Here is a 57,671-nt window from a genome sequence, read left to right on the forward strand (position 1 = left end):
TGGACTGACCGGCACAGATGGTGGCCGAAGTCAGCGTGACCACTGGCAGGGGGTTCACCGTCACGGTGGCCGTCGCGCTGGCCGAACAGCCTGCACTGCTGATAGCCGTCACTGAATAAGTGCCCGCCGTGGTGGCCGTGGCTACGTTGGTGCTACCTACCTGAGTGAGTCCTGAGGAGAAGACGTAACTGGCAGAACCCGCCGTGGCCGTCAGACTCGCCGTCTGACCCGCGCAGATAGTGGCAGATGATAAAGCAACGGTGGGTAAGGGGTTCACCGTGATACTGCCCGTCGCGGTAGCTGAACAACCGGCGGATGTAGTGGCGGTTACGGAATACGTACCAGCGTTCGTACCGGTGGCTACACTTAACGAAGGAGATTGCGTTAGTCCAGCCGAAAAGGTATATGTAGCAAAACCAGTCCCCACCGCCGACAGGCTTGCGGTCTGTCCCGCACAAATGGTGGCCGAGGTCAGCGACAGTGCTGGTACAGGATTGACGGTAAGGCTACCTGTTGCACTGGCCGAACAACCCGCCGTGTTTGTAGCGGTTACGCTATAGGTACCCGCCGTTGTGCCCGTCGCTACGTTGGATGTCCCTGTTTGGGTTAACCCAGCCGAGAACCGGTAAGATGCCAGTCCGGCGGTAGCGGTTAAGGTAGCCGTTTGCCCGGCGCAAATGGTGGCAGAAGTCAAACTTACGGATGGCAGCGTGTTAACCGTAATGGTGCCTGCGCCCGAAGAAACCCCAATACATCCGGCGGCACTTATGGCCGTTACCGAGTATGTACCTGCCGTGGTAGCGGTGGCTACGTTTGGTGTACTGGTCTGGGTTAATCCCGCTGAAAAAATATAGGTCGCATACCCCGCCGTAGCCGTTAAACTGGCCGTTTGACCCGTACAAATAGTGGCTGACGACAAGGTGACGACGGGTAGCGGGTTCACCGTAATCGTACCAGTAGCCGAGCTTGAACAACCGGACGAATTGGTTGCCGTTACGGAGTACGTACCGGCACTGACTCCAGTGGCTATGTTGACCGGGCTTGACTGGGTGAGTCCAGACGAGAAAGTGTAGCTGCTAAAACCTGATGTAGCGGTCAGGCTCGCCGTCTGACCCGCGCAAATAGTGGCCGACGTTAACGATAACGCCAGTGGTGTACAGGCATAACCAACGTCAAATGTAAAGGCATTCTCTCCGGCATTGCCAAGAGTCAGGGCAATGATCCCCGTTGCCGACGCATCGGAGTCGATAGCGTCGCCGTTGGTTCCGGTAGCCGAATTGGGAAATGCACTAATAGTAAACGCACTTACACTGGTTGGGAAACTAACGGTATAACTGCTCCCGGAAGTGAGGGTCAGGTTTGCAATTGAACTGGCGGTGCTGGCAGCGACTCGGTTGGAGAAGTAATATTCTCCATTGGCATCGGTGGTAGCGGTGGCTACGGTGGTGGAGCCAGGTCCTCGTAACACAACCTGCACCCCGGCCAAACCCGGTTCGCCGGGGTCCTGTGTACCGTTGTTATTCACATCCCGCCAAACCCGGTTACCAATCTGAACCGGCGGCAGATCGCAATCCAACTCCAGATCACCCAAGCCGTTTGCTTTCCCGTACGAGGCCACATCAGTACTCCGATAAATCTGCACGCTGGTCGACGGGCTACCCGAACCATCGGAGTTCTTGAAACGTCGAATACCACCCGCGTCAATATTGGCGGTCGGGTCAAGAACGATGGACGCCACTTCATCCCGACCGGGCAGTAAGGCCAGTCCCCCTTCGCTCATTTCGAGGTGATATGGTCTGAACGCACCGCCTGTTCCACCGTTATCGCCCACCGGAACGGCATCACTGTAATAATACTCGCCCCCACCGGGGCCCTGGCTTGTGTTGGCACCGGCCGTAGCAACGCCACTACAAACGCTCGCGTTACTCTCGATCGTCCATAGATCGACGCCGGGGGTACACCTGCCCGCCCGCAGAATATCGCCCGGAGCAATCGCTCTGTAGAGCAGATCGGTGGAGCCACCCATTCCATAGTTATTATTTCCGTACTGATCCCCAAACCGGTCCCGGATGCTAAGGATCATCGAGCCATCGACATCGAATTCAATCCCTGTGAGCATGGGTTGCGGATAGCTGAAGTTACCGACGGTGGAACTGGCGTCATTTCGAGGGTACCGATTGGGAATCAAACCGGTGGCGGCCTGAACCTCCGTCCACGGATACCAGCGGTCAGCACGGCTTACGCCCGTCTGATCGTTGTCGGTAGCGCCTTTGGTGTAGGTGAGTGGAAACGTTAGTACCTCCGTAAAACCCGATGTGGGATTAGCCGGGTCGAACTGAAAGACGACCGCCTTCATACCGGTTCTGTCACGCGTAATCAACGACGTAGTGCCTCCCGTCGACCCGGTACCCGAGTTAACGGTTGTTGAAACGGCTTCGTTGGTGGTGACTCCACCCACATACACCAAACCCCGGTAATATTTTAAGGCAAATGGCCGAAAAACACTTCCGGTTGCCTGCGTAACGGTAGGCAGCGAATAACCAGTGGGTGTTCCGGCTGATGGAGTAGCGCTGGTTGGGTTGACAATTGGAATCTGATACAATTTCCGATCGCCCAGGTTAACAACGAAGAGTTGCGTACCATCTTCTGAAATTTCCAGATCGCCCAGCCCGGCTTTACCAACCTGGTCGAATACGGAGGCATCTGTATTTAGAACTGTCAGCGAAGTGGGCAATCCACGAGTGCTATTTGATCCTACAACGGAGGTGCCCGATAACGTTACAGCCGTAGCGGCCGTAGGCAGTGATACAAACAAGCCATGGGTGTAGGTAGTGCCGGATGGCTTGCTAATGTAAATAGCGCCCGCCCCATTGGGGCCAAGTCCGGAGTGCCGTTTCACAAAAGCAGCGGTAAACACATAGTTGGTTGCCCGCTGGTAGGCAACGCCGAATACGGTACCTATCTGACTATTTATGCCTATAGCGGTCTCATTGGGCGCATTACCGCCTGTACTGGAGCCTACCAGTGAACTCGTAGCACTGTACGGCAACGTAACCAGTACTCCCTGCGTACCGGATGTCCCCCCGCCGGTTGGGTTACCATTTACATAGCAGGGCACAATAAAATTAGGGTCGGCCTGGCAGTAATCCGAAGGGTAATTGATGCCTAAATTAATGTTAGATGCTGGCGAACTGGCTACAAACTGAACAGACGTGCCGCTGGCAGAACCCCGTATACCATTGTAATAGCCTGATGGCAAATTAACAAACTCGACACGAAAGGGTCCGGAGCCGGATACCGAAACGGTGTATGAACCAACATTGGCCGTCGCCGAGCTGGTCGTGGTTGTTCCGGCCAGGCCAGCACTGTTATACACGTTGACAGTAACGCCCCCAACCCCAATCTCACCCAGGGCAGTAGCTGTGTAGCTTCGAACACCATCTTCATTAAAATCACGGTATACAGCACCGGAGATTTGGGCCATCGACGTATTCGCCAACGTAACGAAGAAGATCAGGGGAATGACCATTGGCGCAAGCCAGTCTTTCATTGCCCTGATAAAATAGCTAATTAGTTTACAATTTATTCCGTAAACGTCTTTCTCCATATGAGTACGTATTGAGCGAGTGTCAATAGTTTTACTGACCAATAATTATCTCTGCTAATGTCGAAAGTCGAATTTTTCTTATCAGAGATAATATGCTATTGATGCTGTCAAATGGAGTGCCATTCTTCTAAATGATCAATAAAATCAAAACTAACTTTTCGCGTAAATAAGCATTCGTTGTATTAAGTATTTTCATCAAAATAAGTAATCACTATGATCATTATTAATTATTAATTTCAACTCGAATTTACTTAAAAATAAATCAAGTAATTGATTATCAAAGAATTGACATATTATCTTTATAACTAGATAAAATAGACTGAAAATGCCACCTTTTATAATTATTTCTTTTTTTAATAAAACTATTTCAATACAACAATACGCATATATTTAAACTAATGCTGATATATTTTTATTATCATCCAGACATTAACTATACATTTAATACAGATTAATGTAGTTAAATTCACGTTATACTTTTACCTACCAATTGTGTGCCAAAGACGTTTCTGCAAAGAATCTCATTTCTTAATTTTAAAGAGGTAAATTTTAAATACTTATTAATACCAATTTTGTATATTTTTTTATACCCAATAAATACTTTTCACCTACAAATTACAGAAAAAATAATATACACTGAAAGATACTTTTTTGACTACTTAAGATGAACCTCAATAAAATTTCCCTTCAATATGACGAAGTCTGAAACTCAGGCAGAACGTATTAGATAAGTGGCCAAAAAGAAGACAATTCAGTCAAATTAATTTAGTCAAATCAGCCAGGTGTGCTATCTGGCTCTTTCCTTTTCGTACGTAATCCGGGAATATAGAAAGATGATTGTTACGGTTTGTAGGGTTAAAACGATGACTCATCGGCCACTAATCGCGCTTCACAGGACTGGCCCTACCGCACAAAAAATGCACCCACTACTTTAGCATACTTACTTGTGTATCTTCTTTCTCCTGTTATCCGGAACCAATACCTCATGACACCGAAACGTATCCTCTTCGCCACCATGCCCATGCATGGGCACGTCAATCCGCTAACGAGTCTGGCGGTTTACCTGCAAAACCTCGGGCATGATGTACGCTGGTACACAGGACCCAGCTACGCCGATAAAATCCGTTCGCTCGGTATTCCCTATTATCCGTACCAGCAGGCACAGGAGATCAACCAGTTTAACCTCGACACAAAGCTTCCGGAACGTCAGCAGATCAAAGGCAAAATAGCTCATCTTCGGTTCGACCTAAACAATATGTATTTGCTCAGGGCTCCCGAGTTTGTGGCCGATTTGACCTCGATCCATCAGGAATTTCCATTCGACTTACTGGTTTGTGATCTGCTGTTTACGGGTGCTCCACTCATCAAACAATTGCTGAATGTGCCCGTAGCCGCCGTAGGGGTTGTGCCCCTGGCCGAAACATCGCTGGCCTTGCCGCCGGGAGGCCTGGGTATGGAGCCGTCAAAGAGCTTTTTCGGACGTATAAAACAGCGGATCATGCGGTATATCACCATCAATTATCAGCTCAAGCCCAGTACCGATCTGTTCAATCGCCTGCTGGTTGAACATGGTTTACAACCTAGTCCCGATTTCCTGTTCGACACCTTTATTCGCCAGCCCGACCTGCTGTTGCAAAGTGGTACACCCAGCTTTGAGTACCACCGACCGGACATGAGTCCCAACGTTCGGTTTGTGGGCCCCATGCTGCCCTACAGACGGTATATAGAGTATCGGTTTCAGCAGGTTGAATTGGCAAAGCAATACAAGCGGGTTGTGCTGGTAACCCAGGGCACACTGGAACGCGACCCCGCCAAGATTATCATACCCACGCTGGAAGCGTTTAAAGATGACCCTCAAACGCTGGTGATTGCCACAACAGGCGGTTCAAAAACCGAAGAATTGCGAGCCAGCTACCCACAGACAAATTTTATTATCGAAGACTTTATCGACTTCAATACCGTCATGCCGTATGCCCATGTTTACGTCACGAACGCGGGTTATGGGGGCGTCACCATGGCCATTCAGCACGGCTTACCCATGGTGGCTGCGGGCGTATATGAGGGCAAAAGTGATATTGCTGCCCGCATCGGCTACTTTAAGGTGGGTATCAACCTGAAAACCGAAACGCCTTCAGCTACCCAGATCAGGAAAAGTGTGGAGCAGATCCTGACCGATCGCATCTACAAGCGAAATGTGCAGCGGCTGGGTACTGAATTTAACCAATATGACTCAGATGCCATTTGTGAGAAGCACATTCGGGAGTTGCTGGAAAAGCGGCCTAAAAACCGCCCTACCCCCCGCGTTGCCACACGCCCGGAGGCTTTGGAAATGGCCTATTGAGGGTAACTAACCGTTTCTTTTTCAGAACTATTCGCTGAACAACGCTTGCGGATCACTTAGGTTCTTCGCAATTTGACTGCATCCACCCGACGTTGTATCGACGACAAGACTGCTACACAGAGGAGATCCATCACATCGATATACGGTAACAAACGGCCCCGCGAAACAACGGCCGCATGTATAAACGGCATAAACGGTTTGGTTCTGGTAGGTGCCTTGCTTAATACTTACACCAAGATTTTTGTCGCGGTTACTAACCAGTTTTTGTAGCCAGGGAAGGTCAGTGAGTGGGTTATTCACCCCACAACGGTTGGGTATCGTCTGCTCCTGATGACAGGAGCCAAGCAGCAGCAGGAAGACAAGCCATTTCATATCCGTAAACTTTACCACACCAGACCCGAAATACCGGAAAGGCGTTGTAAGGGGGCGTCAATAAGTAGCGCGCCCGCCCGACAAATCAAAAATAAAGCCCGTATTGAAACTCGCTTCTTCCGACAGAATCCAGGCCGCCAGCGAGGCCACTTCCTCCACAGTGCCCAGCCGCTTCATCGGTATTTTGGCCAGCATGTAGGCCAGTTGGTCGGGAGCGGTATCTTCGTTCAGGGCCGTTTTAATAACTGCCGGAGCTATTCCATTGATGGTGATGCCCGTTTCGGCATACTCTTTCCCGGCTCCTTTGACCAGGCCAATAACGCCCGCTTTCATGGACGAATACCCGGCCATGAACGGGTTGCCTTCTTTCCCGGCAATGGACGCCATGTGCAGAATGCGGCCGTAATTACGCGGCTCCATGGCTTTCACGGCATGCTTCGTCATCAGGAACGCCCCGCGCAGATTGATGCGGTAAATCCGGTCGTAGTCCTCTGTTGAATAGTCCGTAATTTTAGTACTGGTCAGTCCAACGATCCCCGCCGAATTGACCATGATATCCAGCCGGCCATAGGTTTGAACGACCTGATCAATGGCCGCGATCACCGACGCTTCATCTGAAATATCGACGGTCTGCCCACTTGCCCCCAGCCCCGATTCCGTAAATTCTGCTACGGTGCGCTCAAGTGATGCGGTATTGATGTCGAACAGGATAACCGTTGCTCCTTCCGACGCAATTCGTCTGGCAATTCCTTTTCCAATGCCATCGGCACCTCCTGTAATAATAGCGACCCGTTGCGTAAATCGATTCGACATGCGTTGACTATATTCTTTGCGTGAAACCATGTCTTTTTAAACCAAAAAATAACCGGTATATACTGTTTTACCGGTAGTACCGACTGTTCCCGTCAACTGAATAGATCAACTGGCGATTCAGCCGACCGGGACGGTGGGTATCACAGGCCATACAACTCAAATTGTAAAATTTACAGAACGAGTTGTAGTATTTACGCTACCAAAAAAGCTTTTGTCAAAAGTGATTGATCAGACAATCCTGGGTTAGTCTGGAAGCAACAAATCTGTATCTCGTTCATGGTTAAGCCCGTTCATTTCCTATACGTGTTGGGTGCCAGTCTCCTGGGGCTATTGAGCTTTAAAGGGAAAATTGGCAGTTTGCTCGACGAAGGTCCCTCCCCCGCCCATACCCCCCATGAAGAACTGGCCACGTTTCAGCTTGAGCCGGGCCTGAAAATCCAGCTCGTAGCGGCCGAACCGATGGTGCAGGACCCCGTCGTGATTACCTTCGATGAAGACGGTCGCCTGTGGGTCGTGGAGATGCGCGGGTTCATGCCCAACATCAACGGCGAAGGCGAAGACAAACCGGTTGGCCGTATATCCGTGCTGGAAGATACCAATGGCGACGGCCAGATGGACGCTAGCCACGTTTACCTCGATAGCCTGGTCATGCCCAGAGCGCTGGCATTAGTCAAAGGCGGGGCACTCGTGGCCGAAAATGGGGCATTGTGGCTCACCAAAGACACCAACGGCGACCTCAAAGCCGATACTAAAACCCTGATCGACAAAGATTATGCGGGCAGCGGCCTCCCCGAACATTCGGGCAATGGACTCTGGCGCAGCATGGACAACTGGATCTACAATGCCAAATCGCGCTTCCGCTACCACGAAGTCGATGGGAAGTGGCTGCGCGACAGTACCGAAGCCCGGGGGCAGTGGGGAATCAGTCACGACGATCGCGGTCGCCTGCATTACAACTATAACTGGTCGCAGCTCCACGCCGACCTGGTACCACCCAATTACCTCTCCCGTAACAAGCATCATACACCTACCACCGGCATCGACTACGGCCTGACCATCGACCGGCGGGTGTACCCCATCCGGCCCAATCCGGCGGTTAACCGGGGATATATACCGGGCACCCTGGATAAAGACGGCCGTCTGCTGGAGTTTACGGCAGCCTGTTCGCCTTTGGTTTATCGGGGGCAAACGCTGCCTGCACCTTTTTATAATAACGTGTTCGTTTGTGAACCGGCAGGCAACCTCATAAAACGCAATGTCTCGGAGAATAAAGACCTGCTGATTGCTGCCCGCGACCCGCACCCCGGCAAAGAGTTCCTGGCCTCGACCGACGAGCGGTTCAGGCCGGTTCATACGGCAACGGGCCCCGATGGCGGGCTGTACGTAGCCGATATGTACAGGGGTCTTATTCAGCACAGTGCTTACGTAACGCCCTATCTGAAAGACAAAACAATTGAGCGCGACCTGGTGCTGCCCGTTCATCGGGGCCGCATCTGGCGCATTGTGCCGGAGAACTGGCAACCGGCAAAGGGCAAGAAACTATCAGCCGCATCATCGACCGAACTCGTGGCGGAACTGGCCAACCCCGACGGCTGGCACCGCGACATGGCCCAGCGGCTGCTCATCGAGCGCAACGATCAAGAGGTCATTCCTGCCCTGACGGACTTAGCCCGAAAGGGAACAACGAACCTGGGACGTTTCCACTCGTTATGGACACTGGAGGGGCTGCATGCGAGCCGTCCGGAGCTGCTTTTTGACAAGCTGACCGATGCCGACCCGCTGGTCAGTTCTACGGCTCTGCGTTTGCTGGAACCAATGGCAAAAACCGATAAAGCCGTTCGGACAAAGCTGGGGGCGCAGCTCCTGAATCAGTGGGCGAAAGCCCCCATTGAGCAGATTCTCCAGATGACGCTCACCGCAGGCGTGCTGGACCCATCGGCTGCTCACCCACTACTGGCAGGTATCGTCAACAAATACGGCGAATCGGCATTGATCCGGGATGCGGCCCTTAGCAGCCTGTACAACCAGGAGTTCGCCTTTTTGCAAACCCTGCTGACCGCTCCTCAATGGCAAACACAGGAACCGGCGAAAGAGATTTTCCTGGAAATGCTCACCACAGCGGTCATCCGCAAACGAAACCCGACGGAACTGGCCGCCCTGCTGAACCGGCTGAACGTGAACAAAACAGCGATGAACTGGCAGGAAAAAGCCATTCTTACCAGTCTATCGATTCAGGGTACCTCCAGCAAGCTGAAACCCGTCAAGCTGGCGTCGGCCCCGAAAATTCTGACCCAGCCAACGGATAAAATCTCACCCGATCGATTGGCGACTCTAAGTGCCATGTTCGAGTGGCCGGGGCACGTTGCCAGCCGAACGGTTTTACCCAAAAAGAGTCTGCTGAACGACGACGAGCAAAAGCTGTTTGCGTCGGGGCGGCAGATCTATCTCAGCACCTGCTCGGGCTGTCATGGAACCGACGGTGCCGGACTCAAGCGATTCGGTCCCCCGCTCATCGGCTCTGACTGGGTTCTGGGCGACGAAAAGCGGCTGTCGCTCATTGTTCTGCACGGCATGGAAGGGCCGGTAGAAGTAGCGAAGCGCGTGTATGATGTGCCCGATATTCTACCCGTTATGCCCTCACACTCCACGATGGACGACGGCTCGATCACGGCCATTCTGATGTATATCCGCAACGAATGGGGCAACAATGCCGGGCCTATCGGCAAACGAACCGTGAGCATGACGCGCGTCACCTCGCAGGGGCGTGTAGTCCCCTGGACAGCCAAAGAACTGAATAACTACATCTCCGAAGGTAAGGCCACCAGCGGCAAATAATCCAGTTACCTGAACTCCTAACCTTCCTTATCATAATGGAAAGACGAAATTTCATACAGACCGCTTCACTCGGTGCGATGGCGCTGTCATTACCGAAGCTGCCGACTTTTCTGAAAGAACGGCCAATGGGTATTGTGGTGCATTCGTACTGGAGCCGCTGGAATTCGAAAGTCGACAGCAAGAAGTACCCGGCCTTTACCAACGCCATTCAGTTGCTCGACCATTGCCACCAGCTGGGTGCCGGTGGGGTGCAGGTGATCGTCAACGGTTGGTCGACGGATTTCGCCAAAAAAGTGCGCGACGAGCGCGAGAAATACGGTTTGTATCTGGAAGGCTCCATTGGCTTACCCAAAAAAGCGGAGGATGTCCCCAAATTTGAACAGGACGTTGTCAATGCCCGCGAAGCCGGTGCCCAGGTGTTGCGCACGGTCTGCTCGACGGGTCGGCGCTACGAAACCTACCACTCGCCCGCAGCTTTTGAAGAGTTAAAGAAAACCGCCCTGGCATCGCTGCAACTGGCCGAACCCGTGCTGCGCAAGTACAAAGTGAAACTGGGTGTCGAAAACCACAAAGACTGGCGCGCTCCGGACCTGGTCAATCTGCTCAAACAGGTCAACAGCGAATGGATTGGCGTTACGCTCGACTTTGGCAACAGCATGGCCCTGCTCGAAGACCCTATGGAAGTCGTACAAACGCTGGCCCCGTATACCTTCAGCACACACGTGAAGGACATGGCGGTGGAGGAATATGCCGACGGTTTTCTACTGTCGGAGGTGCCGATGGGCAAAGGCATTCTCGATCTACCAAAAATGGTCGAGCTGTGCAAAAAGCATAATCCATCGGGCACCTTCAGCCTGGAAATGATCACCCGCGACCCACTGGAAATTCCCTGCCTGACGAATGCCTACTGGGAGACGATGGGCAGCGTTCCCGGCTCCGATCTGGCAAGAATGCTGCGAACGGTCAAGCAGCATAAATACCCCGGTGGCCTGCCGCGGGTGACGCCGTTGAGCGCCGACGAGAAACTGGCCCTCGAAGAACAGAATATTATTGCCTGCATCAACTACAGCAAAGCGAAGCTGGGGCTGGTGTAAGCCCGTCAAACCAATAAGGTTTTAGAAACCGCATTGGTTAATGATCAAAAAGCAATACAACCATAAACTATAAATAATGAGTAAAGAACTCCTTCCGGGCATCCGTCAATTTGACCTTACCGGAAAATCGGCCATCATTACGGGTGGCTCCAAAGGATTGGGTTTAGCGATGGCGGCCGGATTAGCCTCTGCCGGAGCCAATGTCATGCTGGTGAACCGCAACGCCGATGAAGGTACCGCAGCTGCGCAGGAACTGGCGGCTGATTATGGGGTAAAAGCCCTGTCCTTTGCAGCCGATGTGTCGAATGCCGAACAGGCCGAAGCAATGGCAAAAGCCGCTTTCGAAGCCTTTGGTCAGATCGATATTTTGATCAACAGTGCCGGTATCAATATCCGGGGTGCCATTGATGAACTGACACCCGCCGACTTCAACAAGGTGATGGAAGTCAATGTAACGGGTACCTGGCTGTGCTGCCGGGCCGTAACGCCCTACATGAAAACCGCCGGTCGGGGCCGAATCATCAATCTGGCAAGTACGCTGGGGCTGGTGGGTTTGTCGAACCGAACGCCATATACATCCAGCAAAGGAGCTGTTGTGCAAATGACGCGTGCCCTGGCACTGGAGCTGGCCCCTTTCAATATTAACGTCAACGCCATTTGCCCCGGCCCTTTCCTGACCGAAATGAACCTGCCCATCGCCGACACCGAAGAAGGGCTCAAGTTTGTGGTGGGAGCCACGGCGCTGGGCCGCTGGGGTCAACTACAGGAAATTCAGGGAGCGGCTATTTTCCTGGCCAGCGATGCCGGTTCCTACCTTGTCGGCTCCATGCTTACGGTCGATGGTGGCTGGACGGCCCGGTAGACAAAGGCTCAAACAGGTTCCGGCTGTTTGTCAGGTTATATGGTAAAATCAAACAGCCGGAACCTGTTTGAGCCTAAACCCTACCCAATGGAACAAGTAATTGGCAAAGACAAAAAGACACGGGTGCGCTACAGCATGCTGGCGCTGGTCTTCATCAACGTGGTAATCAACTACCTCGACCGAAGCAATATTTCGGTGGCGGGGGCTGCGTTAAGTAAAGACATGGACCTATCGTCAGAACAGTTGGGGTTCATTTTCTCGGCTTTTGGGTGGACCTATGCCCTGCTGCAAATTCCGGGCGGTCTTATCGCCGACCGGTTTGGCCCCCGCATTCTGTATGCTTTCTGCCTCATTACCTGGTCACTGGCTACGCTTTGTCAGGGATTTGTGCGCGGGTTTGCCAGTTTGTTTGCGCTTCGGCTGGCTACTGGCGCGTTTGAAGCTCCGTCTTACCCAATCAACAACCGCATTGTAACAAGCTGGTTTCCTGAACATGAACGGGCTTCGTCCATTGCTCTCTACGTATCGGGGCAGTTTATTGGTCTGGCGTTTTTGACACCAGTTCTGGTTACGGTTCAGTATTATGCCGGGTGGCAGGGTTTATTCATCGGTACAGGAATTGTCGGTTTGATCTGGGGTGTTATCTGGTACCTGTTTTACCGCGACCCGCTCGACCACCCGACCGTCAACAAAGCCGAGCTAGATTATATTGAAGAAGGGGGTGGGCTGTTCAGAGGTCGACAGGCAGGAACGAGTAAAGCGTCTGTCTGGAGTTGGGTGAACGTCAAACAAGTGTTCTCTACCCGAACGTTATGGGGCGTTTATATCGGGCAGTTTGCCGTTAACTCCATGCTCTGGTTCTTCCTGACCTGGTTCCCGACTTATTTGGTCAAATACCGGGGGCTGGATTTTATTAAATCAGGCTATCTGGCTTCGGTCCCCTTTTTAGCGGCCTGTGCGGGTCTACTTCTCTCCGGCTTCGTCTCCGATAGACTGGTAAAGCAGGGAAAATCGGTGACGATGGCGCGGAAAGCGCCTATTATTATCGGTCTGCTGCTGTCGATCAGCATTATTGGTGCTAACTACACAGATGATACGGCACTCATCATCGCCTTTATGGCGCTGGCCTTTTTTGGGTCGGGTATGGCGCTGATCTCCTGGGTCTTCGTGTCTATTTTATCGCCCAAGCACTTGATTGGTCTGACGGGGGGTGTTTTCAACTTTATGGGCAATCTGGCGTCTATCGTAGTACCCATCGCTATCGGCTATCTGGCCAAGGACGGCGATTTTAAGCCTGCCCTCATCTTCGTTGGCGCCCTGGGCCTGATTGGTGCCTGCTCCTACATTTTTCTGGTGGGGAAGATAGAACGGGTTGTCATAAAAGACGCTCAGGCAGGGGTCTTTGCCGGAGAATAAACGGATCAATTTACAGGGGCTAAGTCACCAGGGCCAGCTTGCTTTCGAGCAGGCTGGCCCTGGTGGTTTGTAGGAGCCAACTCGTCAACTTCACGATTGATTGATAATTATAAGGTTGGGAACATTTGTTTACTATGACGGTGTCCAGAATTTAAATTAAGCATTTATCGGTACTATTTATTAATAAAGTATACATATACGAAACTTAAAAACGAATTATAGCCTTATAATCAGACAATTATATACTTATGAAGAAAATTGCATAATTCTAATAAACTTTACTAAAGAATAAATTATTTATCAAAATATTATTGCGACTATTTGCTATTAAGTTAAACTTTATTCTATCTTTAATCATCGAAATCAAAAAATAACAAATAATACCGTTTACTAAACTAGTAAATTCATAGTTGTTATAGATAGTATTATTCATATATGTCCGCTTAGTTATTAAAGATAATACAAAGGTATTTTACGTATTTAAAGAAGGGAGCCTCTACTGAAGTTCCCTTTCTTTTTTTACCCATCCTCAGTCATACGTACTGCTTCCTATATCTGCTTTCACTTCGCAGAACGCGCTACTCTTTCTGGTAGAAAATAGCCAGCCAGATCGTTTCTTCGTCTTCTTTTGTCCATTCAACCCGGTGTTTAAGGTGGGCAGGGAAATTCATGTACATACCTGGTAAAAGCTCCACCAATTCATCGACCCCATCGAGCCGAAGCCGGGCCGCGCCTTTCACCAACAGAACCCACTCGTGCTGGTCCTGATCATACCAGAACCCGTCGGGAGAAGCATGCCCTTTCGAGACGATGCGCTCTACGGAAAACCGGCTGCCCGTTAATAGTGTATCGACTATTTCTTCAGGCAGAGAAGCCGGAATAGTTGAAAATAGATTACCAGTCGTCATGTCTAAAGCCCGTTAACAATTGTCTATTTATTCAGATCAATTATAGCGGATTATTGCGCCCGATAAGCAAAACGAATCAACAAACGAACATCTTCTCGGCCAAGCTGCGTATATCTGCGGTTAACTGTGCTTTATAAGGTAATGGAAAAGACATTAGCCCCGTCCCGGTGGTATCGACTGATACCCATAGCCTTTATCACCTATAGCCTTGCCTACCTGGACAGGGCCAATTTCGGGTTTGGTGCCGCCAGCGGCATGGCCGCCGATCTGCACATCACGCCTTCCATGTCTTCCCTGCTGGGGTCATTATTTTTTCTGGGTTACTTCTTTTTCCAGGTCCCCGGCGCTATTTATGCCGAAAACAGAAGTGCAAAAAAACTCATCTTCTGGTCGTTGATCCTGTGGGGCGGTCTCGCCATGGCCACCGGCATCATCAGCAACGTTAACCTGTTGATTGTTATCCGCTTCATGCTTGGCGTTGTCGAGAGCGCCGTCATGCCGTCCATGCTGCTCTTCCTGAGCCGATGGTTCACAAAAGCGGAACGGTCAAGGGCCAATACCTTTTTGATTCTCGGCAATCCGGCCACCATTCTCTGGATGTCAGTGCTTTCCGGTTACCTGATTAAATCCGTCGGCTGGCGATGGATGTTCATTATTGAAGGCCTGCCAGCCATTATCTGGGCGTTTTTCTGGTGGCGGCTGGTAGCCGACAAGCCTAAGGATGCCACCTGGCTGACAGCGTCGGAACAACAGGATGTCGAAGATGAGCTGCAAAAAGAGCAGCAGGGCATTAAGCCCGTCAAGAATTACGCAGAAGCGTTTAAATCCAGAGTTGTGATTCTGCTGAGCCTGCAATATGCTCTCTGGAGCATTGGCGTGTATGGATTTGTCATGTGGCTTCCGTCCATTATCAACGCAGCCCCGAACATGAACATCGTCAAAACGGGGTGGTTGTCTTCCGTTCCTTATGTACTGGCTATTATCGGCATGTTAAGTGCCTCCTACTTTTCGGATAAATCGCAGAACAGAAAACTCTTTGTCTGGCCATTTTTATTATTGGGGGCCATTGCGTTTTATGCCTCTTATCTGGTTGGCACCAGCAATTTCTGGCTGTCCTTCGGCCTTTTGATTTTAGCAGGCGGGGCTATGTATGCCCCTTATGGGCCATTTTTTGCCATCATCCCCGAGATCTTGCCCAAGAACGTGGCGGGTGGTGCGATGGCACTTATCAATAGTCTGGGTGCGTTGGGTTCCTTTGCCGGTTCGTACGTAGTTGGCTATTTGAATGGATCGACGGGTGGGTTCGGAGCCTCTTACATTTTCATGGCCGGCTCCCTCCTTCTATCCGCGCTTATTACGCTGATCGCCGTAAAGACCCCCAATAAGCGACCAGTCCCCGAAACGTTGGTTGTGCAGTAACGATGCCGATCGCTCTCCGGGCAAACTCACTGTATCGTTTTCAAATTCATCAATTCCTCAGGCCCCCTTATCTTTAAGTTGTTGCTGATTGATCATGGCACCGGGACTAATGCCGTATCGTTGCTGGTATAGTCGGGAAAAGTAGGACACCTTCTGAAAGCCAACGTTAAAGGCAACCTCTTTAATAGTTTTGTAGCGGTTTGACTCCAGCAACTCGCGAGCGGTCTGGAGTCGTACATCCTGCACAAATTGGATGGGCGAAAGTCCCGTCAGCGTTTTAATACGCCGGTAAAATTGCCGCTGACTCATATTGGCCGCTTCGGCTAAATCATTGACCTGAAATCGGCTGTCGGTTAGCTGAACGACAATCTGCTGCTGAATTCCCTGTAGCCAATGTTCCGTTGTGGAGACTGAGCCCTCCGGAGCGGATTCTTCGTCAGGGTTTTCATCAGCATCCTGCGTTAGCCAGAAATTCCGTTCGACGGCACGGTCGAGCAGGTTGTGCACACGCGCCAGTAGCTCATCTTCGTCAAAGGGCTTGGTCAGATAGTCCGCCACACCCAGTTGCAAAGCCTGCAACTGTACCTCCCGGCTAACACGCGCCGTAAGCATAATGACCGGAATACGGCGCAGGTTGGTTTGCTTGCGCAGACTTGCCAGCAGGGCCATACCGTCCATCTCGGGCATCATCATGTCTGTCAGAATAAGTTGCGGCAATGCATCGACAGCTTGCCGGTCAAGCCATTCATACGCTTCCCGGCCATTACGGCACCAACGCAGCGCATAGTGAGGTTCCAGCAGTGTCTGGATGTAAATAGCCATATCCGGATTATCTTCGACAACCAGCACCAGTTCCCGATCTGAATTGGTTTCAGCAGTTGGCATACTCTCTTTCAGCGCGGCTACCTCCGCCGGTAGGGGCGGCAAACGCGTTGCCGGTAGTGGAGACACGACTTTGGGATAGGTGAAGGTGAACGTACTTCCCTGCCCCACAATGCTTTTGGCCGTAATCTCTCCCTGCCATAACCGGCAATACTCCCGGCAAAGCGCCAGGCCGATGCCAGTCCCACCCCGCAAGGGTGCGTCCGGTTGGCGCGACTGGTAATATCGATCAAAGATGTAGGGCAGATCGTCGGGATGAATACCACTACCGGTATCCTCGACGGATACCCGTATAGTTTCCGGCTCCTCAACCACACGAACAGTAACACTGCCTCCGCTGGCGGTAAAGTGGAGGGCATTTGCGATAAGGTTACGGAGCACTGTTTCCAGTTTCGCTACATCAAAAAGCATTCCCAGCGGTCGCTCAAGGCCAATTGAAATTAATGTCAGACCGGCAAAACCCGCCTGAGTCGAGAACGCAGCCACTGTTCGGGCCACCACCGATCGCAGATCAGCCGGTTGAGCATCGAGCAGGAGCTGACCCGCTTCCAGTTTTCCCAAACCCAGCAGATCATTGACCAATTCCTGAAGCTGCCGGGCATTACGCTCCATCGTAACCAACAAACGGCCTGTCGCTGTATCGGTATTTCGTTTGGCCAAATACATGATAGGGCCAATGAGCAACGTTAGGGGTGTGCGAAACTCATGCGTGACGTTCGCAAAAAAGCGGGATTTGAGCGTGTCATTTTCCCGTAATTCTGCTGCCTGCTGTTCAATAATGGCTTTATCCGCTTCTATCTGTGCCGTACGATGGGCAACCTCTACTTCAAGCCGGGCCGTTTCCTGCCTTAATCGTTGGTTACGCCACCGGAAAAGAGCGATCACAGCGCCGGTAATGGCTAGTAATGCCAATGTCAGAAACCAGATACGCTGGTAGATTGGCGGTTGCACAACTACCGGCATCGTAACGATATTGGATACCCATTGCCCGTTGCTATTCTGCATCCGTACGTCCAGCTGATATGCTCCGGGAGGCAACCCGTTGATACGCAGATCGGATTGAAGCTGAGAGGTCCAGGCATCCTGCCAGCCCCGTATACGATACCATAGCCGGGTTTGCCCCAGGAATCGATAATCCAGCAGGGCAAACGATATCAGAAAGGCCCGGCTGGACGAGGCCACCTGAATGGGCTGACCGGGCTGATAGTTGGTAATAGTTCCCACCATACTGCCGGTTTGCCCATCCACTTGCTGCAACTGAGTGACAACCAATGGCCCATTGGTGGGGCCACTGGGCTGAATCTGGTTTGGCTGAAAGGCGGTTACTCCGTTTAATCCACCCAGAAAGAGCCGTCCATCGGGTGCCTGAAAATGCGACAGCAGGTTAAACTCTTCGTGTGTTGTGCCATCCTTAGGCAAATAGGTTTGAAACTGTTTCGTTCGTTTATCGAAACTTACCAGGCCGTAATCCGTTGTAAACCAGAGCCTGTTTTTATCCCGGCGTTTTGCCGGGTCAGGATGATCCGTATACAGACAATAGAGTGTCGGATTCAACAACCCATTGGCTTGACCAAACTGACGGTACCGACCGGTAGCGCGCTCCCAGCGGATAAGACCGCCCCCCCGCGTAGCCAGCCAGTAGATGCCGGGGGTATCGGGATCAACGTGAACGAATGTGATATGGTTAAACGGCAGATGCCGTGGCGAAGGTTGCTCCGTACTGTAGCGTTCAACAATACCTTTCAGGGTATCCAGTAAATAAAGCCCCGACGACGCAGCTACCCATAACCCGCCAGCCTGCCGGTCAGGGAAGAAGCCATTGACCCGATTTTCGGCCAGTTCAGGAAAATTGTTGTAACGGGTAAAGAGTTGGTTACGCTTTTGCGCCACGTTAAAGTAGCTGATACCCTGATTATAACCCAGCCAGAGATTATGCCGCCCGTCGGGCCAGATAGACAGGCATATATTATTACCCCCCCGCAGCGGATACTGGGTAATCGTCTGGGCAGCAGGCTTCACCAGGGCCAGCTTCACGCGGGCTGTCCAAAGGCCGCCATCTGACGCGGGTACTACAGACTCCTGCTCAAGAAAATCGGTTTGCTGAATCTTTTGAAAAGGCAGGGGCACTTGTCGGCTCCCCGTCTTCAAATCGACCAGCCAGCTCTCTTTGGCGTTTACCCACAGGGAGTTATCAAAAAGCATTAGTCCGCGCGTAGCATCACCAAAACCGGTATTGGTATAAAGAGGATGGTACAGGTAACGAAGGAAACGGTTGGGTGTTAACGTCAGCAGGAGGAAGCCATCATTTAACGCCACCCAAACTCCTCCCGACCGGTCGACCATCAGACTACCTAAAATCGGACTTTTCGATAAGGGAAAATTAGAGGTGGCCAGATCAAAAACGACCCCTTTTGCGGGATGCCAGGCGAAGAGCGTTTCTTTACCCAGAAACCAGAACAAATCATGATTCGGGTCATAGATAATCTGATCGTTCATCAGCGCCAGATTCGTTCTGCTGCGGCTGGCGGGAAAGGGGCTTCTGTCAAACTGAATAGGCACATTTATTAACTGGCCATCCGGCTCAAGCCTGTAAAGAAATTTGTCGAGCTGGTGCGCTGCCAGGAGGGGCAGTAAATCCTGTCTTAACTGATGATCGATTCGTTGAGCCAGGTATATACGCCCCTGGGCATCAGTACAAACAGGCCGTAAGAGTTTAGGCAGGGACAGACGACGCTGCAGACGACCTGATGCGCTAAGCTCAACCAGTTGATATTGTGATTCGGTTGTATCGCTGACGACCAATAATAGCGAGCCAGCCGTAGTGGTCGTCACTGTGTTTAAGTGAACGGGCGTTGGAGAGGTATAGATAGGAGCCAGTTTTTTTTTGCCGACATATCGATACACATGGCCGTCTTCCTGAAAGAGCACCAATGGGATAGCGGGCAATGTTCTGACACCCTGCTTTCCAATAACCTGACCTATTGAAAATTGAGCAGGCCCAGCCCCCGAAGCCAGCTTAACGGTGTATGGAATCGTTTTCTGCTGACTCGGCACCCAGCGTTCAACCCACTGCTCCAGGGCTGATCGAGCCTTCAAAAACCAGAGCGTACCCGTGTGGTCAGTACGAATATTCGATATATAAACGGGCAACTGACTACGGGAAGGTCGCGGATGATTCGGGAGCGGTAGAAAGCGGCTCCCGTCAAAACGGTAGGCATTATTGAGCGTTCCAACCCAGATGAAACCCTGGGCATCCTGAGCGATCTCCGTTACTGATCGATTGGGTAACCCCTGCTCAATAGAGAAATGTCGTAGCTGTACGATGTATGGTGGCGTGGCGGGCGGAATCGACGCCCCATACACAGGCCCCTCAGCCCTACTGATGGTCAGATGGCCTACCATTAAGCCTATCAGCAGGCAGATACGAACATGTAGATGTCGACAGATCAACTCAATGCTACTTTTCACAAGTGAAAGTAGCTAAAAAGCGTGAAAAACAGATATTTTGTCCAATTCGGGGACAACTTTGGCCAATCTGGGGAGCTCAAATGTACCGTTCTTTGTCAGTAATAAATTGCACGAATCTAAGGAATCTGACCTGGTTAAGCCCGATACGTGAACCGCCATTTTCATCTTTGCTTTAACCAGTTATATACCGATAAAAGCTGGACTCTTCATTGAGTCAATTTATAGTTCATTACCACCGACTTGTCCTTAATTAATTCCATGAAATCAATTCATCTCTTCCTGTGCAGACACCCGGTCTGCCGCTTCCTATTTATATCCTGATTTAACGACAGGCTTTTCTATCAATACGACTACCTGTTTTACACGGAAATCAGCTTGACGTGCTTACTCCGATCAAGTAAATCGATACTGAAGTTACAGGCAGACATCTCTTACTACCATTCCGATCCGTAACAAGTCAGGGTGATGCAATCGACTCTATTTTTTAACCAACAACGTCTTATTCCTACCTCTCCGATTACCAATGATTCACATGTCCGATCAGGAGCTGGTTACATTGTATCTTAACACAGGCAATAACCAGCATTTTGCCCAACTTTATAATCGGCACCGCCACCGGGTTTATCAGAAATGCTTCTCTTACACAGGCAATAGCGATGACTCTGAAGACTTCGTTCAGGAAATTTTTGTTCGGTTGACTCAGAAACTTACCAGCTACAAAGGAGATGCAAAATTCACGACATGGCTGCATGTCGTTACGGTTAACTACTGCCTCGACCAGATGCGCAAGAAGCAGCAACAGCAGTCTATGTGGTGTAAGTACCTGTTCGAGGCAACACCTACCTATGAGTGGTCGACATGCACCTCCGACGAACCCTACATTGAGGCTTCCGAAAAGGTATTGAAACAGCTTACACCCACCCAACGCAATCTGCTTGTGACAAAGTATGGCGATAGTATGTCGATCAAAGACATTGCCCTAAGCCAGCGAATCACATCGAGTGCGGTAAAGATGCGCATTAAACGAGCGCGTGATTATGCCCGTACGCTCTATGACAAAGCACTGGCCGAACAGGATTATTTAGGATAAACCGTTAAATACCCCAGGGGTTTACCCAGCCAACACCTGCTATAAAGCCCCAAAAACTGACCTGCCCATTTGATAAATCATCAAATGGGCAGGTCAGTTTTTGGGGCTCCGGTTTACTGGTTGAATCGGATGCTGTTCAGCTGAATAATATCGGTATTGGGTTTTGTCCATTTTACCGCAATGACATATACATCGTGCCGACCGGTAAAAGGCTTGTCGAAGGTACCCGTTACCTGATTCGTTTTCTTCCAGTCGCCGGTAGCGGTATAAGCGGCCCGGCTCACAACAGGGCCCGCATAGGAATCGAGCCGAACCTCGATCTCGCCATCTTTATTGAGCGACGAATAATCATACGTCAGCGATTTGATAGTTGTCATATCTACATCTTTCAGCAACACATACGCCTTGTTACTTCCTGGCGACAGGCGGCTGCCAAAGCGGGGGAATCCGACATATGCATCGGCGTTCAGTGTTTTGACCGTAGCGTTACGCAAAGTGATCACCTCAGAACTGGTTAGTGGCCCCACGCTTTTCGTACCCATATCCGTATACGTCGCCAGCAGCGTATACTGCCCACGCGCGTCTTCGGGTTTGTGTTCGTTCAGGGCAAGTGTCCCCTGGAGCGGCACAGCCTTTTGTTTACGGGCGTCAGTCAGCGAGAAGATGTATTTAACCATCTCCTGAGCATCCTGAGCTGGAATTTGCGGGTGGGCGCTCATCAGGTGGTCTTTACTCCAGTTGCCGCCCCCACCTTCAATAATTTTCCGGGCGAGCCGTTCCACGCTGCCCGCCTGCCCTTTGTATCGATCAGCCACGGCCAGAAACGTTGGTCCTACCGACGGTTTATCGATGGTATGACAAGCCTTGCAGTCACTGCCGGCAACGAGCGTTTTTCCCAGTGAACTATTACTTGCCAGTGCTACCTCCTGATGCCCCTGCTGAGGTGCTGCCAGCGGTGCGCCACCCGGTTGGGCACTGTATTCATAAATCACTTTGATACGCTTCGGGTCTATTTTCTTATCTTCTTTATCGGTCACTTTCACCGCATAGGTAAACGGCTTATTCTCCCAGAAGAATGATTTGTTATCCGGAGTCACAATGGCCAGATCGGGTTTGGCGTTGCCCACTTTCACCGAGATGGTATCCATACCCACCTGCCCCATTTTGTCGGTCACTTTCAGAATGGCATTATAGACACCAGGCTGCGTGTAGGTGTAGGCGGCCATGGGTTTCGTTGATCCTACTGTTTTTCCATCGAACAGCCACTGGTACGTTACCTCGTCATCGTCGTCCAGATCGGTACCGCGCCCGGTGAACTTCACGCGCAGGGGAGCCAGTCCAACCGCTTCGCGGAGAATAGGCGCATTGCGGGCGTCGGAGGTCAGGTACGAGCGGGCATTGCGTTGGGCAGCAGCTACCGAATCGACCACGCTGGCGCGGGCAATGGGAGCCCGGTTGCCGGTATTGTACTCAATTTTCACCAGACGGGCATCGTCGTTGTCGGCTCCATACACGGAGCCGTATTCCAGCATATACATGACTCCGTCTTTACTGAATGCCAGGTCAATGGGACGTCGAAAATCGCCCTGGGCCGCCATGAACGGCTCGGTACGGATGTAGTTGTCGTTTTTGTCGACCCGAACGGCCATCACCCAGTTGCGCATCCAGTCGAAGATGAACAGGGCACCGTCGTAGTATTCCGGAAATTTATTTTTCGAGGGCGAACTCCGGTCATAGGTGTAAAATTCACCGGCCATGGCACTGCGTCCACCCAGCCCTAATTCCGGAAACTCTTTCGAAGCTGCGTATGGATACCAGATCATGGCCGGATTGGCTGGCGGCAGGTTCTTCAGGCCATTGTTCTTGGGCGAGTTATTGACCGGCGCTTTTGGGTCGAAACGGGGACCAACGGCGTTTGTCGCAAAGTCCAGATCGCCATATGGCTGGCTATTGCCAATGAACAGCGGCCAGCCGAAGTTTCCCGCCTTTTTGGCCTGGTTAAACTCGTCGTAGCCACGTGGCCCCAACGTACTGCTGTCTTTCCCGGCATCGGGGCCAATTTCTCCCCAGTATAAGACCGATGATTTAGGGTTCAGGGCAATGCGGTAGGGATTTCGCAAGCCCATAGTATAAATCTCGGGGCGCGTCTGGGCCAACCCCTTGGAAAACAGATTGCCCTCCGGAATGGTGTACGTACCATCGGCCTGGGGGCGTATCCGTAAAATTTTACCCCGCAAATCGTTGGTGTTAGCCGCCGTTCCCCGCGCGTCGGCCGCCAGATGATCGGGGCGGGCGTCGATAGGCGCGTAGCCGTTAGAGGGGAATGGATTGGTGTGGTCGCCGGTCGACAGATAAAGATTGCCTTCTTTGTCGAACGCCAGCGAACCGCCGTGGTGCGAACCCGGCTGGTCGATGCTGGGCACGGTCAGCAGAATTTTTTCGGAAGCCAGATCGAGGGTGTTATCCTCCTTCACGACAAAGCGCGACAGGTTGTAGAACGGGTCCTGCGTAAACTGAGGGGAATAATAAACGTACAGAAAATGGTTGCTCGCGAAGTTCGGGTCCAGCGTTATGCCCTGCACGCCATGCCCCGCTTTGGTGGGCACATCGAAGCGATGCACCAACTGACTTTTGTTGGTCTGGCTGTTAAAGACCGACAGATTACCGCTTCGTTCGGTGAAGAACACTCGTCCATCCGGCGCCACGGCCAGTTCCATCGGCTCGTTCAGGTCGTTGACGAGTACGGTCTTCACAAACCGATTCTCTTCCGGCGTTACCGCGGCATAGGCTTTGCTGTAGTCGAGCGGTTTGCCGCTGCCCATCACCCAGTTCAATGCCCCCAGCAGGTGCTGCACAAAAAGGGGTTCGCTGAAGCTTGAATCTTCATGGCCGCCACCGGTATAATACGCCCGGCCGCCATCGAACTCATGGTACCAGGCAATGGGGTGGTTGCTGCCGTTGATACCGCCTTCGTACGTACTTTCGTCCAGATTGGCCACCACCGTCAGGTCGGAATAGAGCGATCGGTAGTTGTACCATTCATCGGTGCGCTCCCAATGGTCGGGCAGATGGGCCGTAGAAGGGTGATTTTTGTCGGTAACGTCAACGGTTGCCTTGCGCACATTGGAATTGTTGGGGTGACTGGCAAAATAACCACCGGCCAGTTTGTTGTACCAGGGCCAGTCATATTCGGTATCGGCTGCGGCATGAATACCCATATACCCGCCCCCGGCCTGAATGTAGCGCTCAAAAGCAGCCTGTTGTTTCTGATTCAGCACATTACCGGTTGTACTCAGGAAAACAACGGCGGTATAGTGTTTTAGACTGTCATCGGTAAAATAATCAGCGTTTTTGGTGGTATCGACCCGAAACGACTGTTCACGCCCCAGTTTCTGAAGGGCCGCAATCCCGAACGGAATCGAAGTGTGTTTCCAGCCTTTTGTCTTCGAAAAAACCAGCACTCGTTTTGGCCCGGCCTGAACAGCCACGGACTGATTAACAGGAGTAGCCGACGCTGTGGCCGCAGGAGCCGCTGCCACGGGCGATGTGGTAGATTGGGTGGTTGTTTTCTGGTTACTTAAGCAGGCATATAGCCCAACACTCGCTCCAAGTACGCCCAGAAAACGGAGTGAATAAGTAAGGTGTGTAGAGGACCAAATCATAAGAAATTAAATTTGAGCGGTCGGTTAAGTGGAAAAGGATTGCTTGAAGTAAGGACGTGTTGAGCCGGTTAACTGGCGTTGGCTAATAAGAGATAAAACGGTATAAACTACCCGGTTATAGATGGTGATTTACTCATTCATCATTCGATTGAATACCGCCATACGGAGAACACAGCGATTTTGCTGTTTCTTTGTATCTGCGGATCGCCGGTCCGATATGTTTAATAGCCTTACTTCATGAAGCGTCGTCAGTTTATCCAGCAATCAGCCGTGGCCAGCGCCGGGCTATTGGCTGGCCAATCCGGTTGGGCCACCCCCGCCCCCTCCTTTCCCATTGTAAGAACCGCAGCCGGTAAGCGTAATTTCACCAGCGCAGCCGTTGAGCAGACCATCGAACGAATGCACAAAACCATTCGCGACCCGGAGCTGGCCTGGCTCTTTGAAAACTGTTTTCCGAATACCCTCGATACCACCGTTCAGTTACTCGACACGAGTGGTAAACCCGATACGTTTGTCATTACCGGCGATATCGACGCGATGTGGCTGCGCGACAGTACAGCGCAGGTGTGGCCCTATCTGCCCCTCATCAAGCAGGACAAGCCCCTACAACAACTGATTGCGGGTGTTATCCGGCGCCAAACGATCTGCATTCGGCGCGACCCTTACGCCAACGCCTTTTATGCGGATGCCAGCAAAGAAGGCGAGTGGAAGAAAGACGTGACGGCCATGAAACCCGGCCTCCACGAACGCAAATGGGAACTCGATTCGCTTTGCTACGCCATTCGCCTGGCGTATACCTACTGGAAAACATCCGGCGACACAAGCCCCTTCGACGCCGACTGGCTTCAGGCTATGCAACTGGTTCTGCAAACCTGCCGGGAGCAGCAACGTAAGTCCAGCCGGGGGCAATCCAGCCCGGGGCAATCCAGCCGGGGGCCCTATAAATTCAGCCGCGAAACGGCCTGGTCGACGGATACCGTACCGGGTGATGGCTACGGCAACCCAACGCGACCCATTGGCCTGATCAACAGCATTTTCCGACCATCGGACGACGCTACCGTTTTCCCTTTCTACGTACCCTCCAACTGGTTTGCGGTGGTATCGCTTCGGCAACTGGCTACGATGGTCGAACAGATCAAGCCAACGGCCGACCGGGCAACATTCTCAACTGATTGCCGCGCCCTGGCCGACGAAGTGGAACGGGCGTTGAAACAGTATGCGGTGTATACGCATCCCAAATACGGGAAAATGTACGCGATGGAAGTAGATGGCTACGGCAACCACCTGTTGCAGGACGATGCCAACGTGCCGAACCTGCTGGCGTTACCGTATCTGGGTGCCATGCCGGCCAGCGACCCCATCTACAAAAACACCCGGCGGTTTGTCCTCAGTCCCGACAACCCTTATTTCTTCAAGGGGAAAGCGGCCGAAGGCGTCGGTAGTCCGCATACGCTGGTCAACAACATCTGGACGATGAGCCTGACTATGCGCGCACTGACCTCTACCGACGATCAGGAAATTCTGGCACAGCTTCGTTTGCTCAAGACAACCCATGCCGGCACGGGCTTCATGCACGAGTCGTTCAATCAGGACGACCCCACGAAGTTCACCCGCAAGTGGTTTGCCTGGGCCAATACGCTGTTTGGTGAGCTGGTGCTGAAAGTGGCCAATGAGCGCCCTCATTTGTTAAGTAAACAGATATAAATAGTTCTGCTAAATGGGTTAGGTTATTTTCAGTCTATTTAACCCCCTCAATGGCTGTCTTGGCATTCAGGGGTAAGTTTTACCTTCTAATCCCGAAGGGATGGCAGGATTATAGCAAAACGTATATTCAAATTTGTTTGGAACCCTGAAGGGGTGACATAATGTCACCCCTTCAGGGTTCTAAGCGGATCATTTTGCCATTCTTTATAATCCTGCCATCCCTTCGGGATTCAAACGTAATAGCCCTTCCCTGAAGCTAGGACCGCCGTTGCGGAATTTAGAGGTTACCAGATTTAGCCTAAAGTGATTTTACTTCAGTACTTAGGGCTATCAGTCTTTCGTAATATCCGCAATACGGTTGTCATCATGTCACAGATATTATGAAAGACATACTGTTTCAACCAATGTAGATAACTAGTATTTTTGGTTTTTAAACCTGCCGAATTTACTATGAAACGACTTGCCCTGCTCCTGTCATTCCTGACCGTTCTTTATCTCCCGCTTTTTGGCCAGCAGGCCTATGACATAGAACCCGGTCACCCGGCGCAGATGAACGGCATTGACTATGGTTTCGAAGTCAGAAATGAACGCCGGATCGATATAAGTGGAGAACCGTTTATGCGCTATGAAGTGTCGGTTTATGTCACCAATAAGAGCAACTGCGCAAAGATCATGTTTCCTAAACAGGCCCTGCTTGATCAGAATGATCAGAACGAACTGGCCTCTTTCGATTGCCTGAACGCTACCGGAAAACGTCTGACCTCTAAAGGTGGTAAAGTGCTGGCGCGGCCATTCATGGTCCCTTATCGGCAGCGCATGAAGAACGCCGAAGGCAAAGAAATCGTGACGACAACCAATATTCAGGCCGGACATATATTACGCAACGGCGAAACCGTCAGCAACTCGTTTATCGTCATCGTCCCCGACGGCGAGCGGCCCGCCATGAAAGTTAGAATTCTCGAACTCCCTGATTTGTAGCTTGGTGGAGTGAAGTGAGTGGAGTCGTATAATGAGGCTACTTACTCACTTCACCTACTTCACTACTCACTGACTTCACCAATCACCGAACCGCCTGCCAAATTCCTGACGACTGCCCACCGTCCGATTTCCAGGTTCCTTTCAAGGCCGGTTTCGTATATTTTCCGGTAAAACTGACCTCGCCACCATCCCCGTCGGTATAGCTTGCGTTTAACTGTCCATTTTGCCAGACGACTGTTTTCAAATCAATTGGATAGCGGTTTCCATCATCGGCCAGCATAATAACCTGCCCCGTCAATTTGCGGTTACTGTCCTGATTAATCACCAGTTCGAACTTGCCGGACGATGCGCCGTCGAAAGTGCCTGACCATTTACCAACCAGCGTCGTCAGAGAATCGCTGGATGCATTTGTGCTTTGTGCATGGGCTCCCTGAAACAAGAGCGTAACGAGTGCCATGGCTGCGAGTATTGCTTTGATAGTCATAAAGAGTAAGGAAATAAAGGGTTAAGTATGTACTGAAATGCTCACCGAACTGACGATAGAGACACCTTGACGGCTACAGGCAGGGACTTTCGCCTTGTGTTCTCGCCAGGCAAACGTAAACTAAATCGACGTCAGGATTCGTCATACCGAATGGCCAGTGCACTGATCCGGCTGCTCAGTTGATCCTTTCCACGCACACTGACACCCACACGGGGCGCCCGATCCCAGCGGGGCAGAAATGAGCCATCCAGGGGTGTGTTCGTCATTGGGTGATACTTGCCATCTGTCGTATACCAGCCGAATTCATAAAACTGGCCCCGTTTGCTCCGTAGCTGTAACGTAGCCAGCGAGCTATTTGCCGGCATGGGCTGCGTCTTCAAAATTGTACGCGTTCCAGCCTTTATCTGCCAGAGTTCGAGCGTCCCCTGCCGGATACCAATACCCAACTGGTTCTGGGCATCGCCGTACAGACACAGACTCTGGAGCAGATCGGTCTGGGGAACAAGATCGGCCACCAGGGTGTAGGTGCCGTTTTTGACTACCAAACCCTGAAAAGTACCCGCCGGGTTTGCGCCATTATTGACCAGCCGCCACTGTCCCTGTCTGATACTGGACTCGGGTTTGGGAAAACTCACATCCCAAACCCAGGGAACGTCGTTCCTGGCCTGGCTAAACCTAACCATCAGGTCTGACAGCTTTTTCTGCACAACCCCAGGCGGTGCCTCCGCCTGCCTGGGTGTTGACCGACCATATCGAAAAGCAGGCCATAGATTTTTGTCATTCCACACTAACTCACTCAACACGCCCTGACGGCCGGTGAAGGTAAAATCGACGCCATTATAGGCATGGTGCAGATAAAAATAGCGCTGGTCGGGTGTTTCGACAACCGTTCCGTGCCCCGGGCATTTCCAGGTCTCATCACTGACCATTAAAGGATTGCCGGCATATTTCTCCCAGGGGCCCTGTAGTTTTTCGGCCCGGGCCAACCCCACCTGGTAGTTGCATTGCGGTCCGCAGCAGGCGTTGCCCGAATAGAGCATGTAATAATAGCGGCCCCGTTTGAAAATCGCCTGCCCTTCGGCTCCCCCCTGCTCCCAGTTGGCAGCCTCCGCCTTGATGAGCGAAAACGCCTGCCCCGTAACCTTGAGCCCGTCCGCCGACAGTTCGGCCCCCAGGATTTCGATGGGCCTGCCTTTATCCAGCCCGTAGGCTTTCCAGGTAATAAAGAGTTTACCGGCATCATCAACAATAAAGGGGTCAATGGCTTCGCTTGTCCATTCCAGCAATAAACCATGATCGGTGAATCCCTTCGTCAGGTCGCGCGTGGTAGCCACACCAATAAACGAACGCTGGTCGGTTTTCCGCCGGGCGGTATAATACACGTAATACGTACCATCCCGGTAAAAAAGCTCCGGAGCCCAGAAGCTCCCCATCGTCCACGCAGGCAATTCGTTGAACACGGGGCCAACATAGGCCCAGTTCACCAGATCTTTTGACGTATAAATAGGGTAAGCCGGTCCCCACTCCGACGACGTACCCACGGCCACATAGGTATTGCCAATCCGAATGACCGAAGGGTCGGCAAAATCGCCCGCAATGACCGGGTTTGTGTAGGTACTCCCAGGGCCAGACGTATGAGCCGATTGCGCGAATACTGGCAGGGCCATAGCCAGCGAAAAAATAAGCGTAAGAAAGGTGTGTCTCATTCCGTAGTTGACTGATGGCTGTAGTGTGGCGAATGGTTTACTAACCAAGGGTAGTATGTGATGAGCCGAAGATAAGTAGCCGACTGTACCGTTCCGCACAATTGAAGCAATTATTATCGTAGTATAAAAAGCAATCGGCAACCATTGTCCAATACCGGTCTTCGCAGGCAGGAATGGAAGGGTTATACCGGGGTATGACCGCGAATTATGTCGACCGGAAAGGCAGCACAATAGCAAAGCTCTGGTTGGTTTATGGCCTGCCGTGTTTCCTTTTTTAGTACACCTTTCGACTAAGGCCTACACACTAAAAGAAAAGCCATGAAAATTTCACACCAACGTCGGCTGAGCCTGACCGCTCTCTTATTCTTATCCATTTTATTCACTACACAGGCCCAAAAGAGAAACGACATCGACATTCCCCGCGATGGCTTCTGGGTGGTTGAAACAACGCCAAAAAGCCGACAGTGTACTGTTCGCTTTTATACGAACGATCAACGACTTATTTATCAGGAAACGGTAAATCAGCCTATTAACATCAACCGTCAGCAAACCAAACGCCAATTGAATTCAGCCCTGGAACAAGCCATGTTTGTCTGGAACGCCACCCATCAGCTACCCGCCGACCGGCAATGGGTATCGGTCCAGTTCGACAAAAAGTAACGCCAACGTTCTTCTACATCCTGCCCTATTTCATCCTTCCAGGCCTGTGTTTTTTACGCAGGCCTTTTTCATGTCGACAAGAGAGCTGAAAGAAAAATACCCATTTATGAGCTGTGCTGCTTTCGGTAAATTGAGCGGTAAAAAAGCTTTGTTCACCAAACATGTATTTCCTATGCAATCCAACAGACGAACCTTTATAAAGAGCTTGTCAGCCGCGTCGGCACTCGTTGCCACGGAGGGTATCGCCAGGCCTTTGGGTGCCCCGGCCTATATACCGAACCTGATGAAAATCAGTCCGAATGACAAGATTCGCTTCGCAACCATTGGCATGGGTATTCAGGGGAACTTCGACACACAGGCGGCCCTTCGTAATCCGGATGTTGAACTGGTTGGCGTTGCCGATTTATATGACGGACGGCTCCAGCACGCGAAAACGGCTTATGGTAAAGACCTGTTTGCCACCCGCGATTACCGGGAGATACTGGCTCGCCCCGATGTCGATGCGGTTCTGGTGGTGACCCCCGACCACTGGCACGACCACATTACCATTGCCGCCCTGAAAGCCGGAAAGCACGTTTACTGCGAGAAGCCGATGGTGCAGCACCTAAACGAAGGAAAAGCGGTTATTGACGCCTGGAAAAAATCGGGCAAAACCATGCAGGTAGGTAGCCAGCGCATCAGCAGCGCGGCTTTCATAGAAGCCCGACGACTGGTCGACGCGGGTGAAATTGGCCAGATCAACTACATCGAATCCAACAACGACCGGTTCAACGCCATTGGTGCCTGGCAGTATTCCATTCCACCCGATGCCTCCCCGCAAACGCTGGACTGGGACCGTTTTCTGGGCGATGCGCCCAGGCGGCCCTTCGACGAAAAGCGGTTTTTCCGCTGGAGAAACTACAAAGATTACGGCACGGGCGTGGCGGACGATCTGTTCATTCACCTGATCACGGGCGTCCATTTCGTCACCAACACCATGGGGCCAACGCGCATCTATTCATCCGGTAACCTGGCCTACTGGAAAGATGGTCGCGATGTTCCCGACATTATGGCGTGCATCATGGACTACCCCAAAACCGACCGGCACGAAGCATTCCAGATGGTACTGCGGGTCAACTTTGCCAATGCCGGTAAAATCAACGACGTGACGCGCATCATTGGCAACGAAGGGCAGATCGAGTTTTCGGAAAACAACCTGATCATGACGAAGAAGAAACTGCCAACGGCTCCCGGATACGGTGGGTACGACAGTTTCTTCACCTTCACCGAGCCCGTTCAGCAGGAGTTTGTTAAGCGTTACGATGCGACCTATCCGCCCGAAACCCGCAAGTCGGAGCCGGTGAAAGAAGTGAAATTTGAGGCCCCTAAAAACGATGATGCCCACATGAAGCACTTCGCTGACTTTTTCGACAATGTGCGGAAAGGCAGCCAGGGCACGGTGGAGGACCCCGTCTTTGGTTTCCGGGCCGCTGCGCCGGTACTGGCCTGCAACGAGAGCTTCTTCGAGCAAAAAGTCGTGCATTGGGACCCCGTTACCATGACCCAGCAAAACCCATTAGCCAAACCAGTGCCAGCCGGTTCGAAGAAAAAAGCACTGACGACAGCCAGGAAATCGTAAATCTTTCCGATTGACCAATGTTGTCAAAAGCCCCATTGGCATAGCCTTTTTTAGGCAGGTTGTTCCGATGGGGCTAATGGTTATTTTTTTGTTTATAATGCTCCCCGGCGGCACGAAGACCACCTTAACCAAACCCTTTCCGATCATGAATCTCAAAAGATTGATTCGCTTAAAAGCCGTTTTACTTATGGGAGCGGCCCTTGCTGGTTGTAACGCCCTACCTGAACCACAAGTACGGGAGGCAGCCACTACCCCATCGGCCCGCGTTGGCGCAGCAGTGGCGTCTATTGGTGTTTGTGATGCGCAGCTAAACGAAGCAGCGCTGGCCGCAGCAGGCTGGACCAAGACCTTCGAAGATAACTTTGACGGCGACCTGAGCAAATGGAACATCTGGAACGGAGGAGCTTACAATAACGAATTACAGCTTTATCAGGCGGCAAATCTGGCCGTTGGCAGCAGTACCCTGTCCATTGCCGCCAAACGCGAAACTGTTACGGGACCTACCCTACCGGCCAGTTCAACTCCAAAGACCTTTTCGTTCACGTCCGGCCGAATCGAGTGCAAAACCAACGTTTCTGCCAGTACTAAAACGCCTAAAGTTCGGATGATTGCCCGCATCAAGCTACCGGCTGGCTATGGCATGTGGCCCGCGTTCTGGTCGTATGGCGACAGCTGGCCTACCAACGGAGAGATTGATTTTCTGGAAGCCCGCGGCAACGAACCTTTTGTTTACTCAACGAACTACTTCTATGGCCGAAGGGCCGGACAGCCGTTGGCGGGTAACTTCGTGAGTCAGATCACCTCGTCGGTCAGCCTGACCGATTGCTGGCACGTTTATGAAGCTATCTGGGAAAAGAACGCCCTGACGTTCCTGCTGGATGGACAGGTGGTCGATACGAAGACGGGAGGTTATGTGTCGAATCTGTTTGGCAAAACGGAACGCATCACGCTGAATCTGGCGGTAGGTGGCGACTTTTTTGGCAATCCCCCCGCCAGCAGCATCGTTACAGGCACCATGCTGGTGGATTACGTGAAAGTGTTTGTATCCAAATAGCCGCTCTATTGTCCGGTACAGGCTTGTCAGGCTATGCGTTTGCAGCCTGGCAAGCCTATATTTTCACCTGCGACCGCATGAGCTGCATGGCCAGCCGCAATTGCTGACGTGCCGATTCGACAGGCAGGCCGACGGAGGCCGCGGCTTCTTCGGGGGTGCAGTTTTTGTATAGAACGGAATCCAGCAGTTCTTTCAATCGGGAGTCGGTCGAATGAGCGGGAACGGCTGTCGTATTGACAGGCAGTGAGACAACCGTTCCCATGGTTGTCATTGTCAATGTTCGCAAGGGCACCTGCTTCCGCTCCTTGAGTGCCTCCAGCGCTTTACATCGGGCAATGGAGAGCAGCCAGGTAAAAAGAGGCTGCTTGCCAGCCTGAAAATGAGGCATATCAGAATGGACCTTTGTAAAGGTCTGCTCCAGAAGACGGACGGCCTCTTCCTGATCCGCAACAATCTTCATGATAACGCCTAATAAGGTAGGCGCATACCGGTCGTACAGGGACAACAGATCAAGCTTACTTTGTGAAGTACGTTCGGCAGAGACATTAGTACCCTGTCGATTAGGTTGTTGATAACTCATAAATTAACCTAAGTATAACTACGGTTCACCGTGCAGTGGCTGATCAGGTACGTCGAAGACTACCAGTACGTTCGGTCTATACCTTAGCATTCATTAGCACTACATGTACCTACACGCTAACCGGGTGTATCGGCATTAAGTTTATTAAATCTTTTATGCGGTAGGTTTGTCTTCATTATAATACCGGCACTAAAACAACCTGGGGTGCCGGGGTTCTTGTTACCTTTGGGTATTGTATTGATTTAGCTAACCATATGAAATACCAAAAGCACGTTTTTATTTGTAACAACCAGAAAGCCGCCCCCAAGAAATCCTGTGGCGAAGCTCATGGTAATGAACTGGTCGATGCGTTTAAAGCAGCCCTTGCCGAGCGCGGTCTCCTAAAAGAAATGCGGGCCCAAAAAACCGGCTGTCTCGATGCCTGTGCCTTTGGACCAACGCTGGTCGTGTATCCGGAAGGCACCTACTATGGTAACGTCCAGCTTTCTGATGTCAATGAAATTGTCGACAGCCATCTGGTGAATAACCAGCCCGTTGAGCGGCTCAAACTGGATTTTTAACGGGCGTTGATCGCGCCCGGTCTGTCGGGCGTTCCTTTTTTCCCCATGTACAAACACCTTTTTTTTGACCTCGATCATACCCTCTGGGACTTTGACCGCAACTCGGCCGAATGCATTGCCGAGTTGTTCGACACGTTCCGGCTGGCCGACCTGGGTATTGCTTCATCGGAAGAGTTCAGTCGTCACTTCATTGCCATAAACAAGCAGTTATGGGCCGATTATGACAAGAATCTGATTGAGCACACCTACATCCGCAAGCATCGGTTTCCCATGGTGTTCCGGGCATTGGGTGTCGATGAATCGGCGGTCCACGCCGACCTCAATGCCGAATACCTGCGCATGCTGCCTAAAAAGCCTCATCTGCTGGAATCGGCGAAAGAGCTGCTGGATCACCTGTATGGCCGATATACCATGCACATCATTACCAACGGATTCGCGGAGATCCAGGCCGTAAAGATGAACACCTCCGAAATCGCTCATTATTTCACGCATGTCATCACCAGCGAGAATGCGAACGCCAAGAAGCCCGACCCGCTGGTTTTTCAGTATGCGATGGAAATAAGCGGCACCACGGCTGTCGAAAGCCTGATGATCGGTGATAATTATGAAGCGGACATACTAGGGGCAAAAGGTGTTGGTTTAGACACCGTATTTTATAACCAGCAGGGGCAGGTAGTAAGCGACCCGCCTACCTACGACATTCGCCACTGGCGGGAACTGATGGCTATTTTGTAAGTAAGCAATAAATGTAAAGGCGTGCCACGGTATAACATTCGTAGCACGCTTTTTTGATCAGAAACCTATGCAACTAACCAACGCAACTGCCCTTGTTACCGGAGGAGCTTCGGGACTGGGCGAAGCAACCACCCGGACGCTCGCAGCTAATGGTGCCAATGTGGTTATTCTGGATCTTAACGACGCCCGCGGCCAGGCACTGGCGGAAGAGTTAGGCCCCTCCGTCCGATTTCAGAAAACCAACGTCACCGATGAAACAGACGTTCAGATGGCCATAAACCTGGCCATTAACACCTTCGGCGGCTTACACATCAACGTCAACTGTGCGGGCGTGGCCGAAGCCCGAAAAACACTCGGCAAGGTCGATGGTGTGTATGGCGCCCACGCGCTGTCCGCTTTCCAGAAAGTCATTTCCATTAACCTCATCGGCACCTTCAACGTCATTCGCCTGGCGGCTTTGGCGATGGAACAAAATACGCCCAATGAAGAGGGGGAGCGGGGCGTTATCATCAACACGGCATCCGTAGCGGCCTATGATGGCCAGATGGGACAGGCCGCCTATTCGGCATCCAAAGGAGGTATTGTTGGTATGACATTACCCATTGCCCGGGATCTGGCCCGCTCCGGCATCCGCGTCATGACCATAGCCCCCGGTCTGTTCGAAACCCCGTTACTGGCAAGCTTGCCCGAAGAGGCCCGCCTGTCACTGGGCCAGCAGGTACCCTTCCCGTCGCGCCTGGGCCGACCGTCCGAATATGGGCTGCTGGTAAAAAGTATCGTCGAAAACCCGATGCTGAACGGCGAAGTCATACGACTGGATGGAGCCATTCGAATGGGACCGAAATAAATAGTCCGTTAGTCAGTAAAGAGTCCGCTGGAAATGCACCCAGCGGACTCTTTCTTTTGTGGTGGTGCATCAACGTTTTGCAAAGACTATCTATCAGGCTCTACGTATATAGGTTCTATTGACTACAGCACAACCTCAGCCTATTGTGCATTTTATATGGTATAAAAAATATTATATGTAATAAAACTACTAGTGTAAAACTATATCCTGAATTATACCCGATAACTAAAATAAAATAAATTATAATTGACTTTTAATTTCGTCAACGCAATTTATTTACTCTCCCCTTACTTACATGAAAGAACGTTTATTTGCACTTCTCTTCTTATTGCCCTTGCTTTCCTTTGCTCAGCAACGAGTTGTTCGGGGAAAGGTGAGCGATGCCGCCGGGAAAGAATCGCTACCCGGCACCACCGTAACGGTGAAAGGGAGCACATCCGGAACGGTCACCGACGCACTGGGCGCTTACCAGATCAACGTACCGGATAAATCGGCGGTCCTGGTTTTCTCGTCCGTTGGTTTTCAGCTCAAAGAGGTCATTGTTGGTAATCAGCAGGTCATCGACATCAACCTGGACCCGGACACCAAACAGTTAAGCGAAGTAGTGGTGACGGCTGCCGGCATCAAACGCGATAAAAATGCGCTTGGCTACTCCGTCAGCACGCTCGATGCCAACAAACTCGCGCAACGTTCGGAACCCGATCCCCTTCGGGCACTCACGGGTAAAGTTGCGGGGGTAAATGTACAGGGCTCAGGCGGAGCGGCTGGTGGCGCTACAAACATTACGATTCGCGGAAACTCATCGCTGGGCAACAACAACCAGCCACTATTTGTCGTCGATGGGGTTCCCTTTGATAATTCGAGCTTCGGCAGTACCGACGGAGCCGTTGGCGGATCAACCATCACCAACCGGGCCTTTGACCTCGATCCGAACAACATCCTGACAATGACCGTCCTGAAAGGGGCCGCAGCAGCAGCCCTCTACGGCTCACGGGCTGCCAACGGCGCGATTATCGTCACGACAAAAGCGGGCAAAAGCCAAAGCAAGAAAGGGCTGGAGATAACCTACAGCACCGGCTATTCGACCGAGACCGTTGCGGGCTTGCCCGAGTACCAGACCAAATACGGTCAGGGTACCAACTTCGACTACCGGAGTGGGGTATTCGGCTCGTGGGGGCCACCTTATGCCGGCTATACCAGCCTCATTCCTACCCGGGCTACCATTCCTCACCCGCTGACAACCAATAACCGCTACCCGTCCAGCGTATTCCCTCAGTTTTACCAAGCCGACGGGACCACGCCCATTCAGGTGCCTTATCAGTCGTACTCGCAAACGAACGCCAAAAACTTCTTCCGGACGGGCAGCGTCTTCGAAAATGCTCTTTCGGTATCGAATGCGGGTTCGAAGGGAAACTTTACCGTGGGTCTGTCACGAACCGGCAATCAGGGGGTGGTGCGCGAGAACCAGATCACCCGTACCGGTGTGAACATCGGCGGAAACGCGCAACTGGACAATAAGATCTACGTAAGCGGGGCCTTAAACTACGTCAATACAGAGCAGGTGTCGCCACAGGTAACAGCCGCTAATGGCAGTGGCAGCTCCATCATGGACATCCTGATGTTTGTGCCGACCAGTTTCGATTTGACCGGCTTCCCAAACACAAACCCGATCAATGGCAACAACGTCTACGACCGGGTCGGTACGGATAACCCGTATTGGTCGGTGGTGAACAGCCCTACTACGAGCAAAGTAGACCGGTATTATGGCAACGTCGTTCTGGGTGCCGATGTACGCCCCTGGTTAAATATCCAGAATACCGTTGGGTTTAACGCCTACACCGACCGGCGCACCGTTGTCAATGGCAAAGGGGGCGACTATTTCCCGAACGGAAACATTACCAACGACAACATCTATCGGCAGGAACTGGACAACACCCTGCTCCTGACAGCGACCAAACCCATTACCGAGAACATCGGCCTGAAAGTTATTCTGGGAAATAACGTCAACCAGCGGGTAACCGAACGGCAGGTTGTTTTTGGCGACGGCATCATTTTCCGGGGCATCAACTCGCTCAATAACACCAGCGTGACCATTCCCCGCGTGCTGCCCAACAACCGCAATAACTTCAAACAGCGATACTTTGCGTTCTTCACCGACATCTCGCTAGATTACAAAAACTTCGCTTTCCTGAACCTGGTGGCCCGTAACGACGTATCGTCTACCCTTCCCGCCAGCAACCGGAGCTATCTATACGGTGGCGCCAGTGCCTCGCTGATTTTTACCGAAGCCCTCAAGCTGCCTAAAGGTGTGCTGTCGTTCGGTAAAATCCGGGCCGGTTACACCCGCGTAGGAAACGAAGCGACGCCTTACCAGACGCAAACGGTTTACATCGCCAACCCCGTACTGGGTGCCGGATCGACAACCGGCGCTATTGCGTCGCCTTTTGGCGGTCAGAGTACCCTGACCGAATCCGATTTGCTGGCCAATGCCGGGCTAAAGCCGGAGTTCATCACCGAACTCGAACTGGGCACTGAACTTCAGTTCTTCAATAACCGCGTTGGCCTCGACATCACGTACTACAACAAACTAAGTACGTCGCAGATTTTTACCGTCAATGCCGTTCCGTCTTCGGGCTATACCCAGAAGGTGATCAATCTTGGTCGGTCGTCTAACGAAGGCATCGAAATAGGGCTGAATGCAACACCGGTAAAACTGAAGAATGGTTTTTCCTGGGACATCTCCTCCGCCTTTACCCTGAACCGGAACATCGTGCTGGACATAGGTGCCCTGAAAGAGCTGCCTTACGGTGGCTTCTCTGATCTGGGTAGTGTTCACATTGCAGGGCAGCCCTACGGACAGATTCGCGGCTCGACCTACGCCCGTGATGACGCCGGTAATATTCTGGTCAATCCCAACACAGGCAAGCCTATCCTGAGTGGTAAAACATCAGCCATTGGTAATCCAAACCCCGACTTCATTCTGGGCGTAACCAACACCTTTAACTTCAGGGGTATTACGTTGAGTGCGTTGTTCGACTGGAAAAAAGGGGGCGACATGTACTCCTTCACGGCCTATGAACTGCTTAGCCGGGGAGCCACCCGGGATACCGAAGAGCGGGAAGCCATTCTGGTTGGCCCCGGTGTGCTGGGCGATGTAAACACCCTGAAGCCACTGCTGGACGGTGAAGGCAAGACCATACCCAACAACATTGGCATTGCCGTTGCCGATTACTATTTCACGGGTGGTTTCGGACCGGGTGGTGCGGGCGAAACCAACGTGTTCGACGCTACGGTTTTCCGCCTTCGTGAGGTATCGCTGGGCTACCAGTTCCCGAAGAAGTGGCTGTCGAAAACGCCGTTCGGCTCGGCGTTCCTGTCGTTCAGCGCCCGTAACCTCTGGTACTTTGCGCCCAACTTTCCAAAGTATCTGAACTTCGATCCGGAGGTTAGTTCGCTGGGCGCCGGCAACTCACAGGGCTTCGATTTCATCGGCATCCCAACAACCCGCCGATTGGGGGTAAACCTTCGCTTCAGCTTCTGATCAGTCACTCATCAATCCCATTCGAAAACAGCTCATGCGATTTATAGCTTCTATACGACGATTTTCTTTGGTAGGCCTGCTGTTGATCAGCTGGTCATGCAACGATTTTGTTGATATCAACAACGACCCCAACAACCCCACAACACCGGTGTTGGAGTTACTGCTGCCCGCCACACAGGTATCCATGACCGGCAGCCTGCGCGATGTTAACCAGGGCGCATCGATCCTGATGCAGCAGCTGTACACCAGCAACACCAGCCGCAATTTTCAGGATGGCACCGACTATCAGCAATCCTGGAACTCCCTGTATACGCAGGTACTGAATGACATCGAAATCGTTATTCGGGAAGGAACCCGCCTGCAGCGCTGGGACTATGTAGCCATTGCCAAATTGGAAAAGGCCTACATCTATAGCCTGATGGTCGACCTGTGGGGCGACATTCCCTACACCGATGCCGCCAAAGGAAATAACGCGTCGGACCCCGCTTTTGAAAGTGGTTCGGCCATCTACGACAATCTATTCCTGCTGATCGACGAAGCCCTGGCGGATGCCGCAAAAGGAAACTTTGCCATCCTGCCCAACACGGCCGATATCATCTACAAAGGCGATAAAACGGCCTGGATTCGCATGGGCAACACACTGAAGCTGAAACTGTTCAATCAGATTCGGCTTGTCCAGCCCGATAAGGCGAAGGCCGGTATCAGTGCGTTGCTCAGCGCCAATGCGCCCCTGATTTCGACCAACGCCCAGGATTTTGCATTTCGCTTCGGAACCACCGAAACCCCGGCCAACCGTCACCCCTGGCACCGCACCGAATACCAGGCGGGCAAAAGCTACTACATGAGTCAGGGCTTCATTGAGCGGTTGTTCAATGCCGACGATCCGCGCATCCGGTACTACTTCTACCGACAAACGTCAAACTACACGGTTGGTTTTACGCCAACCGGAAACGGGTATTTTGGTCGCTATACCGGCGATGCGACGGCCTCGCCCAACGATAACGCGCTGAAAGCAACGGTGGGCGTTTACCCGGCAGGCGGCCTGTATGACAACAGCCCCATCAATAACGTGCCGGCGACCAATGTTTTCGTGACCAATTCCGGGGCGACAGCAGCCCCCAAAGTGGTTACCAACACCGATGGATCCGGTGCGGGGGTATTTCCCTTCATAACCAACGCCATGGTGAAGTTTATGCTGGCCGAAGCGGCACTGACACTGGGTACGCCGGGCGATGCCAAACAACTGTTTCTGGACGGCATTACGGCCAACCTGAACAGTATCAATACCATCGCCACATCATCGGGCAACTCGGCCCCGGCCCTGGCAACGGCCACGGTCACCGCATTTGTGGCCAGCCGTGCCACGCAGTATGATGCCGCCGATGCAGCGGGTAAACTCGGTGCGGTGATGACGCAGAAATACATTGCTACATACGGCAACGGCATCGAAGCGTATAACGACTACCGCCGGACGGGCCTACCGGTATTACCGGCACCCATTGCCCCACTAAACTCATTTCCACTTCGGCTAGCCTATTCGGTCACAGAATTATCAACAAACGTGACCGTTTCCGATAAAGCCGATCAACTTCAGGCCGCTCAACAAACGACGCCTGTTTTCTGGGACAAATAAACTGACGAACCAATGAAAAAAATCATCTTATACGTTTCGCTCCTCCTGTTCGTCGGGCTCGATGCCTGCAAAACGGAAGAATACGTTTGGGAAAACTGGGCGTATACCGCCGTTCCGCTGGTAGCTGTCAACACCAGCAAGTCGGCATTACCGACCATCGCTACGGCCAACACGTCTTTTTTCGATCTGAGCGCTGCCGATCTGGGCAGTCAGGTATTTGAATACAAGCTCACCTGGGAGGGTTTTGGCAAAGCGGAAGTCAAGTCGATCGACGTATACCTGGGTTTCACTAAAGCAGCCGCCAGCGGTAATCCGGCTTACCCGATTGTGGTTTCGCAACCGGGTGGTTTGTACCCAAGCGTCACGCAGTTTCCGCTGCCAAGCCGGGTAGGCACGAGCGATAAACTCTACGAAACGGTCACCCAGTTTCCCAAGACGTTTACGGTAACTGCCGCCCAGATGGCGGCCTTTACGGGCACTAACCTCGCCACCGTTGCTCAGAACGACTATTTCATCTTCAAATTTATCCTGAATCTGGCCGATGGTCGCCGGATTGCCGGCTTCCAGGAGAACGTGTGCGACGAAGCCCGTGGCGAAGTCGGCGATTGCCGGGTCGGTGTCCGATTTCGGAGAAAGTAGTCAGCGCGTAAGTGATGGTACCAGCAGCATAGCCCGGACAATTATCCGGGCTATGCTGTTTGTCAGGAAGTACTCAATGCGGCTGGAGCTGCCGGCGGGGTAACTTCAGGACGGGCCGCTTTAGCAACTGACGGTCGGCGGGATGCTGCCATAGCTGGTAGAAACCAATGGCCAGACATAACATGGCTGGAAACGCGGCACCTAACCCCAGCGGCAGAATACCCATTGAAAAGAGTATTCCGGTTACACAGCCAGCCTTAAAAAGCCAGCCCGTTAGCGGCATGGTAAAGGCGATGAACAACTGTCCGGCGGCAATCGTCAGAATGAGTGGCGTAGCTACTTTTTCAAACGGTCCCAGAATGAACCACCGGTAAACGTCCAGCACGGCATAATCAGCAAAGTCCGTATACACCCAGGGTGTCGACAGGACTGTGGTGGCATTGAACCAGCTCGCCCAGCCAAACAGAAGGGCAAAACTAAAGCGGGCAACGATCGGCCGTTTATAGCAGGCAATCATCAACAGAAGAGCCCCCACGTTCGACACGGCATACAGAAGCAAGGACAAATGCGAAGAAAAGAACGTGTTCATAGCCTTAATGATGCGGGTTTACCTACCGGGTTAACTAACACTGATCTGTTGCTCGTCGTGGTATTGCTGTCGGCCATCGGACCAGTTCAGACTTACCCGCCATATTCCCTTAGGAAGCTGGGCCGTTGAAATCACCTGACGTGGCTTGGCGTCAGGCTTCACCGGGATTCGAATCATTTCAGGACTATTGTTTGACCGAAAAAATGTCAGATCGCCCTTCAGGAAGGACATTGGCAGCACAAAGGCCAGCAGTTGGGAAGCGGGTTCAAACGTCATAGCTTTTGAAGAGTATTCTGCCAATCAGATCGATATTGGCTGATTTTCAGACAAAGCTAGCCAGCCTTACCCCATCAGCCCATGATGGGCATCAGGAGACCAATTGACAGGTTTCAGTTCGGGCATTGATTTCTCTTAGCAAAAGATGCGGTTGATACATGCAGTTTTGACGAATGATTATCAAGCACTTATCAACCATGTTTCGCTACCTGCTCATCAGCCTGACCCTCCTCTCCTCTTCAACCGTGGCCCAAACGACCGACGACTGGAACCGACTGCGTCAGTACGGTAGTGATATTGGCGTGGCTATTCCGTGTACAAGCCCCAACGCGACCTGCCTGACCGCTTATTTTACCCGGATTATTTACGGCAGTCCAAACCGGCGACTTAGTTATCAGGGGTTAACGGAGCACCTGGACACGGTTCGAATTAACCGGCTTACCCGCCTGTTCATGACTGGTGCCGACTGGTGCCCTCTGCTCGATTCGCTTGAATCGCATGACCGCACCTACCGGCAGCTCAAAGCCTATTGTATGCGCTGCCTCGTGGATGATTACATGACCGATTCGCTGACGATCGAACAGGTAAAGACAACCCTGAACTTTTACCGCTGGCTCCATCGGTTTTCGACCGATAAGCTGGTCGTTGTCAACATCCCCTCGGCAACGTTGCGGGTCGTCGACCGGGAGGGAGCTACGTTGCTGAACAGCCGGGTGATCGTTGGCAAACCCAGCACCCCAACGCCCCTGTTTACGGCTCAGATCACCAACCTCGTTACCTATCCTTACTGGAATGTTCCCCGGTCCATTGCGGTGAATGAATTACTCCCAAAAATCCGGAAGAACCCAGCGGCCACGCTCGCCGACATGAACCTCCAGATCATCGACGGGAAGGGGCGGATCATTAACCCCGATTCGGTAAACTGGTCGGCGACTGCCAGCGCCTTCCCCTATCGGCTACGGCAGTCGACAGGCTGCGACAATGCCCTGGGCGTGCTGAAGTTCACCATCAACAGCCCGTATGACATTTACCTGCACGACACCAATCAACGCCAGTTGTTTGCCAATGCAAACCGGGTGCTCAGTCACGGGTGCATTCGGGTAGAGAAACCCGTCGAACTAGCGAATCTGGTATTGGGTGCCCCTCGTTTCAATGCGTCGTTTCTGGTCAGTTGTCAGAAACAGGCCAGCCCCAAAACAGTATCCCTCCCCCGGCCCATTCCGGTTATCATCGCTTATAACGTGCTGGACATCGACGAGACCGGCGCCATTGCCGTGTATAAGGATGTGTATAAATGGGCGCAAAAAGACCAGCAATAGTGGTTTACAAATAAGGAGCCGTGCCACGATTGTAATTAATCGTGGCACGGCTCCTCGGTTATCCATCCTGAAAACCTTCGCTAACTCCTCAGTTCGGGCATATCCTGACCGTTCCGCCGGATATAGGCCGCATGGGCGGTAAGCTTCTCCTGGCACCATCTCCGCAAATCATCAGTCCCCGTTCGTTTACCAACACGATCCAGTGCCGCCAGCACCAGTTGATACCGACTCATATTATTAAGCACCAGCATATCGAAAGGTGTGGTGGTACGGCCTTCCTCCATATAGCCCCGTACGTGGAAGCGCGTTGGGTTGGTACGGTGATGCAGTAATTCATGAATCAGGGTTGGATAGCCGTGGAAAGCGAAAATAACCGGTTTATCCGCCGTGAAGAGCTGCACAAAAGCGGCTTCGGGGAAACCGTGCGGGTGATCGTCGGGCGACATAATGGTCAGTAGATCTACGATGTTCACTACCCGCACACGCACATCGTGCAGACGCTCTTTCAGGATTTTCGCTGCGGCAATTACCTCGTTGGTCGGCACATCACCGGCGCAGGCCAGCACAACATCGGGCTGATGGTCAATTTCATTTCCAGCCCAATTCCAGACCGACATACCCCGGCTGCAATGGGTGTTGGCCTCTTCCATGGAAAGCCATTGCGCCTGACTCGCTTTCGACGCCACAACCAGATTGATGTAATCGCGGGTACGCAGGCAGTGATCCATCACCGACAGCAGACAGTTCGCATCGGGGGGCAGGTAGACCCTTGCCACAGAACTTTTCTTAGCCACGACCGAATTGATAAAACTGGGCACCTGGTGGGTGTACCCATTGTGATCCTGCCGCCAAACGTGCGAGGTAAGCAGGTAGTTGAGCGACGCCAGCGGCTTCCGCCAGGGTGTTTCCCTGCTTACCTTCAACCACTTGGCGTATTGATTCAGCATTGAATCGACCAGTGGAATAAAAGCTTCGTAACAACCGAACAGCCCATGCCGCCCCGTTAACAGGTACCCTTCCAGCCAGCCTTCGCAGGTATGTTCACTCAGAATTTCCATGACCCGTCCATCGGGTGACAGATACTCATCGGTTTCGACCATAGGCCCCATCCAGGCCCGCCCCGTTGCTTCGAACAGGGGCGTCATACGGTTCGATGTCGTTTCGTCGGGGCAAACCACCCGAAAGTTGCGGGCCTGCTCGTTGAGCCGAAACACGTCGCGCAGGTAAAGGGCCAGGGTGTGTGTACCGGCGACGGATACCGTACCGGGCGATGGGATAGCCACTGCGTAATTCGTGTGGTCAGGCAGTTCGAGGGGTTTTAACAGCGCCCCTCCATTGGCGTGCGGATTCATGCCGATCCGCTTGTCATTGCCCGGACAAACGCTGACCACGTCGACAAAGGGGTGGCCCGTTTTATCGAACAGGTCCTGCGGGCGGTAGCTTCGAAGCCAGGTTTCCAGCGTTTGCAATTGCGACGGTTTCCCGGCCGGATCAGCAACGGGCAACTGGTGCGAATGAGACGTATTTTCGATAGGCTGCCCATCGACGGTCAGCGGACAGGTCCAGCCTTTGGGCGTTTGCAGAATGAGCATCGGCCAGGCGGGTACTCCGTTTAACAGGCCCATACGGGCATTTTGCTGGATGGATTGAATTTCTTCGTGGGCCCAGCTCATAGCCTGCCACATGGCCGTATGCACCTGCATGGGGTCGCTGCCGCCAATAATACGCACCTGATAGCCATAGCCCGTGAACAGATTCGTCAGCTCAGCGTTGCTCATCCGCCCAAAAATGGTAGGCCCGGAGAGTTTGTACCCATTCACGTGCAGAATCGGCAGTACGGCTCCCGACGTAGCCGGGTTCAGGTATTTGTTGGAGTGCCAGGCCGCGGCCAGTGGACCGGTTTCAGCCTCACCATCGCCTACCACGCAGGCCACGATCAGATCGGGGTTATCGAGCGCAGCCCCATAAGCATGCGACAGGCAATAGCCCAACTCGCCCCCTTCCTGAATCTGGCCGGGCGTGCCGGGCACCAGGTGGCTGGGCAGACCATACGGCCACGAAAACTGGCGAATCAGGTTACTTAGCCCCAGCATACCCGGTTTATACAGGGCATCAAACTCCCCCAGGGTTCCCTCCAGAAAAAGGTTTGCCAGAATAGCGGGGGCCCCATGTCCCGGCCCGGTAACCAACAGCACATTGGCATCGGTATCCTGAATGAGTCGGTTGAGGTGGGCGTAGATCAGGTTCAAGCCCGGCTGCGTGCCCCAGTGTCCGAGCAAACGGGGTTTTATATCCGACACCTGTAACGGACGGTCGAGCAGGACGTTATCGCGCAGGTATAGCTGGGCGGCTCCGAGGTAGTTGGTCGCCTGCCAGTATCGGTGCAGCTGCGTTAGACGCTCGCGTTGAGGGATAGCGGTTGAAAGGGATGTCGTATTCATAACTTTAGCGAAATTGAGTTAGTTATCAGTAAAGTGGGGTTCGCCTAACGTTTTGCCGGAGGGCTTATTTCGCACAGGGGAGCCACATCAAATGACCGGAATGCCCGGGTAAAGCAGCCTGTAAAACTGCCTGATTAGCGGGCCGAAAAACATGACCCTCCTCATCCATGAAGTTGCTCATTGTCAGCTCGGTCAATAACAATCAACTGACCAACTGATTTGGCTCAGACGGATGCGAAAATCCATCGCAGATCTTCGGAGCAAAAAACTCGTCAATACGAATACAACTCATCTTTATGACTGCTGACTCAATCGGTACCCAGCTTCAGCCCCCTCGACGGGTCGCTTATTTTTCAATGGAATATGCCTTTAGCCAATCGTTGAAGATCTATTCGGGCGGTCTGGGCTTTCTGGCAGGGTCGCACATGAGGAGTGCCTTTTCGCTGCAGCAACCCGTCGTTGCCATTGGTATTTTGTGGAAATACGGCTACTACGACCAGGTTCGCAAAGGCGACCAGACGATGGATATTCTGTTCATGGAAAAGCAGTATAGCTTTCTGGAACCCACCAACCTGAAATTTCAGATTCAGGTCAACCATGCGCCGGTATGGGTGACGGCCTATTACCTGCCCCCAACGGTATTCAACACGGCTCCCACGTATTTACTGTCGACCGATTTACCGGAGAACGACTACCTGGCTCAAACCATCTGCCATAAACTCTATGACGCCAATCCCGAAACCCGCGTTGCGTCGAGTATTCTGTTGGGCATCGGGGGCGCCATGTTACTGGAGCAGCTTCGGATCGAGCCGGATGTCTATCACATGAACGAGAGCCACCCCTTGCCGCTTGCCTTTCACCTCTATCGGCAGTTGGGCAGCGTGGAAGCCGTTCGGGAGCGGCTGGTGTTTACGACCCATACGCCGGAAGAAGCTGGTAACCCCCGAACCGACACTCATATGCTGGACCGGATGGGTTTCTTTGACTACCTGCCTCTGCCCGAAATCAGCCGGATTACCGGCATAACCGATGATTCGTTCAACTGGGCGTTGGGGGCATTACGGCTGTCGGGGCGGGCCAATGCCGTTTCGAAACGGCATCGCGAGGTGAGTAAACAGATGTGGAAAGACTACCCGGCTATTTGCCCCATTATTTCCATCACCAATGCGCAGAAGCGGGCTTTCTGGGGCGACGCGGTGCTGGATGCGGCCCTCGCCCGTGACGATGATGCCAGTCTGGCGGCTCACAAGAAAGCCAAAAAGCAGAGCCTTTTTTATGAAGTGGCCGACCAGTCCGGCGACCTCTACGACCCCAACGTGTTTACTATGGTTTGGGCGCGTCGGTTTGCGGGTTACAAACGGGCAGAACTTCTCTTATCGGACCCGGCCCGCTTCGACCGGCTCATGACCAACACCAAATACCCGGTGCAATTGATCTGGGCGGGCAAACCCTATCCCTTCGATTACGCCAGCATCGGCATCTTCGACCGGCTGGTGCATGTTGCCAAACGCTATGTAAATTGCTCGGTGATGGTGGGTTATGAAATGCACCTCTCCAAACTACTGAAACAGGGTGCCGACCTGTGGCTGAATACGCCCCGGCTCACGCGCGAGGCCTCGGGCACCAGCGGCATGACAGCGGCCATGAATGGGGCGCTCAACTGCTCCACCAACGATGGCTGGATACCGGAGTTTGCCCAGCCGGGCCTGAACAGTTTCGTACTGCCCGAAGCCGACCTGAGCTGGCCCACTCACGAACAGGATGCGTTCGATGCCGATAACCTGTTTACGATGCTGGAAACTGTCATTTTACCCATGTATTACGAGCAGCCTGCCCAGTGGTTAGCCATGATCAAACGCAGCATGCGCAGTATCGTTCCCTATTTTGATTCGGACCGAATGGCGGCTGAATATTATGAGAACCTGTATTCATTGCCGCAGAAAGTTGCTGAACAGACGGATTCAGTATCGGTCTAACGAAAAAACAACGGAATGCGGACCGTACGGATTTGGCGGATAAAATCCGTATTGATCCGCCAAATCCGTACGATCCGCGTTCCGTTGTTACTGTTAGCCTGTTGGTAAATAGATTGACAACGTCAGCCTACCAGGAAATGATAGACCAGATAACAGAGCAGCGCACCGATACCGGCCAGCACCAGTCCGTTGACCCGCCTTTTCTTCAGGAATAAAAGCAGGATCAAACCCGTTGCCGATACAAGGGTCATGAAAATAGCGGCAATGTCAATCACCCACGACCAGCTACTGCCCGTGTCGCGGCCTTTGTGCAGGTCGTTCATGACGGCCACGACCCCCATACGCGTTTCGGTGAGTTGGTAAGCCCCATCCGACCGTTCGATGAAGGCGTCGGCTGCGTAGCCCGGTCCCCGAAATGAAACGGAGCACTGGCGATCATCGATCCGAAAGTCGTCGACGGCCCCTTTGATACCGTGCGTGTTCCGTAGAAATTCAACGACGGCCAGTTTCGCAATTTTCGACGTGTCGGCTTGGTTGACCCAGGCCTGGTTCAGTTTGCCCTTGCGTTCGGCGGTGCGGCTCTGGTCGCCAAACCAGTCGACGTGATTGAGCGTCAGACCCGTTACGGCAAAAAACAGCACGATGGCAAAACTGACCATCGACAGGTAGATATGCAGCCAGCGGGCCGCCGTGGCCATCCGGGGTTTGGCCGCTGATTTTTTCCGGGTTGGTATAGGCTGTGCCGGTTCAGCGGGCGGCTCATTTCTGGCGATAGTCCAGGGCGGCTGATGCGATTTCGACATTACCGTTCAGGGTTTGCTGTTTCGTTTTTCCATTAAAGTCCATCTCCTGCCGGATGAGCTGATAGGTTCCATGTTCGCGGGCGGCTTCGATACAAACGGTGTATTTACCATGCTTCACATACTGCCCCGCGTTGTCTTTGCCATCCCACTGAATCGTGTAGGCTCCCGGCGAACGAGTGGCGCTGGTGATGGAACCCATATTAAAGTCGCTGTTCCGTGGCTGGGAATAAAAAGCCCTCAGCTCCGGTAACCAGCGGGGTTTATTGTACCAGAGGGCCAGATTTCGTACCGGCTGGTGGTTTTCATCTTCTACCCATACCGCCACAAAGGGCCGGTGGTAACGACCTTCCATTTGGCTCAGTTCGAAATTAATGAGCAGTTCCTGATCGGCTTTCCAGAGCTTATCTTTTAGCGGAGCTACCGAAAGTAAGCGGGCGGTGGCAACCGGTTCCGTCGTGTTGCTGGTCGCCGAAGCAGGAGCAAGCCGGTTAGCCCAGGCCGGGCTGGTGATCGACTCACCACCCTTCGTCATGATCAGGTAGTCGGTACCGGGTATCGTAGCCGCCAGTTGCTCACTCTCCGATGGCGTCAGCACATTGAAAGCCGTTGCCAGTGCCCCGGCCGTAACCGCATCGGGATGAATAACGGTGGCGCTGATCACCTCCCGGGCTGGTGAACCCGTTAAGGGATTGACGATATGTGAATACCATTCATCGCCGATCTGCAAACCCCGGCGGTAGTCGCCACTGGTCGCTACGGCCGCATTTTGGACAGACAAACGCGCAACGGGCTGCGCGTTCTCAGCGTCGGCACGCGGGTTGGCAACGGCTACCGATTCGGTCCAGTTTCCCCGTACCACCAGGTCGCCCCCGCTATTGAGCACCAGCGCATTCACGTCGGGCAACGCCAAGGCCGCATCGGCCGCCCGGTCGAGTATATAACTCTTGGCAAATGTGTGCAACCGGAGGGGTGTATTCGTCAGGCGCGTGGCAGTCTGGTTTTCGGTGTCGAGCTGCCAGTGTTGTTGCTGTGCATCGGTTACGGCCTGCCGGCGGTCCGCATCGGAGGGCGTCTTGCCTGATTCGGCCTGCTGCCAGAGCTGATTGATTCGCTCAGCGGCAGCATTAAGGGCGCCACCGGTTTGTTCACGCCATGTGTCGAACCCTTCCAGCACGGTGAATAAATCGTGGGAAACATGAACGGCTTCATCCTTGGTTCCGAGCCAGGTGCTGAACTCACTGCCGGACCGATAGCTGCTCAGCACCTGCGTAAGTCGCTCCATTTCGGCACGGACCACAGCTTCAGCACGCTGGGCGGCCGGGTATGAATTAGCCAGGATTTTCAGATCGAACGAGGTACCCAGTATGTGGTCGGCCTGGGCAATGTAAAGCCCTTCGGCCTGGGTGGGCGACGGAGCCACAAGACCGGGAGCCGCAACGGCACAACCAGCCAGCCAATAATTCAGTGCGTTCATATTCATTCAGGTTTATAGTTTTTGACACGGTACAGCCCGGCGTTTGTGATCATCGAAGGCGGTAGCTGATGTCTGATAAAACTACACAACAAGGTATTCCGTACCATTCACACCAGCACCGCTGTCTGACCGAAGCAAATTTGCACGTACCTATTTGTTAGTGAAACAAAAATGAATTGAATGCCGAATTAAGGTGGCTAAGCTCCTGATTTTCGGATACGAATACCCAATAGTAATTTCCTCAGAACCCTTGTTAAGGCCTTAAAAAGGGCAATTGGTCATGACACGAACAATCAGCTATATGGAATCGATACCTGCTTTGCAGTACTTAGGCACACAGCCGCTGTACTTTTTCCCGACCCCGCTTAAGGCGCATTTTAACCGCGCTTGTCTTGAGTTGATACAGGTCGGCAATTTGATCAATGGTTATACCGTACTCATATTTTAGGGTAAGCATCATTCGCTCATCATCAGACAGAGTTTTCATGGCCCGCCGGACCCGGAGAAGCGTCTCTTCGAGTAATTGAGCCTCCTGCGATCCTGAAATATCGTACAGCAACACCTTTTCCAGAGAAACAACCTTAAGGCGCCTGTCCAGTCTAATTTGATCGACGCAGTAGTTATAAGAGATCGTATAGAGCCAGGTCGAGAAACTTGACCGTTGCTGGAAAGCATCTAGTTTAGCAAATACCTTCAGAAAAATGTCGTGAGTTAAATCCTCCGCTTTTTGAGAATCCTGAATAACCGACAGGCACTGTCGGTATACTTTACCCAGGTAGCGATTATAGATCGTTTCGAAGCATTGGTTAGGTTTTTCAGGCAGAAGCTGACGAATCATCTCTTCGTCAGTTAAGACACTATAATTATACATTGATTGATGAGGATACGGTTAATAGTACAGTTACGACCATAAAAATAATAAATGAATTGTTTACATTATGATAATTAACACTAAATGAGCAGGTAAATATTTTATCAAATAGAATTAAATACATACACCAATACACCAATATGCACATTTTACTTACCTTACGCTAAAATTTACATACTATTTGTAACTGATGTTAGTTTTTATATTTATTAAAATTTACTAATTTTATCATGTAACTTTTATATACCAAAAATTAAATAAGTAAATTCTTTAACACCAATAATTAATTAATATATATAAATAGTTTATAAATTTGACATAGTGTTTTAACTTATCCGCCGTAAATACTTAGCCTGGATGAAGATTCCTGTTAGATCATATATCGGATGGATTTGATTCTGAGTCCTTTGCCTGGCAAAAGGTAACATGTTTAGCACGTTCCGTCCAGCTTTTCCCGGCTAGTTACCAGATTGCCACTGCGTATGTTAGGTTCAACAGTGCCAATTTCTATGAGCAAGCAAATAGTCCATGAAAGAACTATACAACCTTTATAACGATGAATGTCCAACGGTTTAAAGAACTAACGCTTGCCGAACAAGTGATATTGATTCCCTTAAAAGGACGATTTATTGCCCAGCGACAAGACAGCGTCCAGCAGGTAAAGCTGTACTATTGGCATGACCACTTCCTCGAAATCTACTACAAATGGCCTGCCAAACGGGGGATGGGCGCTCATTGGGAAGCCTACAAAGTCAGTTCGTTTCTGGATAACCTCGGCTGTACAGACAAATTAGTGCCCTATGCCGAACACGTTAGCTTAAGCGATTTAAACGTATAGGTAAACCAGCCCGACGAACCCTGAACTTTATGGGCATGGGAACGTATCGGCATAACCACACGGGTGAGGTTCATCACGGCGTCATGTCGATACCTAAACGTATGATATACAGGAGACGTTAGCCTACCACGACGCAATCTTCGGGCAATCGCTGTTGTTCCAGATAGGTCAGGTTATTGAGGGTTGTGTGGGCAATCTGGGCCATTGCTTCACGGGTGAAAAACCCCTGATGCGCGGTAAGCAGTACATTAGGCAGTTGTGTCAGCGCATCCAGGTCAGCATCTGGAAGTGCTTTTGTCGACCAGTCGGCATGAAAAAATGTGTCCTCTAGTTCATACACGTCCATGCCCAGTGCGCCTAGCCGATTGTTTCTCAGAGCCGTCAGCACAGCAGGCGTGTCCAGCAAACCACCCCGGCTGGTATTGATCAGGTAGGCGCCCGGTTTCATACAGGCCAGCGCGGCAGCATCGATCAGGTGGTGCGTTTCGGGCGTCAGCGGGCAGTGGAGCGAAACAACATCCGATTCAGCCAGCAAATCAGGGAGCGGCAGGTACGTCACGCCAAGTTGCGTCAACATAGGCGACGGCACTTTATCACAGGCCAGCACCTGACACCCCAACCCAAGCATAATACGCGCAAAAGCCCGGCCAATCTTACCCGTGCCAATTACCCCGACACGCTTGCCGTAAAGATCAAAGCCCATCAGCCCGTCGAGCGTAAAGTTATGCTGGTTTGTGCGCTGATAGGCCAGATGCGTTTTCCGGTTCAGGGTCATCAATAACGCCAGCGCCTGTTCGGCAACGGAATGGGGCGAATAGCTGGGTACATGCAGCACGCGGATACCCAGCCGCCGGGCTGTCGGAACATCAACCTGATTGTAGCCCGTGCAGCGCAGCGCCACCAGATGAATACCCAGTCCGGCCAGTGTTTCCAGCGTAAGCTTTGTGAGTTGATCGTTCACAAAAACGCATATAGCCTGATGCCCCGCGGCCAGATGAGCCGTTTCGGGCGTGAGCATGTCGGACAGAAAAGTCAGCTGATGCCGCTCGTTCCGGTTAGCCGACTCAAGAAATGATTGTTCGTATGGGTGACAGCTAAAAAAGGCGATTTTCATCAGGATTAAACGGCAAAAGGGTGAATGAGCAACACATTCCAACGAAATGCCTTAACGATGGGCTTCCAATGGCTGAACAGTTGTTTTGTGCGCAAGTGATAAATTAGCCGGTTTGTAAACAAGCCAGACATACAATCCCCATAAGGTGACCAACACGCCGGTATAGGTATTTAGCTGCGGGACGTTTAGATCGATCTTGAATACGACATCCATCATCCTATGAAAGACCGCGCAGGCCAGCACATTGCCGCCCGATGAATTAAAGAGCCAGGTGAACAGAATACCACCCGTCAGCAGACTAAAGAACCACCCGATGACCGCTCCGGCATTCATATGCATGTATCCGCCCAGTGGATTCAGAAAAAGAGGCCAGTGCCAGACAGCCCAAAAAAAAGTGAGCAAGAGATTGGCCGTAAACGCCGAACGATTGGCCTGCAACCGGGGCAAAACAAACCCCCGCCAGCCCGCTTCCTCCCCCAGCCCAAAGAAAAACAAGGTACCTGCCACATAAGCAACGGGTGATAAGAAACTGAACTCGTCCGATAGCACTAATGTATCCCAGTGGAGCGGAGCAAACTGCCGGATGCAGGTAAAAATAACAAGCAGAACCAGCAGGGCAATGGGTGCCAGAAAGGCGATGAACAGCCAGTACACAAACGTTCGTTTAGGAATAGCCCGACCCAGTAGCTGACGGATGCCATCCATACCTTTTTCCCGGTAAAGCAGGGTCATGGCCGCCAGCATGGGACCTAAACTGCCCAGAAAATGCACATAAAGCAGTACCTTGACCGAAACGCCCAGCGGCAGATAATAGGGCGACCAGAGCAGCCACGAAATGCCGCAGGCCAGGCCAAAAAACTGGATGAGCTGCTTTGGCAGCGCCAGAGTTGCCAGTACCGTTTTCATCACGTATCCGCTGGACGATCAGACAATAGCCAGCAGCGGAACATCGGTCAGGCGGGCAACATGCTGGGTTTGTCCTTCAGAAAACAATTTCCAGAGCCAGCTTCGCGATTGCGGCAGCATCATGATCAGATCGGCTTTATTCTCAGCGGAGAAGTCGAGTAAGGTGCTGTATACTTCGCTGCCAGCAACAATACTGAGCGTATGCGGCTGTGGAATCAACAGTCGGCGGATGTGTTCACTCCGTTCTTTCAAGTCAGGGTCTTCCGGCGCCGGACTGATGCACACAACATTGATCACGCTCCCGAACGACCGCGCAAACAGCAGAGCATTTTCGAGGGCAATGGCATTGGGTGGTACCGACAGATCGACCCCCAGTACAATGTTCTTTATACCGGCATAGACAGGGCCGGGCGGCACCAGCAGCAGCGGCACCTCCGTTTCTTCGATCATCTCGGTGGCTATACTCCCCATAATTTGTGCACTCCGGGGAGCCGTACCCACCGTAGACATGATCAGCAGATCGGCCTTTCTGGCTTTGGTGATTGCCCGGATCGCGTTGATGGTGTGGCCCTCCTGCACGACGCAGTCAATAAGCACGGCACCGCCAACAGCTTGAGTAAGATCATTGCCCAGGTGTTTCAAGGCCTTTTCATTGCTTTCACGGGCAGCTTTCACCGACAACGGAAAATCACCCGTTTTAGCCGGATTATCGGGCCATACATGAAACGCATGAAACAAGATCAGGCGGGCTTTTTGGTCTCGGGCCAGCTCAGCCGCAAAATGAGCAGCCTGTTTGGCATTGGCAGAAAAATCAGTGGCAAGAACGATAGTTTTCATACGAAACGAGCAGTGAGTAGAACAATACACGAACATCATGCCCTTGTTAGCAGGCAGTTGACACCACAAACGTAGCGACGCAACCCAATAATCGACATGACAGTCATCAGGTTCGAAGCAGACCCTTATCAGTGTCAATTGCCCTGGCCAGTCAGCTTATTGACGCTACACCCGAACAGCTCAAAATGACTAACGACAAGCTATATACGTATCGCTATAGAACAAACCTCAATTTTATAACGCAGAAATAAATGGTCTGGTCAACCCGGCTTTACTACCCGGCCCAGAGGCATCGGTCTTCTCATCATACAGTGTCAATAAAGGCACCCGTGGCTGATAGGCGACCGAGCGGCTGACACTCTTGTTTCTGATTACATCGAAGAACCCCTTATGGTGTGGGAGCATGACTAGTACATCGACCGTATGCAGATCGAGATACGCATTGATGCCATGCAACACATCATCGTCGTGAATGGCATACGGAATGGTGCGTACACCCTCCAGCGCCTGCAAAACATACTGACGGCTCCCCTCCGAAGGCTGGGACGTTGGCTCATTGGGATTTTCGATCGTCAGCAGTGTGAGAGTAGCCGCTTTTCGGCTGGCGATCCCGGTTAGTAAGGCAAGCGACCCGGCGTCATTGACCGACTGATAATCGGTTGCCAGCACCAGTTGTTCCAGGGGCCGGATGGGGGCCGATGTGGGCACCACCAGCACATTGGCCTTCGCCTGGCGGATCATGCCCGTTGCCACACTGCCAAACAAGGCGTTTTTGCCCATACCTGTCGTTCCCAGCACGATCAGATCAAAATGCTCCTGCGTTAACAGGCGGTCAACGGCCTGCACCGGCTCGCCCAGAATGATCATTGTGCGATAGGTATGGTAAACGGGTTGGGGCAGCTGCGTCATTGATTCCTGAAGGTGACGCAGATTTTTTTTCGTTTCGTGCTGCTCCTCTTCTAGCCAGAAAGCTCCTCCGTAACTCATTTCGGGCTCGAAAGGAAAAGCATTGGTAAGGCAAAAGTCAGCAGCCGTATCCGCAAAAAGTGCTTGTGCAAACGATAAAGCATGCCGTGAAGCCGCAGAGAAATCGGTTAATACCAGAATTTTATACATGATCTGATAAGTTTAAGATGTGTGTGTAGAAAGCGTACCATTTACCTGTCAAGGTGTATGGACGAGTACATATTGAGCCGTTTTTCGGCAAAGACCCCATAAACAAATCAGAGAGTCTGTCGCGATGCCTCCGAAAACCAGCCGGCAAACGTTACTTTTCGAACGTTGTCGACGAGGCATTGTTCAAGGACAAATATCACTGGCTGGCAAGCTTTTACGAATGACGATAGTCATCTGTGATTGTGATTGAATTCAGGTTCCCTGCCTTGGAGCAATGATCCTGGCCCTCTTCGGGCGCACGCGAATACCAGTCTACCACCATCATCAAAAAACCCGCAGTGCAAATAGCACTACGGGTTTCGGCACCCCTCTTTAGTTAATTCTCAAGCGGCTGATCGCTCAGCCATTTACAGTCAATGGTAGGATTGGTTTATTCATACGTGGCATTGTAATCGGATCGTGAAAAATTATCGGATTGATTTGGGTTTATTGGCAAACAGTCACCATCGCCTTTCATTTCAGAACGGCCCGTTTTGCTCAGAATCCGAATCCGGTAGACCACACTTGATTTTTGTGGGGTCTCCTCCAGCTCCGGCGGCAGGCTCTCCCGAATCGGAGCCATCCGCCCGGGTCCCAGACGGGTTTCGGCATAGAGCCGGTCATCGCCTTCCAGCTCCTCATAAATGCCCTGCACCACTACACTACGCCAGCAGGTGGGGCTGCACATCTCATCCACTTCAAAACAAACGGACGGATTTTGCCGTAGCAAACTGGTTTTTGTTCCCTCCCGGGTTTGCCCATAAATAGCCTGCCCGTCGTAGAGATAGGTAACCGGCAACACCAGCACCTGCCCGTTGGCTGCGCAGCCAATGCGACCAAAGAACTGATTCCTCAGGATGTACTCTGTTACTTCGGGCGACAGGTCACGTAGCATGGTCGAGTCGAATTTGTGTTGTCAAAGCTACTACTAAGCCTGCGGTAACAACCAAAGCCAGATCAGAAAAGCACCTGATTTTAGTCATACAGGGTCACTGCTAAACAAAAAGAACAACGGTTGGGCATCGGCTCGCGAAATGCTTATAGCTAAACACAATCACCTACATTAACTGATGAAAATCAGCGACTTTCGTAGCAGGCATCAGGGTTACTGGCAGGGGGTACGGGTTGATTTGTATCACCAATTAAACCAATACCTGACATGAAAACGATCCTCGTCCCTACCGATTTAAGCCCTGACACTAAAATAGCTCTATCCGTAGCGGTTGATATTGCCCGACGCCACCAGGCATCCATCGTTCTGCTGCATACGGTTGTTTATCCCCTCCCGGTGCCCGTTTATTCAGAGTCAATGCTGGTCACTACCGACTTTATGGTGGATGAATACAGGAACGTTGAAAAAGAAGCGGAGACCGCCCTGAAGAAACTGGCTGCCAACGAAGCCTATAGCGACGTACCCATCATTCCTACACTGATCACCAACGGGCAGGGACTGGTTTCGAACGTAACGCAGCAGTCGGCCGATTTGATTGTTATGACTTCTGCCGGTGCCTCGGGTCTGGAGGAATGGCTCCTGGGGTCCAATGCCGAAACTATTGTCCGGTAT

42 protein-coding genes (2 of these 42 running past the window's edge) are annotated in these 57,671 nt (G+C 52.1%); 22 read left to right on the forward strand and 20 right to left on the reverse strand.

Annotated features, from left to right (window positions below):
- Positions 1-3,550: the 5' portion of a beta strand repeat-containing protein gene (locus tag ACYVK4_RS00715; RefSeq protein WP_461125564.1), read on the reverse strand. The gene continues 2,318 nt to the left of window position 1, outside the view; the window shows 3,550 of its 5,868 coding nt (coding positions 1-3,550); its start codon is at positions 3,548-3,550; its stop codon lies off the left edge, out of view.
- A 1,042-nt stretch (positions 3,551-4,592) separates the two neighbouring features.
- Between ACYVK4_RS00715 and ACYVK4_RS00720 the strand changes: the two genes are divergently transcribed.
- Positions 4,593-5,948 (forward strand): glycosyltransferase, encoded by a 1,356-nt coding sequence (locus tag ACYVK4_RS00720; protein ID WP_461125565.1) that lies wholly within the window; start codon positions 4,593-4,595, stop codon positions 5,946-5,948.
- 27 nt (positions 5,949-5,975) lie between these two features.
- On the opposite strand, the gene ACYVK4_RS00725 is transcribed toward ACYVK4_RS00720, so the two are convergent.
- Both ACYVK4_RS00725 and ACYVK4_RS00730 read right to left on the reverse strand, forming a co-directional pair.
- On the reverse strand, positions 5,976-6,320 hold the full coding sequence (locus tag ACYVK4_RS00725) for a hypothetical protein (RefSeq protein ID WP_461125566.1): 345 nt from the start codon (positions 6,318-6,320) through the stop codon (positions 5,976-5,978).
- 57 nt (positions 6,321-6,377) lie between these two features.
- Positions 6,378-7,163, reverse strand: a complete 786-nt coding sequence (locus tag ACYVK4_RS00730; protein WP_461125567.1) for an SDR family NAD(P)-dependent oxidoreductase — start codon at positions 7,161-7,163, stop codon at positions 6,378-6,380.
- A gap of 246 nt (positions 7,164-7,409) precedes the next feature.
- Between ACYVK4_RS00730 and ACYVK4_RS00735 the strand changes: the two genes are divergently transcribed.
- From ACYVK4_RS00735 to ACYVK4_RS00750, 4 genes are all read left to right on the forward strand, one after another.
- A complete protein-coding gene (locus ACYVK4_RS00735; RefSeq protein ID WP_461125568.1) occupies positions 7,410-9,968 on the forward strand; it encodes a DUF7133 domain-containing protein in 2,559 nt (852 codons plus the stop codon).
- A gap of 35 nt (positions 9,969-10,003) precedes the next feature.
- A complete protein-coding gene (locus ACYVK4_RS00740; RefSeq protein WP_461125569.1) occupies positions 10,004-11,062 on the forward strand; it encodes a sugar phosphate isomerase/epimerase family protein in 1,059 nt (352 codons plus the stop codon).
- 76 nt (positions 11,063-11,138) lie between these two features.
- Positions 11,139-11,924, forward strand: coding sequence for an SDR family NAD(P)-dependent oxidoreductase (locus ACYVK4_RS00745; RefSeq protein WP_461125570.1), 786 nt, complete (start codon positions 11,139-11,141; stop codon positions 11,922-11,924).
- 87 nt (positions 11,925-12,011) lie between these two features.
- Complete coding sequence (locus ACYVK4_RS00750) at positions 12,012-13,340, forward strand: MFS transporter (RefSeq protein WP_461125571.1); 1,329 nt, start codon at positions 12,012-12,014, stop codon at positions 13,338-13,340.
- Between the two features lie 578 nt (positions 13,341-13,918).
- Here the strand turns inward: ACYVK4_RS00750 and ACYVK4_RS00755 are convergent.
- Positions 13,919-14,248: a cupin domain-containing protein gene (locus ACYVK4_RS00755; protein WP_461125572.1), complete on the reverse strand. Its 330-nt coding sequence runs from the start codon at positions 14,246-14,248 to the stop codon at positions 13,919-13,921.
- A gap of 141 nt (positions 14,249-14,389) precedes the next feature.
- Here ACYVK4_RS00755 and ACYVK4_RS00760 point away from each other — a divergent pair, with 141 nt between their 5' ends.
- Positions 14,390-15,667, forward strand: a complete 1,278-nt coding sequence (locus ACYVK4_RS00760; protein WP_461125573.1) for an MFS transporter — start codon at positions 14,390-14,392, stop codon at positions 15,665-15,667.
- 57 nt (positions 15,668-15,724) lie between these two features.
- Here the strand turns inward: ACYVK4_RS00760 and ACYVK4_RS00765 are convergent, their stop codons facing one another.
- Positions 15,725-20,017 carry a hybrid sensor histidine kinase/response regulator transcription factor gene (locus tag ACYVK4_RS00765; RefSeq protein ID WP_461125574.1) on the reverse strand — a complete coding sequence of 1,431 codons (4,293 nt, stop codon included), beginning with the start codon at positions 20,015-20,017 and terminating at the stop codon, positions 15,725-15,727.
- A 523-nt stretch (positions 20,018-20,540) separates the two neighbouring features.
- On the opposite strand from ACYVK4_RS00765, the gene ACYVK4_RS00770 reads away from it, so the two are divergent.
- Positions 20,541-21,107: an RNA polymerase sigma factor gene (locus ACYVK4_RS00770; RefSeq protein ID WP_461125575.1), complete on the forward strand. Its 567-nt coding sequence runs from the start codon at positions 20,541-20,543 to the stop codon at positions 21,105-21,107.
- Positions 21,108-21,220: 113 nt separating this feature from the next.
- Here ACYVK4_RS00770 and ACYVK4_RS00775 read toward each other — a convergent pair whose 3' ends face one another.
- Positions 21,221-24,769, reverse strand: coding sequence for a ThuA domain-containing protein (locus tag ACYVK4_RS00775; RefSeq protein ID WP_461125576.1), 3,549 nt, complete (start codon positions 24,767-24,769; stop codon positions 21,221-21,223).
- 237 nt (positions 24,770-25,006) lie between these two features.
- Between ACYVK4_RS00775 and ACYVK4_RS00780 the strand changes: the two genes are divergently transcribed.
- Entirely contained in the window at positions 25,007-26,473 is a 1,467-nt protein-coding gene (locus ACYVK4_RS00780; protein ID WP_461125577.1) for a glycoside hydrolase family 125 protein, read from the forward strand.
- 450 nt (positions 26,474-26,923) lie between these two features.
- Positions 26,924-27,451, forward strand: a complete 528-nt coding sequence (locus ACYVK4_RS00785; RefSeq protein ID WP_461125578.1) for an ABC transporter permease — start codon at positions 26,924-26,926, stop codon at positions 27,449-27,451.
- Between the two features lie 82 nt (positions 27,452-27,533).
- Here the strand turns inward: ACYVK4_RS00785 and ACYVK4_RS00790 are convergent, their stop codons facing one another.
- Entirely contained in the window at positions 27,534-27,935 is a 402-nt protein-coding gene (locus ACYVK4_RS00790; protein WP_461125579.1) for a hypothetical protein, read from the reverse strand.
- Positions 27,936-28,066: 131 nt separating this feature from the next.
- A complete protein-coding gene (locus tag ACYVK4_RS00795) occupies positions 28,067-29,641 on the reverse strand; it encodes a glycoside hydrolase family 43 protein (protein ID WP_461125580.1) in 1,575 nt (524 codons plus the stop codon).
- Positions 29,642-29,959: 318 nt separating this feature from the next.
- On the opposite strand from ACYVK4_RS00795, the gene ACYVK4_RS00800 reads away from it, so the two are divergent.
- The 3 genes from ACYVK4_RS00800 to ACYVK4_RS00810 all read left to right on the forward strand — a co-directional run bounded on the left by ACYVK4_RS00800 (position 29,960) and on the right by ACYVK4_RS00810 (position 32,973).
- Positions 29,960-30,301 carry a hypothetical protein gene (locus tag ACYVK4_RS00800; protein ID WP_461125581.1) on the forward strand — a complete coding sequence of 114 codons (342 nt, stop codon included), beginning with the start codon at positions 29,960-29,962 and terminating at the stop codon, positions 30,299-30,301.
- A 172-nt stretch (positions 30,302-30,473) separates the two neighbouring features.
- Entirely contained in the window at positions 30,474-31,919 is a 1,446-nt protein-coding gene (locus tag ACYVK4_RS00805; protein WP_461125582.1) for a Gfo/Idh/MocA family protein, read from the forward strand.
- Between the two features lie 145 nt (positions 31,920-32,064).
- Positions 32,065-32,973: a glycoside hydrolase family 16 protein gene (locus tag ACYVK4_RS00810; RefSeq protein WP_461125583.1), complete on the forward strand. Its 909-nt coding sequence runs from the start codon at positions 32,065-32,067 to the stop codon at positions 32,971-32,973.
- A gap of 55 nt (positions 32,974-33,028) precedes the next feature.
- Here ACYVK4_RS00810 and ACYVK4_RS00815 read toward each other — a convergent pair whose 3' ends face one another.
- Positions 33,029-33,553 (reverse strand): RNA polymerase sigma factor, encoded by a 525-nt coding sequence (locus ACYVK4_RS00815; RefSeq protein ID WP_461125584.1) that lies wholly within the window; start codon positions 33,551-33,553, stop codon positions 33,029-33,031.
- Between the two features lie 254 nt (positions 33,554-33,807).
- Between ACYVK4_RS00815 and ACYVK4_RS00820 the strand changes: the two genes are divergently transcribed.
- From ACYVK4_RS00820 to ACYVK4_RS00845, 6 genes are all read left to right on the forward strand, one after another.
- On the forward strand, positions 33,808-34,113 hold the full coding sequence (locus tag ACYVK4_RS00820) for a (2Fe-2S) ferredoxin domain-containing protein (protein ID WP_461125585.1): 306 nt from the start codon (positions 33,808-33,810) through the stop codon (positions 34,111-34,113).
- A gap of 45 nt (positions 34,114-34,158) precedes the next feature.
- Positions 34,159-34,848, forward strand: coding sequence for a YjjG family noncanonical pyrimidine nucleotidase (locus tag ACYVK4_RS00825; RefSeq protein ID WP_461125586.1), 690 nt, complete (start codon positions 34,159-34,161; stop codon positions 34,846-34,848).
- A 67-nt stretch (positions 34,849-34,915) separates the two neighbouring features.
- Positions 34,916-35,695: a 3-hydroxyacyl-CoA dehydrogenase gene (locus ACYVK4_RS00830; RefSeq protein WP_461125587.1), complete on the forward strand. Its 780-nt coding sequence runs from the start codon at positions 34,916-34,918 to the stop codon at positions 35,693-35,695.
- A gap of 295 nt (positions 35,696-35,990) precedes the next feature.
- On the forward strand, positions 35,991-39,236 hold the full coding sequence (locus ACYVK4_RS00835; RefSeq protein ID WP_461125588.1) for a SusC/RagA family TonB-linked outer membrane protein: 3,246 nt from the start codon (positions 35,991-35,993) through the stop codon (positions 39,234-39,236).
- Positions 39,237-39,270: 34 nt separating this feature from the next.
- Complete coding sequence (locus ACYVK4_RS00840) at positions 39,271-40,869, forward strand: SusD/RagB family nutrient-binding outer membrane lipoprotein (protein WP_461125589.1); 1,599 nt, start codon at positions 39,271-39,273, stop codon at positions 40,867-40,869.
- A 12-nt stretch (positions 40,870-40,881) separates the two neighbouring features.
- Complete coding sequence (locus tag ACYVK4_RS00845; RefSeq protein ID WP_461125590.1) at positions 40,882-41,508, forward strand: hypothetical protein; 627 nt, start codon at positions 40,882-40,884, stop codon at positions 41,506-41,508.
- Positions 41,509-41,581: 73 nt separating this feature from the next.
- On the opposite strand, the gene ACYVK4_RS00850 is transcribed toward ACYVK4_RS00845, so the two are convergent.
- Positions 41,582-42,097 (reverse strand): hypothetical protein, encoded by a 516-nt coding sequence (locus tag ACYVK4_RS00850; RefSeq protein ID WP_461125591.1) that lies wholly within the window; start codon positions 42,095-42,097, stop codon positions 41,582-41,584.
- 30 nt (positions 42,098-42,127) lie between these two features.
- A complete protein-coding gene (locus ACYVK4_RS00855) occupies positions 42,128-42,373 on the reverse strand; it encodes a hypothetical protein (protein ID WP_461125592.1) in 246 nt (81 codons plus the stop codon).
- A 173-nt stretch (positions 42,374-42,546) separates the two neighbouring features.
- Here ACYVK4_RS00855 and ACYVK4_RS00860 point away from each other — a divergent pair, with 173 nt between their 5' ends.
- Entirely contained in the window at positions 42,547-43,692 is a 1,146-nt protein-coding gene (locus tag ACYVK4_RS00860; RefSeq protein ID WP_461125593.1) for a L,D-transpeptidase family protein, read from the forward strand.
- Between the two features lie 80 nt (positions 43,693-43,772).
- On the opposite strand, the gene ACYVK4_RS00865 is transcribed toward ACYVK4_RS00860, so the two are convergent.
- Complete coding sequence (locus ACYVK4_RS00865) at positions 43,773-46,133, reverse strand: phosphoketolase family protein (protein ID WP_461125594.1); 2,361 nt, start codon at positions 46,131-46,133, stop codon at positions 43,773-43,775.
- A gap of 296 nt (positions 46,134-46,429) precedes the next feature.
- On the opposite strand from ACYVK4_RS00865, the gene glgP reads away from it, so the two are divergent.
- A complete protein-coding gene (gene glgP, locus ACYVK4_RS00870) occupies positions 46,430-48,109 on the forward strand; it encodes an alpha-glucan family phosphorylase (protein WP_461125595.1) in 1,680 nt (559 codons plus the stop codon).
- 122 nt (positions 48,110-48,231) lie between these two features.
- Here the strand turns inward: glgP and ACYVK4_RS00875 are convergent, their stop codons facing one another.
- The 3 genes from ACYVK4_RS00875 to ACYVK4_RS00885 all read right to left on the reverse strand — a co-directional run bounded on the left by ACYVK4_RS00875 (position 48,232) and on the right by ACYVK4_RS00885 (position 51,257).
- Positions 48,232-48,912 (reverse strand): PepSY-associated TM helix domain-containing protein, encoded by a 681-nt coding sequence (locus tag ACYVK4_RS00875; protein ID WP_461125596.1) that lies wholly within the window; start codon positions 48,910-48,912, stop codon positions 48,232-48,234.
- Positions 48,869-50,386 (reverse strand): DUF2271 domain-containing protein, encoded by a 1,518-nt coding sequence (locus tag ACYVK4_RS00880; protein ID WP_461125597.1) that lies wholly within the window; start codon positions 50,384-50,386, stop codon positions 48,869-48,871. Before ACYVK4_RS00880 ends, ACYVK4_RS00875 begins: the two co-directional genes overlap by 44 nt.
- Before the next feature lie 328 nt (positions 50,387-50,714).
- On the reverse strand, positions 50,715-51,257 hold the full coding sequence (locus ACYVK4_RS00885; protein ID WP_461125598.1) for an RNA polymerase sigma factor: 543 nt from the start codon (positions 51,255-51,257) through the stop codon (positions 50,715-50,717).
- A gap of 556 nt (positions 51,258-51,813) precedes the next feature.
- Between ACYVK4_RS00885 and ACYVK4_RS00890 the strand changes: the two genes are divergently transcribed.
- The gene (locus ACYVK4_RS00890; protein ID WP_461125599.1) at positions 51,814-52,095 is read left to right on the forward strand and encodes a hypothetical protein; all 282 of its coding nucleotides are present in this window, start codon (positions 51,814-51,816) and stop codon (positions 52,093-52,095) included.
- Between the two features lie 118 nt (positions 52,096-52,213).
- Here the strand turns inward: ACYVK4_RS00890 and ACYVK4_RS00895 are convergent, their stop codons facing one another.
- From ACYVK4_RS00895 to ACYVK4_RS00915, 5 genes are all read right to left on the reverse strand, one after another.
- Entirely contained in the window at positions 52,214-53,209 is a 996-nt protein-coding gene (locus ACYVK4_RS00895; protein ID WP_461125600.1) for a 2-hydroxyacid dehydrogenase, read from the reverse strand.
- Between the two features lie 51 nt (positions 53,210-53,260).
- On the reverse strand, positions 53,261-54,115 hold the full coding sequence (locus ACYVK4_RS00900; RefSeq protein WP_461125601.1) for a CPBP family intramembrane glutamic endopeptidase: 855 nt from the start codon (positions 54,113-54,115) through the stop codon (positions 53,261-53,263).
- Positions 54,116-54,133: 18 nt separating this feature from the next.
- Positions 54,134-54,952 carry a universal stress protein gene (locus tag ACYVK4_RS00905; RefSeq protein WP_461125602.1) on the reverse strand — a complete coding sequence of 273 codons (819 nt, stop codon included), beginning with the start codon at positions 54,950-54,952 and terminating at the stop codon, positions 54,134-54,136.
- A 234-nt stretch (positions 54,953-55,186) separates the two neighbouring features.
- A complete protein-coding gene (locus ACYVK4_RS00910; RefSeq protein WP_461125603.1) occupies positions 55,187-56,068 on the reverse strand; it encodes a universal stress protein in 882 nt (293 codons plus the stop codon).
- 430 nt (positions 56,069-56,498) lie between these two features.
- A complete protein-coding gene (locus tag ACYVK4_RS00915) occupies positions 56,499-57,002 on the reverse strand; it encodes a pyridoxamine 5'-phosphate oxidase family protein (RefSeq protein ID WP_461125604.1) in 504 nt (167 codons plus the stop codon).
- Positions 57,003-57,266: 264 nt separating this feature from the next.
- On the opposite strand from ACYVK4_RS00915, the gene ACYVK4_RS00920 reads away from it, so the two are divergent.
- Positions 57,267-57,671: the start of a universal stress protein gene (locus ACYVK4_RS00920; RefSeq protein WP_461125605.1), read on the forward strand. 429 nt of this gene lie beyond the right edge of the window; only the first 405 of its 834 coding nucleotides appear in the window; its start codon is at positions 57,267-57,269; its stop codon lies off the right edge, out of view.

It is taken from the genome of Spirosoma aerophilum, assembly GCF_054782495.1.

What these genes read in the sequence shown, in the direction of transcription:
- ACYVK4_RS00720 (WP_461125565.1), top strand. Translation starts at nt 4,593, where the DNA reads ATGACACCGAAACGTATCCTCTTCGCCACCATGCCCATGCATGGGCAC.
- ACYVK4_RS00725 (WP_461125566.1), bottom strand. Translation starts at nt 6,320, where the DNA reads ATGAAATGGCTTGTCTTCCTGCTGCTGCTTGGCTCCTGTCATCAGGAG.
- ACYVK4_RS00730 (WP_461125567.1), bottom strand. Translation starts at nt 7,163, where the DNA reads ATGGTTTCACGCAAAGAATATAGTCAACGCATGTCGAATCGATTTACG.
- ACYVK4_RS00735 (WP_461125568.1), top strand. Translation starts at nt 7,410, where the DNA reads ATGGTTAAGCCCGTTCATTTCCTATACGTGTTGGGTGCCAGTCTCCTG.
- ACYVK4_RS00740 (WP_461125569.1), top strand. Translation starts at nt 10,004, where the DNA reads ATGGAAAGACGAAATTTCATACAGACCGCTTCACTCGGTGCGATGGCG.
- ACYVK4_RS00745 (WP_461125570.1), top strand. Translation starts at nt 11,139, where the DNA reads ATGAGTAAAGAACTCCTTCCGGGCATCCGTCAATTTGACCTTACCGGA.
- ACYVK4_RS00750 (WP_461125571.1), top strand. Translation starts at nt 12,012, where the DNA reads ATGGAACAAGTAATTGGCAAAGACAAAAAGACACGGGTGCGCTACAGC.
- ACYVK4_RS00755 (WP_461125572.1), bottom strand. Translation starts at nt 14,248, where the DNA reads ATGACGACTGGTAATCTATTTTCAACTATTCCGGCTTCTCTGCCTGAA.
- ACYVK4_RS00760 (WP_461125573.1), top strand. Translation starts at nt 14,390, where the DNA reads ATGGAAAAGACATTAGCCCCGTCCCGGTGGTATCGACTGATACCCATA.
- ACYVK4_RS00770 (WP_461125575.1), top strand. Translation starts at nt 20,541, where the DNA reads ATGATTCACATGTCCGATCAGGAGCTGGTTACATTGTATCTTAACACA.
- ACYVK4_RS00775 (WP_461125576.1), bottom strand. Translation starts at nt 24,769, where the DNA reads ATGATTTGGTCCTCTACACACCTTACTTATTCACTCCGTTTTCTGGGC.
- ACYVK4_RS00780 (WP_461125577.1), top strand. Translation starts at nt 25,007, where the DNA reads ATGAAGCGTCGTCAGTTTATCCAGCAATCAGCCGTGGCCAGCGCCGGG.
- ACYVK4_RS00785 (WP_461125578.1), top strand. Translation starts at nt 26,924, where the DNA reads ATGAAACGACTTGCCCTGCTCCTGTCATTCCTGACCGTTCTTTATCTC.
- ACYVK4_RS00790 (WP_461125579.1), bottom strand. Translation starts at nt 27,935, where the DNA reads ATGACTATCAAAGCAATACTCGCAGCCATGGCACTCGTTACGCTCTTG.
- ACYVK4_RS00795 (WP_461125580.1), bottom strand. Translation starts at nt 29,641, where the DNA reads ATGAGACACACCTTTCTTACGCTTATTTTTTCGCTGGCTATGGCCCTG.
- ACYVK4_RS00800 (WP_461125581.1), top strand. Translation starts at nt 29,960, where the DNA reads ATGAAAATTTCACACCAACGTCGGCTGAGCCTGACCGCTCTCTTATTC.
- ACYVK4_RS00805 (WP_461125582.1), top strand. Translation starts at nt 30,474, where the DNA reads ATGCAATCCAACAGACGAACCTTTATAAAGAGCTTGTCAGCCGCGTCG.
- ACYVK4_RS00810 (WP_461125583.1), top strand. Translation starts at nt 32,065, where the DNA reads ATGAATCTCAAAAGATTGATTCGCTTAAAAGCCGTTTTACTTATGGGA.
- ACYVK4_RS00815 (WP_461125584.1), bottom strand. Translation starts at nt 33,553, where the DNA reads ATGAGTTATCAACAACCTAATCGACAGGGTACTAATGTCTCTGCCGAA.
- ACYVK4_RS00820 (WP_461125585.1), top strand. Translation starts at nt 33,808, where the DNA reads ATGAAATACCAAAAGCACGTTTTTATTTGTAACAACCAGAAAGCCGCC.
- ACYVK4_RS00825 (WP_461125586.1), top strand. Translation starts at nt 34,159, where the DNA reads ATGTACAAACACCTTTTTTTTGACCTCGATCATACCCTCTGGGACTTT.
- ACYVK4_RS00830 (WP_461125587.1), top strand. Translation starts at nt 34,916, where the DNA reads ATGCAACTAACCAACGCAACTGCCCTTGTTACCGGAGGAGCTTCGGGA.
- ACYVK4_RS00835 (WP_461125588.1), top strand. Translation starts at nt 35,991, where the DNA reads ATGAAAGAACGTTTATTTGCACTTCTCTTCTTATTGCCCTTGCTTTCC.
- ACYVK4_RS00840 (WP_461125589.1), top strand. Translation starts at nt 39,271, where the DNA reads ATGCGATTTATAGCTTCTATACGACGATTTTCTTTGGTAGGCCTGCTG.
- ACYVK4_RS00845 (WP_461125590.1), top strand. Translation starts at nt 40,882, where the DNA reads ATGAAAAAAATCATCTTATACGTTTCGCTCCTCCTGTTCGTCGGGCTC.
- ACYVK4_RS00850 (WP_461125591.1), bottom strand. Translation starts at nt 42,097, where the DNA reads ATGAACACGTTCTTTTCTTCGCATTTGTCCTTGCTTCTGTATGCCGTG.
- ACYVK4_RS00855 (WP_461125592.1), bottom strand. Translation starts at nt 42,373, where the DNA reads ATGACGTTTGAACCCGCTTCCCAACTGCTGGCCTTTGTGCTGCCAATG.
- ACYVK4_RS00860 (WP_461125593.1), top strand. Translation starts at nt 42,547, where the DNA reads ATGATTATCAAGCACTTATCAACCATGTTTCGCTACCTGCTCATCAGC.
- ACYVK4_RS00865 (WP_461125594.1), bottom strand. Translation starts at nt 46,133, where the DNA reads ATGAATACGACATCCCTTTCAACCGCTATCCCTCAACGCGAGCGTCTA.
- glgP (WP_461125595.1), top strand. Translation starts at nt 46,430, where the DNA reads ATGACTGCTGACTCAATCGGTACCCAGCTTCAGCCCCCTCGACGGGTC.
- ACYVK4_RS00875 (WP_461125596.1), bottom strand. Translation starts at nt 48,912, where the DNA reads ATGTCGAAATCGCATCAGCCGCCCTGGACTATCGCCAGAAATGAGCCG.
- ACYVK4_RS00880 (WP_461125597.1), bottom strand. Translation starts at nt 50,386, where the DNA reads ATGAACGCACTGAATTATTGGCTGGCTGGTTGTGCCGTTGCGGCTCCC.
- ACYVK4_RS00885 (WP_461125598.1), bottom strand. Translation starts at nt 51,257, where the DNA reads ATGTATAATTATAGTGTCTTAACTGACGAAGAGATGATTCGTCAGCTT.
- ACYVK4_RS00890 (WP_461125599.1), top strand. Translation starts at nt 51,814, where the DNA reads ATGAATGTCCAACGGTTTAAAGAACTAACGCTTGCCGAACAAGTGATA.
- ACYVK4_RS00895 (WP_461125600.1), bottom strand. Translation starts at nt 53,209, where the DNA reads ATGAAAATCGCCTTTTTTAGCTGTCACCCATACGAACAATCATTTCTT.
- ACYVK4_RS00900 (WP_461125601.1), bottom strand. Translation starts at nt 54,115, where the DNA reads ATGAAAACGGTACTGGCAACTCTGGCGCTGCCAAAGCAGCTCATCCAG.
- ACYVK4_RS00905 (WP_461125602.1), bottom strand. Translation starts at nt 54,952, where the DNA reads ATGAAAACTATCGTTCTTGCCACTGATTTTTCTGCCAATGCCAAACAG.
- ACYVK4_RS00910 (WP_461125603.1), bottom strand. Translation starts at nt 56,068, where the DNA reads ATGTATAAAATTCTGGTATTAACCGATTTCTCTGCGGCTTCACGGCAT.
- ACYVK4_RS00915 (WP_461125604.1), bottom strand. Translation starts at nt 57,002, where the DNA reads ATGCTACGTGACCTGTCGCCCGAAGTAACAGAGTACATCCTGAGGAAT.